This window comes from Massilia sp. 05N420, assembly GCF_056397205.1.
The window spans coordinates 1-53,747 of the sequence record NZ_JBFTMX010000038.1; the positions used below are offsets into that span (position 1 = coordinate 1).

Sequence of the window (53,747 nt, forward strand, 5' to 3'; positions counted from 1 at the left end):
CGGCAATGTGGCGATATCTGAAAGTCTTTCTGGTCGCTGTCGTCGTGATCGCGGTAGCGAAAACCTTCATCCACGACAGGCAGGGCAAGCGGGCCGACGAGGAAATTCCTCAGCTCGTGGCCAAGCAGCAGGCCATGCTGCCGGTGAAGATCAGTGACCAGATCGAGCTGACCGACGTTTCCTACGAAAACAGGACGCTGCACTACGACGCCAAGTCCAGCACCTGGTTCGAACGCTCGCCGGAAGAAGCGCAGTTGGTCGAGAAAGGCCTCAAGACGAAGTATTGCAAGGACATGACGGCCTTCGTGAACGCCGGCGTCTCGGTCGAATTCGAGATCCGGATCCCGCCGAAGACGCTCAACGACCACACCAGCACCACCCGGGTCGCGCTGCATCCGGACGACTGCCGCTGAATAAAGCAGCGACCATGAAAAAAGCCGGGCAAGCCCGGCTCTGTTTTTTCAGCAAAGACTTCGATTACTTCGCCTGTGCGTCGTAGGTCTTCACGCCGTTGAGGATCTCGGCCTTGGCGCCTTCCGGGCCTTCCCAGCCTTCGACCTTGACCCACTTGCCCTTCTCCAGGTCCTTGTAGTGCTCGAAGAAGTGCTGGATCTGGCGCAGGGTCAGTTCCGGCACGTCTTCATGGGTCTTGATGTTGGCGTACAGCGGCGCCAGCTTCTCGACCGGCACGGCCAGGACCTTCGAGTCGCCGCCGGCTTCGTCGGTCATCTTCAGCACGCCCAGCGCGCGGCAACGCACCACCACGCCCGGGATCAGCGGGAACGGGGTGATCACCAGCACGTCGCAGGGGTCGCCGTCGTCGGCGATGGTGTTCGGAACGTAGCCGTAGTTGCACGGATAGTGCATCGCGGTGCCCATGAAGCGGTCGACGAAGATCGCGCCGGATTCCTTGTCCACTTCGTATTTGACCGGGTCGCCGTTCATCGGGATTTCGATGACGACATTGAAATCGTTCGGCACGTCGCGGCCGGCGTTGACGTTGTTCAGGCTCATGGTGGTCCTTGCTTGGTTGCTGTAGGAATAATAAAGGGGGCCATTATAGCGAATCGGCCTGGGCTTGTGCGCCGCACAAGCCCGAGCGGACGCCGCTTACAGCACCGTCGCCAGCGCGCACTGGCGGAAATGGCGGCTCGCCTCGTCCTGCTGGCCGAGGGCTTCGTGCAATTGAGCAAGCTTCAGATGGGCTTCGCGCACGTGCTCCGGATTGGTCGCATCGACCAGCGCGTCCTCCAGGTAGCGCTGGGCCTTGCCCCACAGCTTCTGGCGCAGGCACAGCGCGCCCAGGGTCAGGGCCAGCTCGGGGTCGCCCGGGTGCTCGCGCAGCCAGCCCTCGCACTTCTCGATCTGGGCCAGCAGCGTGGCCGAGCCTTCCGGGCCGGCGGCTTCGCGGTAGGCGCGCACCACGCGCTCGTCCCACTCGGACGCCAAGGCGTTCTCGACGATCAGGCGGGATTCGTCGTGCAGGCCGCGCGCATTGAAGGCGCTAGCGGCGCGCGCCGCGATATACGGCTTGCAGCGGTCCACGTTCGGCACCGTCGACCACATGCGGCGCAGCGATTCGGCATCGTGGCCGCCTTCCGACAGCAGGGCCTCGTAGGCCATCTCGCGCAGGCGGCTCGACAGCGCCGGATGCAGGGCGTTGCGCTTGTCCAAGGTGCGCACCAGGCGCAGCACCTCGGGCCAGTTGCGCGCCTGCTGATTGGCCTTCATCGCCCACTGCAGGGCGTGGATGTGGCGCTGGCCGCTGGCGTTCAGCTCGGCCACGGCTTCCAGCGCGCCTTCCGGCTTGTGCTCGTCGACCAGCAGTTCGGTCACCGTCATCAGGCGCGCGGTCTTGAGCGACTGGTCGTGCACGATCCCGGCCAGCCAGGCGTCGCGGCGCGCCGGTTCGCGCATGCGGTGGGCGGCGCGGGCGCCGATCAGGGCAGCCAGGCCGGCGTTCTCGGGCAGTTCGGCGGCGCGCTTGGCGGCCTTTTCGGCGTGGCCGAAGCGGCCCTCGAACAGGGCTTTCAGGGCTTCGCGCAGGCCGCGATTGGCTTCGCGCTCGCGCTTGCGCTGGCGGTACTCGGCCACGCGCTCGGGCATGCCGAGGGTGGCGCGCACCGCGCGCAACAGCACGTAGAGCACCAGGAACAGCAGCGCCGCCAGCACCACGAACAGGTTCAGCGACAGATCGATCCGGTGCGGCGGGTAGAAGAACACCACGTTGCCGGGGTTGAAGCGGGCGGTCACGGCGATGCCGATCGCCGTCGCCATCAGGGCGACCAACCAGAGGAGCAAGCGCATCGTCAGCTCCTCATGGTTTCGATTTGTAGTTGCGCACCGCGTTCAGGCTCTCCGACAGGTCCGGCACCTCGATGGTGACGTTGTTGGCCTGGACCTGGCGCAGCAGTGCCTGCACCGACTGGGTCGAGCGCGCCTTGGTGTCGAAATACCGCGCCAGCGTCTCCTGGGCGCTGCCGATGTCGTCGCGGAAGGTGCCTTCGTTGCGCGACAGCAGGGCCAGGCGCGCGTTCAGCAGGCGCAGCTTGAGGTTCTCGCGCACGAAATAGGCCTCGCCCGGCGACAGCATCAGCGCCTCCGGATGGTCGACGGTGCGCACGCGGATCAGCTGGCGCATGTCGTCCCACATCTCCTGGCTCCAGTTGCGCCAGGTGCCGATCATGCGCCGGCCCAGCGACATCTCTTCCGCCGGGACCGCGTTCGCACCGGCCACCGCGCCGGTCGCCGGCTTTGCCGCCTTTGCCGGCGGATTCACGCGGGTCTGCGCGATCGGCTCGGCCGGCTTCTCGTCGGCCAGCAGCGGCAGGTTGTCGATCTGCGAGATCGCGTTGTCGAGGCGCAGGGCGATGCCGGCCTGGTCGACCTGGGGCAGCGCCTTCAGCTTGTCGATGTCGCGCGCGATCGCGCGGCGGATCGTGATGAACTGCGGCTTGTCGGAGCGCGACAGCGAGCGGTCGGCGTTGGCAAGCGCGATCAGGGCGCCCTGCACGTTGCCGGCCAGCTGCAGCTGCTGGCTGGCGGTCGACAGCACCTGCTCGATCTCGGACAGCGCCCATTCGTCGCGGTTCTTCGAGATGTCCTGGTACATCTGCTCGAGCGCGGCCTGCTGGCTGGCCGACTCGGTCTGGCGGCTTTCCAGCACGCCGACCTTGACCTGCAGCTCCTTGGCCGTCTCCTGGGTGTCTGCCACCCGCTGGGACGTCTCGGCGTTGGCGGCGTTATCCTTCTGCAGGGTCTTGGCGACGTCTTCGCGCAGCTTGTTGAAGCGGCTGTGGGTCGACCAGGTCTGCAGTCCCAGCAGCAGGGCCAGCACGATGATGGCGACGTTCTGCGGCTTGTTCAGCAGCCCGCCCACGCGGGGGCCTTCCGGCACGCGCGGTTCGGCGGGCGAAGGCGAGATATAGGTCTCCGGGACCACCTGGCCGCCCGTGCTCGGTTGTTCGGAATGTTTGGGCAATTCGTTCATGCTTGTGATTGTAACGCGGCAAGGAGGCGTTCGTCGCCGGAACCGGTGAGGACCAACTGTTCGAACCCGAGCGCGAGCGCCGTCTCGTGGATGCGCGCATGCGGCACGATCAGGCGCTGGCGACGCAGCCGCTGTGGGGATTCGCCCATGCGCTCGACCAGGGATACCAGTCCGCGCAGGGCTTCCGAACTCGTGATTATCCAGTCGTTCGGCGCGGCCAGCAAGCCGGACAGCTGTTCGGCCAGCGCCTGGGTCAGCTCGGGCACCGCGCGACGGTAAGCCGTTACCGTCTCGACCGTGGCGCCGGCGCCGCGCAGCGCGTCCGGCATCAGCTCGCGCCCGCCGTCGCCGCGTACCACCAGCACGCGGCGGCCGGCCAGCGCCCGCAGGTCGAGCGCCTGCAGCAAGTGTTCGGAATCGCTGTGGGCCGGGTCTGCCGGGCAATGGACGCGCACGCCGGCATCCGGCACGCCGTACCTGGCCAGCGCCGCGCGGCTGCCTTCGCCGACCACGCCGATGTCGACGCCCTCGGGCCAGCGCGCGAGGTGGGCAAAGGCGGCGTCGATCGCGTTCGGCGAGACGAACACCACCAGCGCATAGGCGTCCAGGCCGGCCAGCACCCCGCGCAGCCCGCCCTGCTCCGTTTCAGAAAGCGGCGAGATCTCCAGCAGCGGCAGCAGCACCGGCCTGCGGCCGAGGGCGGCCACGGCGCGCGCCAGCGGCTCGGCCTGCTGGCGGGGACGGGTGATGACGACCGCGCCGGTCATCAGGGTGCGGCCGACTCGGCCTTGCACTCGGCCAGGATGGCGTCGGCGTCCTGTTCGCGCAGGCGGTCCGATACCTGCTGGCCCAGCTGTTCAGGTCCATCCACCGGACCGTGGCTTTCGGCGAAGGCGCTGCGGCGTCCGTCCGGGGTCGCGACCATGGCGCGCAGGTGCAGCGTGCCGCCGTCGACGGTAGCGTGGGCGGCCAGCGGGATCTGGCAGCTGGCGCCGAACACGCGCGAGACCTTGCGTTCGGCGGCCACGGCGCGCGACGTATCGTCGTGGTTCAGCGGTGCCAGCAGTGCGCGCAGGTCGACGCCGTCGCTGCGTTCGGCGGAAGCGATCTCGATCGCCATCGCACCCTGGCCGGCAGCCGGCAGGCTTTCTTCCAGCGGCAGACAGGCGCGGATGCGGCTTTCCAGGCCCAGGCGCTTGAGCCCGGCGGCGGCCAGGATGATGGCGGCGTAGTCGCCGCGGTCGAGCTTGCCGAGGCGGGTGTCGAGGTTGCCGCGCAGCGGCTTGATCACCAGCTGCGGATAGCGCGCCGCGATCAGGGCCTGGCGGCGCAGGCTGCTGGTGCCGACCACGCTGCCGGCCGGCAGTCCGGCCAGGCTGGCGTAGTCGTTCGAGACGAAGGCGTCGCGCGGATCCTCGCGTTCGAGCACGGCGGCCAGTTCGAAGCCTTCCGGCAATTCCATCGGCACGTCCTTGAGCGAGTGCACCGCCAGGTCGGCCCGGCCCTCCTGCATCGCCACCTCGAGTTCCTTCACGAACAGGCCCTTGCCGCCGACCTTGGACAGGGTGCGGTCGAGGATCTGGTCGCCGCGGGTGGTCATGCCGAGAATATCGATTTGGCAATGCGGATATAATGCCGCGAGGCGGTCGCGCACGTGCGTGGCCTGCCACATGGCCAGCCGGCTCTCGCGGGATGCGATAATGAGGCGGGTTGGAACGCGCTGCGTCGTGTCGTTATTAGCGTTCAAAACAATTTCTTTCACTGTCGTTGTGCCAGGATCGGCCGACGCCGGTTGGCGGCATGCCTGCAACCACAAATTCTAGCATGCGGCCCCTTGCAGAACCGTGGCAACCGCCATGGCATCGTTGTACATCCGTGCCCCCAATGGGACCCCGATCATTCAACCTGTGCTCGATAATGAACAAAGCTGCAAACCTTGATCCCCAAGCCGATCCGCAAACCGCCGCCCCTGTCCAGGCCGGCGACAAGGACGCGCCGCTGAAAGAAGACATCCGCCTGCTCGGCCGCCTGCTGGGCGACGTGCTGCGCAACCAGGAGGGCGAAGCGGTGTTCGACGTCGTCGAGACGATTCGCCAGACCGCCGTGCGCTTCCGCCGCGAAGACGATCCGCAGGCCGGCGAAGAACTCACCACCCTGCTGAAGAAGCTCACGCGCGAAGAGACCAATTCGGTGGTGCGCGCGTTCTCGTATTTCTCGCACCTGGCCAACATCGCCGAAGACCAGCACCACGTGCGCCGCCGCCGCGCCCACCAGCTGGCCGGATCGAAGGCCCAGCCGGCCAGCGTGGCCTATGCGCTGGCGCGCCTGCAGGATGCCGGCGTCGGACGCGAGCAGGTGAAGGCTTTTCTCCGCGAAGCCCTGATTTCGCCGGTGCTGACCGCCCACCCGACCGAGGTGCAGCGCAAGTCCATCCTCGACGCCGAGCACGACATCGCCCGCCTGCTGGCCGAACGCGACCTGCCGCTGACGCCGAAGGAGCGCGGCCACAACCTGATGCTGCTGCAGGCGCGCGTGGCGACGCTGTGGCAGACCCGCATGCTGCGCTACGAAAAGCTGACCGTGGCCGACGAGATCGAGAACGCGCTGTCCTACTACCGCACGACCTTCCTGCGCGAACTGCCGGCCATGTACGACGACATCGAGGACGAGCTGCAGGCGGAGCTGGGCGATGCCACCTATCTGCAGATGGGCAGCTGGATCGGCGGCGACCGGGACGGCAACCCGAACGTCAACGCCGGCACCATGCAGCGCGCCCTGGTGCGCCACGCCACCACCATCTTCGACTTCTACCTCGACGAAGTGCACGCGCTGGGCGCGGAGCTGTCGACCTCGACCCTGCTGGTGCCGGCCGACGCCGCTCTCGAAGCCCTGGCGGCGGCCTCGCCGGACACCTCGCCGCACCGCGCCGACGAACCCTACCGGCGCGCCCTGATCGGCATCTATGCGCGCCTGGCCTCGACCGCCCGGCTGCTGGGCGCCACCAATCCGCTGCGCAAGGAAGTCGGCCACGCCGACGCCTACGGCGGCCCGGCCGAGCTGCAGGCCGAGCTGCAGGTGCTGGCCGATTCCCTGGCCAACAACCACGGCGCCATCCTGGTCAAGYCGCGCCTGGCCGGCCTGCTGCGCGCGGTCGCGATCTTCGGCTTCCACCTGGCCTCGCTGGACATGCGCCAGAGTTCGGACATCCACGAGCGCGTGCTGGCCGAGCTGTTCAAGGGCGCCGGCGTCGAAGCGAATTACGCCGGCCTCGACGAAGCCGCCAAGGTGAAGCTGCTGCTGGCCGAGATCGCCCACCCGCGCCTGCTGACCACGCCCTACGCCGCCTACTCCGACGAGACCCAGTCCGAGCTGGGCGTGCTGCGCGCGGCGCGCGAGATCCGCCAGCGCTACGGGGCGCGCGCGATCCGCAACTACATCATCTCGCATACCGAGACCGTGTCCGACCTGCTGGAAGTGCTGCTGCTGCAGAAGGAGACCGGCCTGCTGCGCCCCGGCGACAAGGAATGCGACGTGATGGTGATCCCGCTGTTCGAAACCATCCCCGACCTGCAGCGCGCCAGCGAGATCATGGGCGAGTGGATGGCGATCCCTGGCGTGAAGGAGCTGATCGAGCACCAGGGCCGGCTGCAGGAAGTCATGCTGGGCTATTCGGATTCGAACAAGGACGGCGGCTTCCTGACCTCGAACTGGGAGCTCTACCAGGCCGAGCTGAAGCTGGTGAAGGTGTTCGAGCAGGCCGGCGTCAAGCTGCGCCTGTTCCACGGCCGCGGCGGCACCGTCGGCCGCGGCGGCGGCCCGAGCTACGATGCGATCCTGGCCCAGCCGCCGGGCACCGTGAACGGCCAGATCCGTCTGACCGAACAGGGCGAGATCATCTCCTCGAAATTCTCGAACCCGGAAATCGGCCGCCGAAACCTCGAGCTGCTGGTGGCCGCCACGCTGGAAGCCGGCCTGATGCCGCACGGCGTCGACCCGGTGCAGGTGGCGCGCCTGGCCGAATACGAAAAGGTGATGGCCGAGCTGTCGGAACGGGCGTATCGCGCCTACCGCAACCTGGTGTACGAGACCCCGGGCTTTACGGACTACTTCTTCGCCGCCACGCCGATCGCCGAGATCGCGGAACTGAATCTCGGTTCGCGCCCGGCCTCGCGCAAGTCGACCCGCCGCATCGAAGACCTGCGCGCGATCCCCTGGGGCTTCTCCTGGGGCCAGTGCCGCCTGCTGCTGCCGGGCTGGTACGGCTTCGGCGCCGCCGTCTCGGGCTGGCTTGGCGAAGATGAAGGCAAGCGCGAGGAGCGCCTGGCGCTGCTGCAGGAGATGTTCAGGCAGTGGCCCTTCTTCGCGACGCTCCTGTCGAACATGGACATGGTGCTGGCCAAGACCGACCTGCCGATCGCCGGACGCTACGCCGAGCTGGTGCCGGACGTGGAGCTGCGCGAGCGCATCTTCAAGCGCATCGCGGCGGAGTACGGCGCGACCCTGCGCTGCCTGGAACAGGTGACCGGCGCTGCCTACCGCCTGGCCTCGAACCCGCTGCTGGCAAGGTCGATCCAGAACCGCTTCGCCTACCTGGATCCGCTGAACCACTTGCAGGTCGAGCTGATCCAGCGGCACCGGGCGCTGTCGCAGGATCCCGAGCAGATCGATGTGCGGGTGCATCGGGGGATTCATTTGTCGATTAACGGTGTTGCGGCTGGCTTGCGCAACACCGGCTGATCCGACATTGCCGTCGTCCCCGCGAAAGCGGGAGCGACGGTTCCCTCCCGCTCAGTTTGCCTTGCGGCCGGCCTGGTCCGGATAGAGGGCGTCGACCGTCTTGATGATCTGCCTGCTCTGGTCGATATAGGCCTGGTAGCGCTCGTAGAGCTGGGGACTGGTCTGCATCTGCCCCACCAGGCGCTTGGCCTTCGGCGCGGTCAGGAAGCGGTAATGCGCCAGGTCGTCATCGGCCTCCAGCTTGTCGTCGCGATAGTCGCGCAGCTTGCGCTGGCGGGTCAGCCATCCTCCCTCCGAGGTCTGGATCTGCGGGAGCAAGGACTGGTAGAGGTTGAGGATGGCGGCCAGCAGCTTCTGGTCCTCGATGTTCGTCAGCTTGCCGCTCATCAGGAAGCCGTCGTAGCGGCTCCTGGTCGGGATGAAGAACCAGTTGCTGTCGAAGCCGGCGTAGGCGGTCCGGAATTTCGCCCAGTCCGGCTGCTTGTCCGGATCGAGGCTGGCCAGGTAGGCATAGTTCGCATCGAAGCCGCGGTAGCCTTCCTTGATGCCGGCAAGCGAGGCGGCATCCTCGGCCAGGTCGCTCTTCAGCCCGATCAGGAAGGTCCTCACCTCCTGCTGCTGGTGATGGTGCTCGCTCAGGCCATGCAGCCAGATGCTCATGGTGACGGCAAACACGATGATCGCGATCTCGATGACGATTTCGCGGATCCGGTGCGAGACCTTGTGTTCCTTTTTCGTCATCAGGTGAATGACGTTCTTGCCGTGCTTGGCGACTTCCAGCTCTGCCATGGCTTGCCTGTGCAAATGTTAAGTTAAAAATATCCTAACATGCCAGATTGCAAGACTGCAATTTGCTCACAACACAGCTGAGGGAAAGCCGGCGGACAGTGTCCGCAAGCGGACACCTGGCCCTGGAATCGCGTCCATCCACGCCTGCCGAAGGAATTCGGACTGTCCTGTTACGCCCTGCTGCATGGCGCCATGTACCTGGCGATCGAGCCGCCGCACTAGCGGCGCAGCGACAGCCCGAAAGCCAGGCTCAGGTCCGGACTRCGGCGGTCGAGCCCATGGACCAGCGAGACGTCGAGCTGGCAATCCTTGTTCACCAGGTAGACCAGGCCGGCGTCGACGCTGGCCTGGGTGCCTCCATGCTTGGCGCTGGCGATCTGGGTCGCCGCCGCTTCGACGAAGCCACGCAGGCGCTCGCTGAATTCCCGGCCCAGGTTGGCGGCCAGGAGGCCGTAGCCGTAGCGCCGGCCCTGATCGTCGCTGTCGGTGGCCAGGCCCGGCATCAGGCTGAAGGTGGTGCCCTGCGCGAGGTCCCAGTCGGCCGCCAGGCGCAGCGAGGGCCGCAGGCCATGGCCGCGCAGCTCGCGGCTGCCGCTCGGCAGGTCGGCGTGCAGCAGCAGGCCCAGCGAGGGCCGGCCGGCCTGGCCTTCACCTTGTGCATCGGCCAGGTGCCACTTGATGCCGAGCGCGGTGTCGGCATAGCCGGCCACGCTCGTGTGCACGCCGCTGGACGGCTCGCTGGCGTGGACCACGGTGCGGCCATCGGTCTCGATGCGCAGCTCGCTGCTCTCGCCCAGGCCGATGCGCAGCAGGGTCGGCGTGCTCAAGGTGCGGGTATGGAGTGCGTCGTCGCGCTGGCGGTCCCACTGCAGGCTGGTCTCGAGCTGGACGCGGCCCTTGCCGACGGTCTGGCTGGATTCGGTAAAGCCGGGACGGTCGGTGGAGATCGCATCGCCGTCATCGGCGCGCGCGCCGGCGGCGGCCAGGCCGCAAAGGATGGCCGCCGCCAGTGAAAGAAGTCGTCGTTTCGTCATGTGACCTATTCTAGCGCGCCTGTGCTGGCGCCCCTGTTCCTGGCAAAAAAACGCCCCGGCGGACCGGGGCGTTTTAGAAGAAAGCGCGAGGCTTACTGATTCTGCAGGAAAGTCTTCAGCTTGTCCGAACGCGAAGGCTGGCGCAGCTTGCTCATCGCCTTGGCTTCGATCTGGCGGATACGCTCGCGGGTCACGTCGAACTGCTTGCCCACTTCTTCCAGCGTGTGGTCGTTCGACATCTCGACGCCGTAGCGCATGCGCAGGACCTTGGCTTCGCGCGGGGTCAGCGAGTCCAGCACTTCCTTGATCACGCCGCGCATCGAAGCGTGCATCGCGGCTTCCAGCGGCGCCAGGGTCGCGTTGTCCTCGATGAAGTCGCCCAACTGGGAATCGCCGTCCTCGCCCATCGGGGTTTCCATCGAAATCGGCTCCTTCGCGATCTTCATGATCTCGCGGACCTTCGATTCCGGCATCTCCATCTTGGCCGCCAGGGTCGCCATGTCCGGCTCGCTGCCGGTTTCCTGCATGATCTGGCGCGAGATGCGATTCATCTTGTTGATCGTTTCGATCATGTGCACCGGCACGCGGATGGTGCGGGCCATGTCGGCGATCGAACGGGTGATCGCCTGGCGGATCCACCAGGTCGCGTAGGTCGAGAATTTATAGCCGCGGCGGTATTCGAACTTGTCGACCGCCTTCAGCAGACCGATATTGCCTTCCTGGATCAGGTCGAGGAATTGCAGGCCGCGGTTGATGTACTTCTTCGCGATCGAGATCACCAGGCGCAGGTTGGCCACCGTCATTTCGCGCTTCGCGGTGCGGGCGCGCTTTTCGCCGGCCGCCATCTGCTTGTTGATCTTGCGGAGATCGGCCAGCGGCAGCGCCACGCGCGCCTGCAGGTCGATCATGCGGCGCTGCAGTTCCATGATGGCCGGCGCGTTACGCGACAGCACGGCGCTGTACGGGTAGGCGCAATCGACTTCGCGCTGCACCCATTCCAGGTCCGTCTCGTTGCCCGGGAAGACCTTGATGAAGTGGGCGCGCGGCATGCCGCAGCGGTTCACGCAGATGTCCAGCACGGCGCGCTCGATCGAACGCACTTCGTCCATCTGGCCGCGCAGGGTGTCGCACAGCTTTTCGACGATCTTGGCGGTGAAGCGGATGCCCAGCAGCTCGGTCGAGATCACGTCCTGGGCCGCGACGTACTGCAGCGAGCCGTAGCCGTGGGTCTTGAAGGCGTGGCCCATCTTGTCGAACTGCTTCTCGATGATGGAGAACTTGTCCAGCGCGGTCTTCTTCAGCGCGGCCAGCTGCTCGGCCGAGTAGCCGGCGGCGGCGCTGCCGGAGGTGGCGCCTTCTTCCTCTTCCTCGTCTTCCAGCTCTTCCTCGTCGTCCTCGTCCGACGATGCGCTGGCCGGCGCGGCCGGGGCGCCTTCGTCCGGCGCCATCAGGCCGTCGACCACGTCATCGATCTTCAGCTCGTCGCTGGCGATCTTGTGCGACAGGGCGATGATTTCCGAGATCGTCACCGGGCAGGCGGAGATCGCCTGCACCATGTCCTTCAGGCCTTCCTCGATGCGCTTGGCGATCGCGATCTCGCCTTCGCGGGTCAGCAGCGACACCGCGCCCATTTCGCGCATGTACATGCGGACCGGGTCGGTGGTGCGGCCGAAGTCGGAGTCGACGGTCGACAGCGCGGTCGCGGCGGCGGCCTCGACTTCGTCTTCGCTGGTCGGGGTCACGACGGCGTCCGACAGCAGCATCATTTCGGCTTCCGGAGCGCGCTCGTAGACGGCGATGCCCATGTCGTTGAAGGTGGCGATGATGCCTTCGATCGCTTCCGGATCGATGATGTTTTCCGGCAGGTGGTCGTTGATCTCCGCATGGGTCAGGTAGCCGCGCTCCTTGCCCATGTTGATCAGGTTCTTCAGCTGGGTGCGGCGCTTTTCCAGCTCCTCGCCCGAGAAGCCCTGCTCTGCGCCCAGCATGGCCGGGATGCCCTTGGCCTTGCGTTCGCGCAGCTTGGACGCCGCCTTCATTTCGGCGCGCTCGACCGCGTTCAGCGCGGCGATCTCGTCGTTCTCCGGCACGAACTCGCTCGGCTTGCGGCCGCGGCGGCCCGGCACCTTCACCTGCGGCAGCAGATAGCCGGAGGTGTCGATCGCGGCCAGCGCGGCGGCGTCGGTGGTGGTGCTGACGCTGCCGGTCGGCGCGGCGGCGGGCGACGCCGACGGGTCGATGCGGCGGGTGCGGGTGCGGACCACGCGCGCGGCCGGCGCTTCTTCGGCGACCGGTGCCGCGGCGGCGGCGGGTGCCGCGGCCGGTGCTACGACGGCGGTGTCGGYGGCGGCTTTCAGGGCGGCCAGCTTCGAGGTGCGCTTGCGCACGATCACCGGCGGCGCGGCCGGAGCCGTCGGCATCGGGACAGGATCGGCGTCGTCGGCGGCGACCGCGGCAACTGCGGCAACCACGGGTGCCGCCTCCGGTGCGGCGTCGTCCATGGTCTCGGCGACGATCTCGGCGGCTTGCTCACCTTCGGCGACGGCTTCCGCGGCGGCGGACCGTTCGAACTGCTCCGGCTGGAGTTGCGCGGCCTGGACTTCGGCGGGGCTGCTGGCGGCGGCCGATTGCTCGGCTTGGGCCGCTTTCAGCGAGGCCAGGCGGGAACGCGTCTTGACCACCGTGACCTTGGCCGCCGGACCGCCTGCCGCCGCTTCCGTTTCGAGGAAGTAGGAGGTCGCGGTTTTCGGCACGGACAGCTGGGCCGTGCTCTTCGCCGGCGCCTTCTTCGCTGTCAGTGTCAATGTCTTGGCGGTGTTTTTCATGATTAACATTCTCCAGTCGAGGCGGGATGCGCGCCTGCGAAGTCAATAAGCCACCTGGTCCGCTTGCGGACCTCGGGCGAGGAATAACGGGATGGCCCTAACTAAGGGCAGACGGCCGGATATCAAGCACTTCGTACAGCGCTTGCCGGCGGACGCGGGACGCGGCCTGGACTGGCGGCATCGGGACGCACGGACGGAGGGCAAGAGCAGCTCGGAAAATGGTTGAAATCGCGGTTTAGCATGTCGGAACGAAAAAAAGCCCGTCAAGGAACGGGCTTGAGCTATTTTCCAAAGGGAGAAATAGAGGAGACAGGCATATTATGCACCAAGGAAATATTTAGCGATAATTGAAATATCCGATAATGGATATAACGAATCCGCATATTGGYGCTGCATTCTCCGACCCCTGGCCGGTCTGCGTCGGCGCAAGCCGTGCGCAAGCAAAGGGGCGGATCATACACGATTTCTTGCTGCCGCGCCCGCCGCACGCGAAGGAAATCACGGTCTGCCGGCGGAGTCGACGAACCCTTACACGGCTCAGCGGTACATCTGCCGCCTTGCCATGCTATCCTTCCGCTTCCTGTTCTTACCATGAAGTCAATGAATACGATTAGTAACGTCGCCGAATCCCCCGAGGCCAACGAAAACAACGCTGCCGACACCACGCCGGAGCCGGTCGCTGCCGCCACCACGCCGGCCGATGCGCCGGCCGCCGGAGCGCCGGCCGCCGGGACGCCGGCCGCGGATTCTCCGCGCGCCCTGCTCAAGCAGCTGCAGCAGCAGTTCGAAGCGTTCCGCAACTGCCTGCCGCTCGAGATCGGCATCGACAAGCAGTTGCTGGCCCGCCTGCCCAGCCTGAACCGCAAGCTGATGCGCGCCGCACTCGGCATCCACACCGGTTCGATGCGCTACCTGCGCGCCATGGAAAAGGCGACGGTGCGCTACGACCTGGACGGCAAGCCGGGCGCCGAGGTGACGGACACCCATCGCCAGCACGCCAAGGAACTGTTGCAGCAGCGCTTCAAGAAGGAAGCCGAGCGCAAGAAGGCCGAGCGCGAAGCCGCGGCCCAGCAAGAGGCGGAGCGCAAGCGCCAGGAAAAGCTGCAGCAGCTGGCGTCGAAGTTCTCGCGCAAATGAGCAGATTAAACTGATCATATGAGCGAAACCATCCCGGCCGCCGAAGACGAGCTGCCGCCCTACCAGGGCATCGCACTGGCGGACGTGCGGCTGGTGCGTTCCAGTGAGGATGCGCAGGCCGCGCTTGCCGCCCTGCTGGCCGCGGATGCGATCGGCTTCGATACCGAATCGAAGCCGACTTTCCAGAAAGGCGAAGTATCGACCGGGCCGCATCTGGTGCAGCTCGCGGACGACCGCCGCGCCTGGCTGTTCCAGACCGGCTCCGCCACCGCGCCGCACCTGGCCGAGGTACTGCGCCAAGTGCTGGAGTCGCCGGCGATCCTGAAGGTCGGCTTCGGCCTCGGCGACGACCTGCGCCGCCTGCGCGCCAAGCTCGGCATCGACACCCGCAACGTGATCGACCTCGCCACCGCCCTGCGCTCGGTCCAGCCGCGCGATCGCAACGCCTGGGGCGCGAAGACCGCGGTCGCGCGCTTCTTCGGCAAGCGGCTGCAGAAGTCGCGCCGTATCACCACCACCAACTGGGCGCTGCCGCGCCTGTCCGAACAGCAGATCCAGTACGCGGCCGACGATGCCCACGTGGCCCTGCGCATCTACCGCCACTGGCGCGAACACTTCCCGGCCGCGGCCGAGAGCGCCGCCGGCAACGCCGCCAGGCTGGCAGTGCGTGCCGCGGCGCAAGCCGAGGCACAAGCGCAAGCCCAGGCCAGCGCCTGACGCCGCCCGCCGGGCTGCCGGTCCGGTCTGGGCCGGCAGCCTATAATCGCGGCATGAAGCATTTTGTCACTCTCCTGCTCGCAACATCGCTGCTGCAAGGCTGCGCCCCCTCCGGCACCGACGCCGCCACCGGCCAGCGCATCTTCCAGCAATGCGCCTCCTGCCACCAGGTCGGCCCCAACGCTCACGGCGGCTTCGGCCCCCAGCTGAACGGCCTGTTCGGCCGCCGCGCCGGCTCCACGCCCGACTACGCCTATTCCACGGCGATGAAGAACGCCGGCATCGTCTGGAACGAACAGACCCTGGCCGCCTTCCTGCGCGACCCCGGCAAGGCGGTGCCTGGCACGAAGATGCGCTTCTGGGGCATCAGCGACGCCAACCAGATCCTCGCGCTGCAGGCCTATCTGCGCAGCTACCAGGATGCGCGCTAGCGGTCATTCGGCGGCTATTCCGCGCGCCGCAGCGCGGCCAGCAGCTTTCCGATGTCAACCTGGTAGAAGGCCGTGCGCATCCGGTAGGGTTCGGGGCAAGGCGCGCTGAGCGTGCCGCCGTCCTTCAGGCCCAGCACCAGCGCATGGCGCGCAGTGCAGGCGGCCGTCATGGCGGCACCGGTGGCGGGGTCGCCGAATACCGGCAAGCCCTCGATCGTGGTGACGTAGGCGTCGCGGGAGAAGGTCTTGCAGGACTTCATGCCGTCGAGGATGACGCCGTCCGGCGTTTCCGTGGTGCCGCTGGCGCCGCCGCAGTCGTCCTTCATCAGCTTGATGATGGCGCGCAACACCATCGCGTTCTGCTGCGCCCGGGTCGACGCCACCGGGGCGGCCAGGCCGGTCTCGCCGAACAGGCCCGCCCATTGCGCCTCCATCGCGCCATCCGCGCCCAGCAGCGCCGGAAGCCGGCGGGCCCGGCATGCCGGCGTCTCGCCGCATTCCAGTGCCTGGGCAAAGTCGGGCTGGCGGCCGGCGCCCAGTTCGCGGTAGAAGCCGTCGATGCGCGCGAATGCCGTGCCGCTGCCCTGGCGCGCCGCCAGCACATACGCCCAGGCCGGCAGGCCGCAGCGGTATTCGAGGCGGTTGCCGGCGATCTCGCGCGCCGACAGCGAACGCCAGCTGCGCCCCTCGGTATACAGCATGCAGTCGGCCAGCGCCTGGTCGAGGTCGGCCGCCGCCTTCTCCGGCGTCAGCCAGCCCTTCTGCAGCGACACCATCCAGCGCAGGAATTCGCCCCCGCCCTCGTGGATCAGGCGCGCGTCCGGGTAGACGTCGACCGCGTCGCGCAACTGGAAACGGTGGCTGAATTCATGCGAGACCAGCCGGGTCAGCTGGGCCTGCTCGTTCGGTCCCGCTTCGCGCGGCCAGTTGAACAGGGCCAGGCGCAGCACGCCGGCGGCGTCGCCGCCGATGTTCGGGCCGCCCGGCTCCTCGGCATAGGCCGCGGCCACGATCGGGCGCGTGAAGCGGGCATGCGGCAGCGCGCCGTGCAGGACTTCGACGGTGCCGTCCGCCACCGCCCTGATCTGCGCCACCGCGGCGGCCGGCAGCCGGGGATCGAAATAGGCCGGCACCGCGCCTTCCCGATCCGGGAGCGGCGCCATCAAGAGCAGGACCGCGGCGTCGGCGCCCTCGGCGGCCACCGCGGCATCCCGGTAAGCGTGTCCAGCGACGGCGATGCCGGGCGCCGCCAGCCGGTATGTCACCTTGCCGCAACTGCCATCCACCGCATAGTTCGACAGGTGGACGTACAGTCCCTGCCCGACCGGAAAGGCGGCCGGAAAGCCGATGTGGCGGGTCCCGGCCGGCACCCGGAAACGCAGCGTCGCCGGCGCCGAAGCGGACGCTTCGCCGCGCCGTTCGAGCCGGTCGGCACCGGCCACGCCTTCCTGCCCCTGCGGCAGCCAGCCTGCGCGCGTCTCGCGGCCGGCCTCGCCGCCCTTCAGGAATGCCAGGCCATGGCAAGCGGGAGGCAAGGTGTAGCTGACTTCCAGCGCATCCGCAGCCAGCAGGCGCAGCCGGACATCGACTTCGGCGGCGTGGCCGGCGCCGGCCCAGGCGGCCGCGGACAGGATCAGGGAAGACAATTTATGCATGTAGCATATTTACAGAATTGCAAGTAAGAAAATTTAGCATAAAAACATTGCCGCGGCAGAAGGAAGCGACACCGACCGCACTGCCGCCTCCAATGCTTATTCGTTTACAATATTGCTCGGAAGACAAAAACGCCGCGGCCGCGTGCCGTGCCCTAGCAGCATTCCCAACCGGAATTCATCATGCGAGGTTTCATCCGCCCCTTCCTGCTTGCCTGCGCGCTGGCGGGTCCCGCCGCGGTGCAGGCGCAAGTACAGCCACAGCAACAGCGCGTGCCAGGCACCCTGGCCCAGCGCCTGGCCGCCTGCGCCTCCTGCCACGGCAGCGCGACCACGCCGCCGGCGGCGGCCGGTTCCGGCAGCGAGCGCCAGTACTATCCGCGCATTGCCGGCAAGCCGGCCGGCTATCTGTATAACCAACTGAGCAATTTCCGGGAAGGCCGGCGCCAGTACCCGCTGATGACCTGGATGGTCCAGCACCTGTCCGACAACTACCTGCGCGAGATCGCCGACTATTTCTCGGCCCAGCACCTGCCGGCGCCGGTGCTCGACCGCGCCAGCCTGCCGGCCGCCGAACTGGAACGCGGCCGCCAGCTGGTCACGCGTGGCGATACCGCCTTGAAGGTGCCGGCCTGCATCGCCTGCCATGGCGAGCGCCTGACCGGCGCCCTGCCCGCCATCCCCGGCCTGGTCGGTCTGCCGCGCGACTACATCAACGCCCAGTTCGGCGCCTGGCGCAACGGCAGCCGCCACGCCCTCGCCCCGGACTGCATGGGCAGCATCGCCTCGCGCCTGAGCCTCGCCGACGTCTCGGCGATCTCGGCCTGGCTGGCCAGCGAAGCCTTGCCGGCCGACCCGAGCCCGGCGCCATCCCTTTCCCGTCCCCTGCCGCTGGCCTGCGGCAGCGCCCCGGAGCCGAAGCCATGAAGCGCCGCATCCTGATCGCCCTCGGCGTCCTTCTCGTCCTCGCCGTCGCCGCGGCATTGCTGGCCTGGCCGCGCGCCGAATTCATCCCCTCGCGCTCGCCGCAAGCCTGGGCGTCGGAGGCCGGCAACATCGCGCGCGGCGCCTACCTGGCGCGCGCCGGCGACTGCGCCGCCTGCCACACGGTGCGCGGCGGCGCCGCCTATGCCGGCGGACGCGCGGTCGACACGCCCTTCGGCCGGGTGATGGCGCCGAATATCACGCCCGACCGCGAGACCGGCATCGGCGCCTGGAGCGCCGACGATTTCTGGAACGCCCTGCACAACGGCATCGCGCCCGGCGGCCGCCTGCTCTATCCGGCCTTCCCCTACCCGAACTATACGAAGGTCACGCGCGACGATGCCGACGCCCTGTTCGCCTACCTGCGCAGCCTGCCGCCGCAGCGCAATGCACGCCAGCCGCACGCGCTGAGCGCACCCTACGGCAGCCAGGCGGCGCTGGCGGCCTGGCGCCTGCTCTACTTCAAGCCCGGCGTCTTCACACCCGAGCCCGCGCGCGGCGCCGACTGGAACCGCGGCGCCTACCTGGTCGACGGACTGGGTCACTGCAGCGCCTGCCACAGCCCGCGCAACGGCCTGGGCGCCAGCGGCGAAGGCCTGCACGGCGGCCTGATCCCGGTGCTGGGCTGGTATGCGCCTCCGCTGGCATCGAACGATCCGCAGCTGGCCCAGTTGCTGCGCAGCGGGGTCTCGCCGCGCGGCGCCGTGTTCGGGCCGATGGCGGAGGTGGTCGGGCAGAGCCTGCAGCACCTGTCGGACGGCGACATCGGCGCGATCTCGGTGTATTTGACATCCCTGCCGGCGGACGCCGCCGAGCGCGCGCCGGCGGAGCCGCCGCCGGAGGCGCTGATGAAGCTCGGCGGCCGGCTCTACGGCCAGCATTGCGCCGACTGCCACGGCAAGGATGGACGCGGCGCCGCCGGCGAGGATGGCGGCCCAGCCTATCCGGCCCTGGCCGGCAACCGGACGCTCCAGCTGGCGAATCCCGTCAACGCCATCCGCATCGTGCTGAACGGCGGTTTCGCGCCCTCGACCGCGGGCAATCCGCGCCCTTACGGCATGCCGCCCTACAGCCCGGTGCTGAACGATGCCGAAGTCGCGGCGGTGGTGAGCTATGCGCGCGCGAGCTGGGGCAATGCGGCACGCATGGTGACGCCGGCCGAGGTCAACGGCTATCGCGCGGTGCCGCTCGATTGACGTGGCCAGGTTTGTCGAGATTTTTTACACTCGATAATTTAAATGCTTTTAGGGCAATGTGAGTTTACTAACGTAACTAAAAAACCCCCCATGAATACAAGGACTTACGATAGCTCAACTAATTGCTGGCACGAAAGCTGCTTAATGTGGAATGGGGTAATCGTCGTCAACTTCTTATCCATACTATGAAAAAAATTCTCCTTTCCTTAGCAGCCGCCTTCGTTACCGCCGGCGCTACCGCCGCGCCRGCAACTCCTCTGCCAGCCGGCCCGATTTACCTGAAATTCACCGGTCAGGAGCAGATCGCCATCAACGGTGCCCATACCTGGTCCGATGGCAAAGAAATCAACTGGGGCGTGTTCGTCGTCTCGACCATGGAAACCGGCGACGTCAACACGCCGCACGACTCGATCGATCCGAGCGGCGACGGCGCCTTCTTCGTGAACAAACTGAGCGGCGGCCAGATCACCGGCATGTTCTACGGCATCCAGGCCGGTTCGCCATCGGCAACCAACCCGTTCCCGGCCACCGGCGGCTACCTCGACCTGTACTGGCGCGACCTGAGTGTGCCTGGCACGACCGCCACCTCGCTGGCCTCTTCCGCTGCAGGCATCCGCTGCGGCTACTCCTGCGCCAACGGCTACACCGACGGCACCCTGCTGGCCCGCCTGTATTTCGACACCGGCATGGACACCGGCAATGCCTCGAACACCATCGTCGGCAGCGTGGTCCCGAGCAGCAACGGCCAGACCGGCATCGCCGATTCGTATGCATCGGTCGACATGTCGACCAAAGGCCTGTGGAGCGAGCAGCTGAACTCGGACTATTTCGCCAACACCCTGGGCCTGCGCGACCTGCGCTTCAAGAACAGCTATAACTACAATTCCAAGTGGAATGGCGGCACCAACATCCTGGGCTTCCGCGTGGACGATCCGGGCCAGGCATACGCCCTGCCGGAACCGGGCGCGCTGTCGCTGATGGGCCTGGCCATGATCGGCATGGGCGCCGCACTGCGTCGTCGCCGCGGCTGATTTCCTGCCGGCAGGCTGGCCCCGCCAGCCGCCGGCAAGCGATAAAAAAACCGGGCAATGCCCGGTTTTTTCATGGCCGATCGCAAAACAGGCCTTACACCATCTCCGCAAAGCCGATCCGGTCGGTGGTCGCCGCGCGCGCCTCGTCGACGCCGACCTTGTGCGAGGCCAGCAGACCTTCCAGCACGCTGTTCATCGTGTGGCAGCCCGGCTCGCGGCCGGCGTTCATGTGGGCGCGGATGGCGCCCAGGTCGCCCTGCTCGATCATGGCGGCCACTTGCGGGCTGATGCTCAGGCATTCGGTGGCGAGATGGTAGCGGTTGCCCTGCCTGGACGGCAGCAGCGCCTGGCACAATACGCCGCGCAGGGCGTGCGCCAGGGCCTGGCCCTGAACGTCGGAATTGCCCAGCAGGCGCAGCATCTTCTGCAGGCCCAGCTCGGTCGAGCGCGCGTGCAGGGTGGCCAGCACCAGCGGGCCCGATTCGGCCAGCGCCAGCGCTTCCTGGGCGGTCTGGGCGTCGCGGATCTCGCCGATCACGATCACGTCCGGGCGCTCGCGCAGTGCGTCCAGCGCGCCCAGGTAATAGCTGCCGACGTCGGCATCCTCGCCCACTTCGCGCTGGGTGATGATGCACTTGCGCTGGGGAATCAGGGTCTCGACCGGGTCTTCGATGGTGATGATGTGGCCCGATCGCTGCTTGTTGATCTCGTCCAGCATCGACGCGATGGTGGTCGACTTGCCCTGGCAGGTGTCGCCGATGATCAGCACCAGGCCGCTGGTCAGGCGCGCGAATTCCTGCTCGTCCGGATGCAGGCCGAGGGTATCGAGGGCCAGCGGCTCCTTCGGGAAGCGGCGGATCACGCAGCCCAGGCGTTTCTTGCCCTGGAAGCTGAAGCAGTTGGCGCGGATGCGCGCCGTGTGCAAATCGATCGAGCGGTCGAAGGCGCGTTCCTGGATCCGGTCGGCCCAGTTCGGCTCGATGACGTCGAAGAACTCTTCCAGCTCTTCCTTGGTGATCGGCGAATCCGTCACCGCCACCAGGCCTTTCGGCTGGCGCAGCATCAGCGGACTGTTCTGGTGAATGATGATGTCCGAAAACACCAGCTTCGAATTCAGCAGGTGCAGGATCTGCTCGACCAGGGTACCGAAGACGGGATGGTCTTCGTTTTCGATATACGTCAGGGTGGGAATCTGCGAGGACTGGTGGTGTTCCATCGGGCGATCGATGATTGAAGTGGAAACTTACGATGCATTAATTATAAAACCAGCAGCGACCGGAAAGTTCCACTTGGAAAGAGAATTTTTCGTGTGAAAAACTTACAACAACTCAGCGGTCGAGCGCCTGGACGATGCGGTCGCCGAACAAAGCCAGCGCCACGCCCACGATCATGACGGCGGCCCCGGCCAGGCGCACCGCCGACACCTTGCGCATGGCGACATTGACCAGGCCGAAGTGGTCGATCGCCATCGAGGTCAGCAGCTGGCCGGCGATCACCAGCACGACCAGGTTCAGCAGGCCGATGCGCGGCACCAGCAACACGGTGCAGAAGATGAAGGCGGCGCCGAGGAAGCCGCCGGAGAACTTCCACAGCGGCTGCTGCGGCAGGACCGCCAGCGCATCCGGCAGCCCGCCGCGGACGAACGCCGCCACGGCCAGCGCCGCCGTGCCGCACATGAAGGACACCAGGGCGGCGACCACCGAATTGGCGCCGACCGCGGCCGCCATCTGGCTGTTGATGGCGGCCTGGAAGGATACGGCGATGCCGGCGCCGAAAGCGATGAAGAACAACAGGAGATTCATGAGGAATTTCGGACGAAAAAACGCAGGATTGTAGCGAAACCGGACAGGCATGCGAAGCCGTATGGCTAGTCAGACAACATGTCTGCGCATATACTGCGCGTCGTTACGTTCAAAATGTGCCCGAYGACGACAACCAGCAATGCGCGCCTGGCCGATCAGCCGATCCGCTGGCCGGTCCTGTTCCTGTTGTTCGCCCTGCTCGCGCTGTCGCTGATGATGTGGCGCTGGGGCGGGACGATCGAGGATTCCCAGGCCTACTTCGACACGGCCCGCTATTTCCGCGGCGAGATCGGCATCGCCCAGCTGCGCCCGCCCTTCCCCTACCGCACCCTGGTGCCCGCCATCGCCGCCGCCCTGCCCGGCGACCTGCGCCAGGCGTTCGCCGGCCTGAACTGGCTGTTCATGAGCGCCAGCGCCTGCCTGATGACCGCGGCGGCCCTGCGCGCCGGCCTCGACAGCAAGCGCGCGACCGGCGCCGGCGTCCTGATGCTGGTGGCGCTGCCGACCTTCTGGTATGCCCCCTATCTGCTGGTCGATCCGGGGTCGATCYGCGCCCGCAGCGCCTTCGTGCTGGCGGTGCTGGCGGGCCAGCCCTGGCTGGCCGCCCTGGCCGGCCTGCTCGGCACCGCGGTGCGCGAAGAGAACATCCTGCTGCTGGTCTGGCTGCTCGCCATGCGCCGCATCTCGCTGGCCGGCGGCCTGGCGGCGCTGGCCGCGGCCGGCGCCTGGCTGCTGGCGGTGCGCTTCTGGCTGATCCCGGGCCTGCCCGCCTATACCTGGGCGCCGAGCTGGTGGACAGTCAATCACGCGCTGCGCGACGTCCGCTCGCTGGCCTCGATCGGCGGCGCCTGCCTGCCCATCGTGCCGCTCGCGGTCCTCGGGTGGCGCCAGGCACCGGCGCCGCTCAAGCCGCTGCGCAGCCTGCTGTTCCTGATGGCCCTGCCGCCGCTGTATGCGGCCCTGTGCGTGCGGGTCGAGGGCCGCATCGTGTGGGGACTCTACCCCTTCCTGATCCCGTTCGCGGCCTCCTACCTGCGTCCCCCGCAGGCGGAACCGCGATGAAGCTGCATTCGCGCCGCCTGTTCCGCCTATCCGCAATCCGGCCCGCCGGCCGTGCAGTTCGTCGCAAAGCGCCCGCGCTCCCTGGCGGGCTTGTCTAAGATGCACCCATCGATCACCGACAACAATAAGCAAGGAGGAAACATGACCCAGACCCCGACTTCGCCGAACCGCCGCCGCCTGCTGGCCGCCTGCGCCCTCGCCCTCGCGGCCGGCACGGCGAGCGTGCCGGCACTGGCCGAATGGAGCTTCGGCCGCAGCGAACAGGTGCAGGGCAACGGCAAGATCGTGCGCCAGGCGCGCAACATCGGCCACTTCAACGGCCTCGCGATGGCCTTGCCGGGCGATGTGGAAATCCGTACCGGCAACAGCGAAGGCCTCAGCATCGAAACCGACGAGAACCTGCTGCCGCTGATCGAAACCGTGGTCGAGGACGGCACCCTGAAGATCCGCAGCAAGCGCAAGGTCAACCTCAAGACCCGCAACCTGAAGATCGTGGTGCAGGCGCGYGAGCTGGACCGCCTGGCGCTGGCCGGCTCCGGCAATATCGATGCCGACCGCGTCGCCGGCAAGCGGGTGCGTTTCGACGTCGGCGGCTCGGGCAGCATCAAGGTCGGCAAGGCCGAGGGAGAATCGATCGACGTCAACCTGGGCGGCAGCGGCGACCTGAAGGTGATCGAGGGCGGCGCGCGCAGCCTGTCGGCCTCGATCGGCGGCTCCGGCACCATCGACATGACGCGGGTGCGCGTCGACAGGGCCAGCGTGACGGTGGCCGGCTCGGGCGACGCGACCCTGTGGGTGCGCGACAGCCTGAGCATGACGGTGGCCGGTTCCGGCGACGTCAATTACTACGGCGACCCGCAGGTCAGCAAGTCCGTGGTCGGCTCCGGCGGCGCGCGCCGTCTCGGCCCGGCGCCTCGCTGATCGCGTAGGTGGGCACGCCGTGCCCACCTACGAATTAATGAGCTGGCGGCGCCGTATAGGCCAGCGGCTTGACCGGTACCGACAGCGCGATGTTCTCGCGCTTGCCGGCGGCGTCGACCACGGTCAGGGTCAGCGGCACCTGCTCGCCTTCCTTGAGCTGCTGCTTCAGGTCGAACAGCATCAGGTGGTAGCCGCCGGATGCCAGGTTCACCGTCTGGCCGGCCGGCAGGTCGATGGACTCGACCTGGCGCATGCGCATGGTCTGGCCTTCCATCGCCATCTGGTGCAGCTCGACCCGGCCGGCGACCGGGCTCTTCACTTCCACCAGCTTCACCGGTTTCGCGGACTTCAGCTGCATGAAGGCGCCGGCCACCTTGGCCTGGGGCACGGTGGCGCGGATCCACGGTTCGCTGAYGCTGACCTGGGCCAGYGCCGGCAGGGAGACGAGGCTGGCCAGGGCCAGCGCGAGAAGACGTCGGTTCATATTCCGCCTGTTCGATCAATAATTGCGTTCTGAAAGCAGTGTATCGCGTTCGACCTGCACGGTCTCAAGGCCGTCGGTCAGCCATACCTGGCCGTCCTGGATCGTGCACTGCAGCTGCATATTGCGCTTGCACATGCGCTCCAGCGCTGCGGCGGTCTCGGCCGCGATGTTGACGATGGTAATGTTGCGGGCGCGGTCGATCTGTTTCGCCACCTGCTTGAACCAGATGTGGCTGACGGCGCTGAAGCTGTACACGACCACGTGCTCGGCGCGGCCGCTGGCCTTCATCATGCGGCGTTCGTCCGGCTGGCCGACCTCGATCCAGGTCTGGATCGCGCCGGTCAGGTCCTTCAGCCACAGGGCCGGCTCCTCGACGTCGAACAGGTCCTTGCCGAAGGTAAGCGCCTCGTCGGCGTGCAGGGCGAAGGCGAGCAGGCGGATCATCACCCGCTCGTCGGTCTCGGACGGATGGCGCGCAATGGTGAGCGCGTGCTCCTGGTAGTAATTGCGGTCCATGTCCGCGATGCTCAGGTCTGCCTTGTAGATCGTTGCTTTCAGGGCCATCTGGTTCTTCTGTCTTTCAGTGTAATCAGCTGAACACGACGGTCTTGTCGCCGTTCAGCAGGATGCGGTGTTCCACGAACCACTTGACCGCGCGCGCCAGCACCACGCTTTCGACGTCGCGCCCGATCGCCGTCAGGGCCTCGACGCTCATCGCGTGGTCGACCCGCTCGACGTCCTGCTCGATGATCGGCCCTTCGTCCAGGTCGCCCGTGACGAAGTGGGCCGTCGCGCCGATCAGCTTGACGCCGCGCCGGTGCGCCTGGGCATACGGGCGCGCGCCCTTGAAGCTGGGCAGGAAGGAGTGGTGAATATTGATCGCCCTCCCCTTCAAGGCTTCGCACAGTCCCGGCGACAGGATCTGCATGTAGCGCGCCAGCACGACCAGGTCGATCTGGTGCCGGTCCAGCAGCTCGATGATGCGGCTTTCCTGCGCCAGCTTGTCGGCTTCGCTGGCGCCGGCCTCGAGCGGCAAGTGGTGAAAGGGGATATTGTAACTGGCCGCGAGCTGGTAGAAGTCCATGTGGTTCGAGACGATGGCCGGAATCTCCACCGGCAGCAGCCCGCTGCGGTAGCGGAACAGCAGGTCGTTCAGGCAGTGGCCGATCTTCGAGACCATGATCAGCACGCGCGGCTTGCGCGCGGCGTCGTGCAGCTGGCCGGCAGCATTCAGGTGGGCGCACAGGGCGTCGAAGCCGGCGCGCAGGGTGGCGTCCGCGACGTTCGGATCTTCCAGCGCGAAGTGGATGCGCATGAAGAACAGCTTCGATTCCGGGTCGCCGAACTGGTCGGAATCGATGATGTTGCAGCCGTGCTCGGCCAGGAAGCCGGACACGCGCAGGACGATGCCGCGCTGGTCCAGGCAGGACAGGGTCAGGATGAATTCGGGGTGCTTCATGGTCTTGGAAGGTCGTGGAGGATGAGGACGGTCGGAGCATTGTCGCATGAGTTGCAGGATGAGCATGTACGCGACATTCGCACCTCGTTCCGCTATAGTTGACAAGCCAACATGTCAAACAAGGAGACCCCCATGTCCACCCAAACCAACCAGCAATTCCGCCTGGCCTCCCGCCCTGTCGGCATGCCGACCGCGGAGAACTGGCAGCTCACCGAAGAAGCCCTGGCGCCGCTGGAAGACGGCCAGGTGCGCGTGAAGGTGCTGTACCTGTCGCTCGATCCGGCCATGCGCGGCTGGATGAACGAAGGGAAATCGTATATCCGCCCGGTGGCGATCGGCGAGGTGATGCGCGCCGGCGCGGTGGGCGTGGTCACGGAATCGCGTTCGCCGCGCTTCGAAGCGGGCGACCACGTCAGCGGCCCCTTCGGCGTGCAGCGCTTCTGGACCGGCCAAGCCGACGACCAGGGCAGCCTGGCGAAGATCGACCCCGGCCTGGCGCCGCTGCCGGCCTGGCTGAACGTGCTCGGCATGCCGGGCATGACCGCCTACTTCGGCCTGCTCGACATCGGCCAGCCGAAAGCCGGCGAGACGGTGCTGGTATCGGCCGCCGCCGGCGCGGTCGGGGCCACGGTCGGGCAGATCGCGAAACACCTGGGCTGCCGCGTGGTGGGCATCGCCGGCGGCGCCGACAAATGCCGCTTCGTGGTCGAGGAACTCGGCTTCGACGCCTGCATCGACTACAAGGAGGGGCCGATCGGCCCGGGCCTGAAGCAGCATTGCCCGGACGGCGTGGACGTCTATTTCGACAACGTCGGCGGCGAGATCCTGGACGCCGTCCTTACCCGCATCAACCTGAAGGCGCGGATCGTGATCTGTGGCGCGATCTCGCAGTACAACAACACCGCGCCCGTGCGCGGCCCGGCGAATTACCTGTCGCTGCTGGTGAACCGCGCGCGCATGGAGGGCATGGTGGTGTTCGATTTCTCCCCGCGCTATCCTGAAGGTGTGGCCCGCCTGGCCCAATGGCTGCGGGAGGGCAGCGTCAAGCACCGCGAGCACGTGGTCGACGGCCTCGAGAACTTCCCGGCCGCGCTCTTGATGCTGTTCGAAGGGAAGAACTTCGGAAAACTGGTGCTGAAGATCGCCGACGCCTGAAACGCGCCATTGCCGTCGCCATCGGCCGGAACTATTGCCTCCCCCGCCTCTCTAAACGCACGAGCGCATCCGTGACGCTCGGGTTTGATTGTTCACCGACAGGCACAAGGAGATCGATATGGCGACAAGCAAGGACGGCGGCAAGAGCGCGAGCTCGGGCGGCAACGAGCAGAAAAGCCAGCCTGCCAAGCGCGGTTTCGCTGCGATGGACCAGAACCAGCAGCGCCAAATCGCCAGCAAGGGCGGCCAGGCCGCCCACCAGAAGGGAACGGCGCACGAGTTCGACTCGGAGGAAGCGCGCCGCGCAGGCCAGAAAGGCGGGGAAGTGGTCAGCCGCAACCGCGCCCACATGGCCGACATCGGCCGCAAGGGCGGAGAAAGCCGGCAATCGGCCAACCGCGCCGCGGCCGCCGCCAAGGGAGGCAACCGCCAGGGCGGCAAGGCGGAATAAGATAAGGAAAGCGGCATCGCCAGGCTCCTTACCTGACCAGGGAATGACTGCATCCGTCGCGCCGCCGGCATCGGGCGCGGCGATTCCCTTTACCGGTTGATCTTCACCGGCCCCATTCTTCAACGATCACGCCAAGCGGCTGCGCACTCCGGCTGTCTCATCCTGTGCTAGAGTGCGTAGCCCATGTCCGACCCGAATACCCTTAAATACCTCAAGGCCTATCCCGCCCACCTGCTCGACCAGGTCCACCGCCTGCTGGCCGAGGGCCGCCTGGGCGAGCACCTGTTGCGCCGCTACCCGCAAGCCCACGCGGTACGCACCGACAAGGCCCTCTACGGCTATGTGCAGGACCTGAAGGATGAATACCTGCGCAACGCCGAACCGGTCGCCAAGGTCGGCTTCGACAGCAAGATCGGCATCGTCCAGCAAGCCCTCGGCCTGCACACCGCCATCTCCCGCGTCCAGGGCAGCAAGCTGAAGGCCAAGCACGAGATCCGCATCGGCAGCGTGTTCCGCGATGCGCCGCCCGAGTTCCTGCGCATGATCGTCGTGCACGAGCTGGCCCACCTGAAGGAAAAGCAGCACGACAAGGCCTTCTACAAGCTGTGCTGCTGGATGGAACCGGATTACCACCAGTTCGAATTCGACCTGCGCCTCTACCTGACCCAGCTGGAGCTGGGCGGCGAGCGGCTGTGGGGGTAATGCCGAAAGGTCAAGGCTGGCGCGCAACACTCCGCCATGAGTATCTACGCGGAAATAGTTTCCATGCGGAACGCATGATAGGATGTGCTCATCGGTTGCCCCCGCCCCCGGCGCCGATGACGTCCCGGCCCCTACCCCGCCGTTGTCCATCCGGATTCCTGGAGCGGCCATGCCCCACCCGATCACTTCTTCCGAACAAGACCGACTCAACGCACTCGATTCGCTGCATGTCCTCGACACGCCGGCGGAGCAGCGTTTTGACCGTTTCACGCGACTGGCCGCAATGACCTTCGGGGTCCCGGCAGCGGCGATCTCGCTGGTCGACGGCACCCGCCAGTGGTTCAAGGCGCGCTGCGGCATCGAGGCCTCCGAGACGCCGCGCGCGGTCGCCTTCTGCAGCCATACGGTGACCCTGGACGAGATGCTGGTGATCGAAGATGCAGCCGCCGATCCGCGCTTCGCCGCCAATCCCATGGTGACCGGGGCGCCGCACATCCGCTTCTACGCCAGCCAGCCCCTGCATAGCAACGGCCAGCCGGTCGGCACCCTGTGCATTGCCGACTCGGCGCCGCGCGTGTTTACGGAAGAGCAGCGCCAGGCCTTGCGCGACCTCGCCGAGCTGGCCGAGGTCGAGCTGAACCATGTGAAGACCGTCACCGCCCGCCTGATGGCCGAGCAGGCCCAGAAGGCGCTGAACACCCAGCTCGAGCAGCGGGTGGCCGAGCGCACCGCCGAACTCGAAGGCAAGCTGGCCGAACTGTCGCAGGAGATCGCCCACCGCAAGGCGGTCGAGGTTTCGCTGCAGCACAGCGAGGACTGGAACCGCACCATCGTCGCCGCCTCCTGGAGCGGCTTCGTCGGCGCCGATGCCGAAGGCCGCGTCATCGAATGGAATGCCTCGGCCGAACGGATCTTCGGCTGGCCCCGCGCCGAGGCCCTCGGCCGCAGCCTGTCCGAGCTGCTGGTGCCGCCCCCGCTGCGCGCGCTGCACGACGCCGGCATGCGGCGCTGGCACGCCACCGGCGAAGCCGCCATGCTGGACCGTAAGCTCGAACTGCCGGCGCTGACCGCGAGCGGCCGCCAGATCATGATCGAGATGACCATCAGCAGCTACGAGTGGAAGGGCAAGCGCTGCGTCGGCGCCTTCATCAACGACATCTCGGAACGCATCCGCACCCGCCAGCAGCTTGAGGAAAAGCAGGAACTGGTGGACGCCGTGCTGGAATCGATCGACGTCGGCGTGGTGCTGTGCGACGCGGTCGGCAACCTGGCGTTGTTCAACCGCGCGGCGCGCGCCATCCTCGGACGCGACATGAAGGCCATCGCGCCGGCCGAGTGGGCGCAACACTACGCGCTGTGCCATGCCGACGGCCGCACCCCGCTGGCGATGGACGAGGTACCGCTGGCGCGCGCCCTGACCGGCGAGACGGTGCGCGACGAGGCCGTCGTCATCGCCCGCACGGACGGTCCGCCGCACACCGTGCTGGTCAGCGGCCGGCCGCTGCGCAGCGCCTCCGGCCGTCCGCTGGGCGCGGTGGTGGCGATGAAGGACGTCACCGAAGCGAATGCCTCGCGCGCGCAGCTCGAGACCAACGAGCGCCGCCTGCGCGCCATCACCGAGAACCTGCCGGCCATGATCGGCAAGCTGAACGCGGCCGGCGAGTTCGTCTTCCTGAACGATTACGCGCTCAAGATGTACGGCAAGCGCGCCGACGAGCTGCTCGGGCGCAACGTGTCCAGCGCCTACCGTCCCGAGGACTACGCGCGACTGGTCCCCTGGATCGAACGGGTGGCGGCCGGCGAGCGGGTTTTCTTCGAATTCGTGTCCGGCAGCGACGCCCGGGCCCAGCATTTCCAGTGCTGCCTGGTCCCCCAGCGTACCGCGGGCGGGCAGCCGGACGGCTTCTACGCGATGGCCTTCGACATCACCGAGCGCAAGACCAGCGAGCTGCGCCTGGCCGAGAGCGAGGAGAGGCTGCGCACCATCACCGACAACGTGCCGGTGCTGATCGCCCACCTCGACAGCGAGCGCCGCTACGTGTTCGCCAACGCCGTGCACCAGTCCTGGCTGGGCAAGCCCGCCGGCGAGATCCTCGGCAAGACCATGGAAGAGGCCTTCGGCGCCGACTACCTCGCGCCCCAGGCGGCGGCGCTGGAACAGGCCTGGCGCGGCCAGGCCTCGCAGTGCGAGCACGAGATCGTGCGCAAGAAGCACATGCGGATCGCCCACACGACCTTCCTGCCGCAGCTGCGCGACGGTGCCGTGGCCGGCGTCTACGTGCTGACCACGGACGCCACCGCCTCGCGCATGCACGAGCGCAGCCTGCACGCGCTGGCCCATACCGACACCCTGACCGGCCTGCCGAACCGGCGCCGCTTCCAGGCCGCGCTGCAGGATGCGGAGCGCACGCCCCGGCCGGGCCGCGGCACCGCCCTGCTCTACCTGGACGTCGACCACTTCAAGCAGATCAACGACCGCTACGGCCATGCCGTCGGCGACGCCGTGCTGGTGGAGTTCGCGCGCCGCCTGGGCGGCGCGGTGCGCAGCTCCGACCTGGTCTCGCGCCTGGCCGGCGACGAATTCACGGTGCTGCTGAACGAGGTGGCCGGCGAGGCCGACGTCGAACTGGTGGCCCGCAAGATCCTCACGGCGATGCGCGCCCCCTTCGAAGTGGGCACGCTGATCCTGCAGGTCGGCACCTCGATCGGGGCGGCGCTGGCGGAACAGCCGGAGCTGTCGCCGAGCCGCCTGCTCGACGCCGCCGACCGCGCCCTGTATACCGCCAAGGAAGCCGGGCGCGGCACCTATGCGATGCTGCGCCTCGGCCACAGCCAGGTCCCGGCCCACGCCTGAAGCGGCTCGGACGGCTCAGGCGGCCGCCAGTCCTTCCCGCCGGCGGCGCCAGGCCAGCGCCGCTTCCAGTGCCGCCAGCCCGGCCGCGCTCAGGGCCAGCAGCGGCATCAGCGCGCACAGGCCGATCGCGAGCGCGACGGCGGCAGGCGACGCCGAGCGCCAGGCGCCCGGCAGCAGTGCCGGCAGGCCGGCCAGGCCGGCGCGGCGCCGCTTGAAGAACATCGCCCAGCCCGACACCAGCGAGAACAGCACCCCGGCCGCGAACACGCACAGCAGCACCTGGTTCCAGATGCCCAGCTCGCCGCGGTGGAAGGGGATGCCGACCGTGGTGGCCTTGCCGAAGGCCGTCTGCCGGTCCCAGCCCGCGTAGTACAGCGCCTGGCCGTCATAGCCGTTCAGCACCAGGTCGAAACGGCTGGCCGGATGGCGCCTGTCGGCCGAGGCCACGCGCCAGACCCCATGCGGGCCGCGCGGCGGCATCAAGGACGGCGTCACGCCCGGCACCAGGGCGCGGCTACGGTCCCAGGCCTGCTGGAAATTCATCTGCGGCCGGTCCTGGGGCATCGAATGCAGGCGCTCCGGCACCCGCGGCCCGGCCTGTCCGGCCCAGTCGCGCAGGGTCCGCACGTTGTCGCCGGCGTATTTGCTCCAGGTGAGGCCGGTCAGGACCATCGCCAGGCTCAGCACGCTCAGCAGGGTGCCGAGGAAGGCATGCCACTGGCGCCAGCCGGCGCGCCCGCGCGCCGAGGCACGCGGCAGGCCCGGCTGGCCGGGTCGCGGCCACCACAGGACCACGCCGGTCAGCAGCATCACCAGCATCCAGCTGGCCGCCAGTTCGATCATCCAGCGCAGCGACTCGCCCTGCAGCAGGCGCGAATGCAGGCCCCGCGCCCATTCGCTGAAGCGGTCCTGGTCGCGCTGGCTGCCGAGCACCGTGGCACGGTAGGGGTCGACGAACACGGTGACGCGGTCGCTGCTTTGTCCCCCCCTCCGCCCCGGCCGCGCGCCCGCCGGCGCCGGAGCGGCTGCCGCTGCCGCCGCTGCCTCTCCGGCCGGCTGGCCGTGGCCCGCATGCTCGCCGGCGCCCGGCGCGGGCTGGCCGAAGCTCACCCGTACCGCGTCTTCCGCGGCCGCGGGCGGGATCACCGCCTGCACCACGAGCCCGTCCGGCGCCGCCCTGCGCGCCGCCTCTACCGCAGCATCGAGCGGCAGCCGCGCGCCCTCCGGCGCCACCCGCTCCAGCCCGCCGTACAACCGCGCTTCGATCTGCGGCGTGAAGACGTAGAGCAGCCCGGTCAGGGTCGCCACCAAAGCGAAGGGAGAGGCGATCAGCGCCGCCCAGAAGTGGATGCGCCAGAACAGGCTGCGGCGCCGCGCCGCCAGGCTGGGCAAGCTGTCGACGCTGTCCTCCATGGTCACAGATCCCATTTCAGCTCCGCCACCCAGGTGCGCTGGGGATAAGGGTGGAAGTTCCAGTACCTGTAGTTGTTCAGGTTGTCGATGCCGAGGGCGGCGGACCACTGCCGGTCGATCCGCCAAGTGAGGCGCAGGTCGGTCGTGAAGTACTTGCTGGCGCCCTGATAGGCGAAGCCGTTCGGGTCCGAATTGTCCAGGGTCGAGTACTGGCGCCCGCTGTAGCGCGCCGCCAGCGTGGCCGCCAGCCTGTCGTCGAAGCGCCAGGTCGCCTGGCCGGCCGCGCGCCATTCCGGAATCCGCGGCTGCCACTTGCCGACGCTGGCCGGGAATTTGTCGTTGCGCCCGATCTTCGAATCGGTCCAGGTCAGGCTGGCATTCAGGTCGAGGCCGCGCAGGACGACGTCGCTGGCGGCGTAGGCGACTTCCAGTCCTTTGGTGGCGATGCGGTCCACGTTCTGGACGTTGGTGACGTTGGGCACCACCAGCACATTGGTCTGCGAGTACAGGGCATCGCGGGTGCGCTCGCCGAAGGCCGTCAGGCGCAGCTGGCCGGTCTCGAACTTGCGCTCGGCCGTCAGCTCGCCGGTCCAGGATTTTTCCGGCTTCAGCTTGGGGTCGTTGTTGATCAGGGTGCCGGCCGCGTTGATGCCGCCCTGGTACAGCTCCGACACGGTCGGCATGCGCAGCGCGCGTCCCAGCGAGGCCTTCAGCAGCCAGTCGTCGCTCGCCTGGAAGGCCAGCGCGGCCTTGGGCGAAAAATAATCCTCGCGACGGCTGCCGTGGCTGACGGTGGTGGTGGCGTTCGAGGTCCTGCCCTCGCGCGCCTCCCAGCGCTCGTAGCGCAGGCCCAGCACAGTCTTCCAGCGCGGTGCGAACTTCCAGGTGTCCTGGGCATACAGGGCGTCGATGCCGGTGCGGCCGCTGAAGGCCTGGTTGCGCGCGCCGGGCGCGCCGTTCAGCCAGTCGGCGGTGGCGTTCTCGATGCTGCGCAGCTTGTAGCTTTCCTCCTGCCAGCCGAACTCGGCCACATGCGCGCCGGCGACACCGTCCGGCCGCCACACAGCCTTGGCCGCGAAGGTGTGCCAGCCGGTGCCGTGCTGGTCGACGATGCGCCCCGCCCCGCCGTTCGCGGCGGCCGGCAGGGCGACCGTCGGCGCGCGCAGGCTGTCCTTGTCGTAGTCGTAGAGGCTGGCGGCGACTTCCCAGTCGAAGCTGCCGCGGGTGCTGCTCTTCACGGTCAGGCCGTGCATCAGGTGGTGCAGGCTTTCGTTCGACTGGTTGAAGTCGGCCGGTGCCAGGGTGTAGGCGCGGCCGCCGATATTGACCATGCCGCTGTAGACGGGCTGGCCGGCGGAATCACGCAGGTAGGACTCGGGACGGCCCTGGGAATCGTTGTCCCACAGCCCGAACACATAGGTGGCGCGCAAAGTCGGCGAAAAATCGTAGGCCAGCTTGGCCTTCAGGTGATCCTGCACCGTGTGGTAGCGCGTCGCGGCGCCGAGGATCAGCCAGTCGCGCCCGGTGCGGTCCTGGCCGGGCACGGCGCCGCTCACCGGCGTTCCTGCCGCGGACCCGATAGCGGCCGGGTAGCGGGTCGGGAAGGTCAGCGGCTGTCCGTCGCTGTCGAGGCGGCTGACATTCAAATACCATGACCAGCGGCCGGCGCGGTTGCCGAGCGAGACGCTGCCCTGCCGGCCATGGTAAGTATCGTCGGTGCCGTACAGCTTGAAGGGCTGGAGGGAGGCCGACAGCCTGGCGTGGGCCTCGAAGCGGGACGGCATCCGCGTCACGTAGTCGACCACGGCGCCCACCGAGTTGCCGCCATAGGCCGCCGAGAACGGACCGTACAGCACATCGACCCTTTCGATCTCTTCCGGGCTGACCATGCCCCAGCGCGGCGCGAAGGCCGCGCCGTTGCCGAGGTAGTTGGAGAGCAGGATGCCGTCCGCGTACACGGCCGAGCGGGCGCTGTTGCCGGTACCCGAGGCGCGCGTGGACAGCACCGCGTGGTTGTAGTCGCCGATGTAGCGCTTGCGTACCAGCAGGCTGGGCAGGTATTTCAGGGCGTCCTCGGCGTCGCTGGCGTTGATGCCGCGCGCGATCTCGTCGCCGGTGATGGTCTCGATCGTGGTCGGGATCTGGGTCGGCAGCGAGGTCGGGTGCTTGCCGGTGATGATGACGGTCCCGAGCTGGCTTTCCTGGCCGGGCCCGTCCTGGGCAAAGGCCGTGGACATCGCGGCGGCCAGCGCCGTCAGGGCCAGCGCTGTGCTTGTATTTTTCATTGTTGTTCCTGTGCTTGACCTGGGATTGGTTCAGTCGCCCGATGGGGCGCTCGGCACACGTCAAACCACCAGCCCTTGCGCGAAGCGGGACCGGGGCCTGACGGTGCGGGTCTGGGCTGGCGGCGCGGGGCCGCCGGGGTTAGGCAAGGAAAGGCGGCGCGCGCGGCTGCGCCAGCGACCACGGGAACAGCGGGCGCGAGGCGTGATAGTAGAGCGGCGGATAGACATCCCGGCCGGCAAGCGGGGCGAAGGCGGCATCCATCGGCGGTGGCAGGCCGTGGGCGCTGGCGTGGGCTGCGCAATAGCTGCAATGGTTCATGTTCTTGTGCAGCTTGCCCGAGGTGGACTCGTCGGTACCGGCGGGCGCCAGCACGACCGGCATGCTGGTCATGCCCATCGCGGTGCAGACTTCCATCTCCATCACCAGGGGCGCGCGGGTAGCGGGTTCCATCGCATGCGATACCAGCGGGGCGAACACGTTGAACAGGATGGCCAGGCAGGCGATCCAGGCGATCCGCGCGCGTGTGCGCCAATGCCGTGTCGGGGTATGCATGCCCGAATTATAGAGCACAGTCGGGCGAGGGTTCGAAACGATTCTGCGAGGTAGCTAAATCTTGCCCGACGACGGCGTGGACGAGATCAGCGTTGCCCCACACGATGTTTTATGTCCTTCGAAGGCCACCGGCATTCCTCTATCCAGCACCATTGGATCGCCTTCCGCAATTACACAAGAAGCATGGCCATTGACCGGACAAACACATGCGTCTCCTTGACGGGCCACCGCTATGCCGTTGACGAACGAGGTGCCAGAGGCGGCAATCACCTTGCCGCCGTGGCTGGTTGCGTCACCTAATCGGATAACACCTTTCATCTTCTGCCTCCCAAGCTTGACCGATTGCCCTCGCAGGATTGTTGGATCATCGGTCGCTTACCCACTGCCAGACCGTGTAGCCGTAAGCGGATTTTAGATCGGCCATCGGTTCGCCAGCTTTGTAGAAGCGTCGCGCTGCGCCGGGATCGGTCGATTGCCAAATGCCGGCTTTAGGGCAGAGTTGCCCGGCTTTTGCCCGTAGTTCTTCATTCGTGTCGACAGTGACGGTACGGCCGGATGGGAACAGGGGGTGCCAGGTAGTGGCGACGGCGACCGTTTCCGGGGAAGGAAACATACAGTCTGCAGTTCTAAGTTCTTCCGTAGTTTTAATTATTCGAAAAGCTGGTTGCATCCGTAATCCCTTGATGGCAAAGGTGAGACTGTGTCTTTCCAACCCTGTTATGGGATACCAAACCCCGGTTTGAGGTACCTCCTCTCCCGTTTCGCATGCGATGGTTCTATCAACGACGTATTCCGACAGAGGGTCAGGAAGTACAGGGAAAAACGGGCCTTTTTGTGAATTTTTGTAGTCGTCATACCAGCGTAGTATATCGTCGCCGGGAAATCCATCATCATCGTTACTTCGCTCAGGACAATCTGGATCCGGGTCGAAAAAGCTGTTGGCCCCGACCATCGCATTGTTAAGTACTGCTTCAATTCTTCCAGCATACTTTAATATTCGGCTAATCCTGATATTGCTAAACTCTTTATACTCAGCCTCGGTCATCCAACCATGCAACGGCTGTTCCAGCATACCGTGGACATCTCCGCTGACATAGCCTGCGGTATTCCATATCGACTTAAAATCACCTAACCTCGCCAGTTCGGCGCCACGTCTGAAATCACGTGCCCATTTTTTGCATACGTCATAGATCTGGCCATTTCTTCCATAATTGGCGGCACTACGCGAAACAGCGAGGGTTCCAAACCACGACATCGTATCGTCGCACTCACGCGCAGCAGCTTCGAAAAATTCGGCCGACGCAAAAAGATTCCATATGCCGGCTTCCAAGTTCAGATTTCGCATGTACTCCTTCTCCATAAGTAAAAGTTTACGCTGATGCAGGGACCGTTAACAAAATGCGTTGTGCCTCCTGCGGCGTGTAATCTGTCGCTCCCCATCCGGTTTCGCTCGGACCTTTGATGCGTGGATCTGTAATGCGTGCTCGTAGCTTCACGGAGGTGGATTCCCCGGCCACGTCAACATATTCAATTCTGCGATCTTCATTACCTGCATGATCCCTCAAGGATTGCCCAGTATTTCGATCCACCCTCGGCATCGCGTTAACCATCTCGTCACGACTGCCGGGAAAGAATACTATCTGCTCGCCCCCTCCCTCAAGGTAATATTCAGTCCCTTCAAGCTTTTGACTAGCGGCAGGGCCTCGCCAAACAGGGAGTGTTTCACCAGCCTTCACTTCGTATTCGACGACCCATCCATTCTGATTCCACTCCGGCTTGACGGCGAATCTACTGCGCCATTCATCACGATTTTTGAGCGCCTTGTACTCTGCTTCCGTCATCCAAAAAATTCCCGCGCCCTCATTTGAGGGATCAACAATACGATAGAGCTTTGCTGGCCCCGCAATAGCACCGGCTCGGATACCGCCGTCTTTCTTTGCGAAGGTTTTAACAAGCCAGTCCTGAAGAGGCGGATGGTTCGGGTGTGCTTTCATCAACGCTTGAATTTCCTTGTCGTCCAATTCCAACCGTGGATATTTCGTTTGTCGTTTAATTTTTTTTACCCACTTCGGCGGCTTCCCATTGATCAGCTTCGCCGAGCCCGATTCCGACATCGGTGCGATCCAACCCCGATTAGTCTGGTATGTCTGCACATGCCATGCCTGGTCATCCAGCCGTTTGGCAACGATTTTCAATACGGTCCGCACTGGCTGGATGAGTTCCTGGATTGCGCTGTTCATGGCGCGTCTTTTCGTATCGATCAGCTTGATGAAGTCATCGATACGTTCGCGGATGGTGCTCGGCACGATAGGCCGGATCTTTTGCAACAGGCTCTTCAAGTCGTCGCATTTCGCATTCAGCAGACGCCCCAGCATGGCAGGACTGAGCTTGTCCGATGCTTCGCGAATGGTTGTCGACACGAAACGGTATACGTCAGGCAATTTTCCATCGGTTGCCCATTTCACTACCCGATTGTGCTGCAGATACTCGGTAATTTTAGGGAGGGCGGCATCGCACGCCCGATGGGCAGCAGCCAATAACTTCTCGACGTTAACGATATCGTCGGCATGCTGGATGATCGGCCTGAGATATACCCAGACAAGGCGCAGCGTACTTTTGACGACCGTGCCAATTTCCGGGACAAACCCGACAATCGTCGTCACGATAAAGAACAAGGTGACCTTGTTGGAAGGCTCCTTGCTGAATTGCCGGATGTTCGCACATAGATCGCGGAGGTCGCATACGGTATCGACCACCGGGATCAACGAGACCACCATATCGAATCCGATCTGTCCGGCAGAGCGATCTGCATTGAAGTCGCCTTGCAGCGCACCCCAGACCCATTCGCCCAAGCCGATTTCTTCGGGTTTTTCCTGTCCTTGGACTTCATTCAACGCGCCCAGCGTGTCGTTGGTGGTCGCCATTAGTTGCCTCCTCGTTCTTCGCCCATGAGCGGATCGAGCCCGGACAGGAAGTCACTTGTTTCTGGCCGTGCTGCATCCTTGGCGGCAGGTGCGTTGTGATAGACAACTTTGGTAATGGTTTCCGGCAGGTTGCGCTCTTCGGCCATGCCGTTGCCGTCGAGAGTGCCACTTTTCTGCTGGCCGTTTGCGAAATACAAGGTATAGGGCACGCCAGCCATTGGCGCCCCTTGGTAGCCGTCGAGGTCGAGCTTCAGCCAATTGGTGTGATCGGCAGCAGGGAAAAACGGCAGGTCAGCGTCTTGCCGCGCAGGGCCGTCCCATTTGTGCATCCCGGCTTTCACAATGAAATCACCGCCGCAGCCATGCTCGATCTTGCCGTCCACGATCTTGATATACGCGCCGCCGCATAACAGCGTGAGGCTTTTTTTGGCGGCAATCACGACGTCGCCTTGGCTGGCGGTGATTTTGACATCGCGATCGGCAGCAATTCCGATACTGTCCTGCTGGGCCTGGATGTCGACCCTGCCGGTTCTAGCAATGTGTTTTATCCCATCCTGGTGCGCAAACAGCGCAATACCCCTTCCCGCATTGATATTCACACGCTGCCCGGCAAACGCCTGGATACTCTGTTGCGCCAGAATGTTCTGCTGCCGACCGCTGTAACTGACGGAGGATTTTGGCGTGGCGCTGACAAATCCACCATGTGAATACTGGGCGATCAGCGGGGCACCGCCTTTCTCGGCATCGATCAGGCCTTCCGCCAGCTCGCGGTGTGGCGCGAGATCGACCGGCATGGACTGATGCTGTTCCGCGAACTCGCCTAATTCCTTGAGTAGCGCCTGCGAAGCTCCGAGGAGGGCTTGCAAAGGCTCGCGTTCAAGTTGCTTCCCTGCCGCACCAAGCATGGCTTGGGTAGTCAACAGCATCAACCGGGCGGCGCRTACCACAACGGACTGATCACTCCGTAATTCGGCCCCTTCGCCGCGCGCCTGGCCATCGCCATCGCTTCGCGGATGTGTCAACCAGCCGAGATTCAACTGGCTGTGTCCATGCTCCGAGGCCAGTTGCGCGCTGATCTGTCCAGGGGTGTCATCCAGCCGGAGCTGGTTGTAACGTATGCCATGCACTTCCTTGCTTTTGATGCCCGCAAGGAAGCGGTTGCCGGGTAACCCACCCGTATGGCTGAAGGCGGGCGGAAGAGCGATGGCGCCATGCACGCGAGCCACGACAATCGGCTTGTCTGGATCACCTCCCAGGAAGTCCACGAGTACTTCATCTCCAACCCGTGGCAAGGTAGTGTTGCCCCAACGGTCGCTCGCCCAATGACTGGCAACACGAACCCAGGCCGAATCCCGATCCGTATCACTGGCACCGGCACCATCCATATGGTCTTTTTCGCGCGTTCCAGGAAAGCGCAGCTTGACACGTCCAAATGCATCGCAATGCACTTCTTCCCCCGGCGGTCCGACCACAATCGCTGACTGTAAATGCACAGGCGGAAGGTCGGTGCGCGGATCGAAACCCGGCACCATCGGTATGCCGCGGCGAACGCAAGTGAAGCGGTTGGTGTATTTGACGTCCCGTTCGTTGCCAGCTTGCTCAAGCCCGAAATTATCAGCGCTCTGGTACCAGCCATTAGCGGAAAAAAGGCGTTGTGCGCGTTCGTCGATATCCTCGGGCAGGTTATTTTCTGCTGCCACGAATAGCTCCGTCAGGACGAATTTACGTTCGTCGTTCGGATGTGTATCGATTTCGGGATGCCCATCGAGCCGGAACCATTCACCGACGCACAAATCTCGGACACCGCTCTCGCCACAAAAGCACTTGGCCTCGTACTCGTAGCGCTGCATCCGCAATTCGCCCAGTCTTCGGAAGTCGCTGTTGTCATTCCCAAAGTGCGGTGGGTCGATCCTGTAATCGTCAAGACTGAATGCAAACTGGTCGCCGGCTTCGCCTTGCTGCATGGTGGTCGGGGCGTGCGTGGACATCATTCGGCCTTGAAGATAGTCCCAGCTTTGGCGAGTGGCGTTACCGGCTTTCAAGGAGCGAACGGCACTCCAGTTGAAAATCCCATCACGGGTTTCGGTTCCTGCATCGCGATGAAAGCGCACGGCTCCTGCACTGTTTTGCGCCAGCGCCTCCGGCGTATCGAACAGCACCAATGTATGGACAGGCACAGACGAACTGTGGGGTTGGCCCGACTGGCCAGCCCGAAAGAACCAGGCAATGCCGCGCCGCTTCCATAGCCGACGTACAAAGGCTGCATCCGATTCGTTGTGCTGCATCGCGAACTCACGCGCTGGGTATGTGCCAGAAATGCCAGAAACATCGACTTCAAGAGCATTAGCCAGAATTGGGTTAACGTGGCGCCATTCGCTTACCAACGCCAGGGAAATATCGACTTCGTTTCGACAGCGGAAAACGCGGGTATTGGTTGACTGCTCCATCAAGCTCAGCGCATCACGAATGACCAATTGATAGGTTCCCAGTCCGCCGTCGCTCTGACCCGCCGATGCTTGCACCACAACGCCACAAACCGAACGCAGCTCGCCACGATCCGTGACGAATTGCAGTTCGGCCGGCAGTGCGATGAATTCTTTCAGAGGGAGTGCTGCTTGCATGGAAACGCACAGGAGTCGATACTCGATCCCGCCGCAGAGCGTTTCCTGACCGCTGACATGCTTGACGAGTAAAACGTCCTCAAGAACTGAACTTTGGTGTGCCAAACGTACGCGAATCGGACGATGCGCTTGCGTTGGACCGGGATGCAGCCCAGGCAGGTTCAGTGAATTCATGTGCGCTCTCCAGGTTAAAAAGATTCGCACAAGAACTTGCCACGGTAATCAGCTGCGCCACTTGAGGCTGGTCACTACAAACATCTAGTGCTCTCCGGCGAAAAAATTCTCGAGCTAGTCAGCTTTACCCGTGCTTCGATCTGGACCATTGCCCCATGCCATCCATCACAGAACTCAAAAACTCATGTTGCCGATACGCAACAGATTGATTGATTCCCTTGAGCATTAGAAGTTAGCTATCGACTTTCGGTATCCCTACGTATAAAGTCAATTTCGCTGCCTGCTCCGTCCAATATGTAAGTGATGCCGCAACACTCTCCCGGTCGACTCCAGTTGCTCCCGCCTGCACCGCGCCTCTCCCGCCTGCTCGGTCACGCGCTCGAGACCTATATCGCGCTGCCGCTGTTCGCACTGCTGCCGCTGGTGGCGATCTGGATCGCGGCCTTCCACTTCATCGCCGCCGAGCGCGAAGCCGCCGTCACGGAAGCGCGCGAAGCGACCCGCGAACTGGTCGATACCTACGAAGCCCAGATGGCGCACCGCCTGACCGCGATCGACCAGACCCTGAAGGTGCTGAAGTACGCGGCCGAGCAGCACGGTCCGGCGGCGGCCATCGACGAGCTGCGCCGCGAGGGCCTGTTGCCGCCCGCGCTGGTGTTCGTGGTCGGAATCGCCGACCGCGATGGCCGCATCGTCGCCAGCAACCCGGCCATGCGGCCGCGGGACGTCTCGCACGAGACCTTCTTCACGGCCCACCGCGCCAGCGCATCGGCGGCGCCCTTCGTCAGCCAGGCCGTCGGCGACGCCGCCCGGGTCGAGCCGCACCTGCATTTCTCGCGCCGCATCGACGATGCCGCCGGCCGCTTCGCCGGGGTTGCCATCGTGGCGGCCGCCCCGGCCTATTTCACCAGCACCTACGAGCGTTCGCGCGAGGGCGAGCTGGGGCTGGTCGGCCTGATCGGCAGCGACGGCGTGGCGCGCGCGCTGCGCGTCGGCGACAAGGTCTCGTGGGGCCAGCAGGTGGCGCTCGACAACATGGCCAGCGACGCCCTCGCCCCCCACCCCACCGCGCCCGACGGCGTGGCGCGCTACGTCAGCGTGCGCCGCCTGCACGGCTTTCCGCTGGCCGCCGTGATCGGCCTGGCCGAGAGCGAGGAGATGACGGACTACGAAGAGCGCCGCGGCAGTTTTCTGGTGGCCGCGGCCGCCGCCAGCGCCCTCCTGATCGCGCTGGTTGGCCTGATCAGCGCCTGGTCCTGGCAGCTGGCCAAGGCGCGCCGGCGCGAACGGCGCGCCCAGGAAACCTATGCGGCGGCCTCGGAGGCCAGCCTGGACGCCTTCTTCGTGCTGCGCAGTGTGCTCGATGCCGACGGCAAGGTGGTCGACTTCCTGGTCGAGGAGACCAACACCCGCGCCGAGCAGGTCACCGGCATCCCCAAGGAACAGCTGCGCGGCCGCCTGATGGGCGAGCTGCTGCCCTTCTACCGCATGAACGGCATGTTCGAGGAACTGGTCTCGGTGGTAGTCGACGGCAAGGCGGTCGAGACCGAGTGGCAGGCCGCCACCTCGCCGGCCGTCGGCCGCTGGCTGCAGCGCCAGATCGTGCCGGTCGAAGGCGGCGCGGTCGCCATGGTGCGCGACATCACCGAGCGCAAGCAGGCCGAGGAGCGAATCCGCCACCTGGCCCACCACGACGAACTGACTGGCCTGCCGAACCGCAGCCTGATCCGCGACCGCCTCGACCAGGCGGTGCTGAACGCCCAGCGCAACGGCAAGCACCTGGCGCTGGCCTTCGTCGACCTGGACGGCTTCAAGCTGGTCAACGACGGTCTCGGCCACAGCGCCGGCGACGAACTGCTGAAGGAGGTGGGCCGCCGCATGCAGGCCTGCCTGCGCCGCAACGACACCCTGGGCCGCCTGGGCGGCGACGAATTCGTGATCCTGCTGCCGGACGTCTCCGACAACGCCCTGGCGCTCACGCCGGTGCTGGAAAAGATCCGCCAGGCCGTCACCGAGCCGGTGCCGATCGGCGACCAGGCGGTCCAGATCAGCTGCAGCATGGGCGTGGTGATCTACCCGCGCGACGGCGACGATCCGAAGACCCTGATGATGAACGCCGACGCCGCGATGTACCGCGCCAAGGACCTGGGCAGCAACAACTTCCAGTTCTATACCCGCGAGATGAACGCGAGCGTTGAAGAAAAACTGATGCTGCTGGAAGGCCTGCGCAAGGCCTTCGATGCGACCCAGGGCGGCGACTCGCCGGCGGTGCCGGCGCCCGCCGGCCGCTTCTTCCTGATGTACCAGCCCAAGGTCGACCTGCGCACCGGCCGCATCTTCGGGGTCGAAGCCCTGATCCGCTGGCGCCACCCCGAGCACGGCATGGTGCCGCCGCCGCGCTTCATCGGCCTGGCCGAGGAATCCGGCCTGATCGTCGCGATCGGCGAATGGGTACTGCGCACCGCCTGCCGCCAGGCCCAGCTCTGGCGCGCCGCCGGCCTCGAGCCGCTGACGGTGTCGGTCAACGTCTCGGCCCGCCAGTTCGAGGAAAAGCACCTGGTCGAGCGCATCGCCACGGCCCTGCGCGATACCGGCCTGCCGCCCTCCGCGCTGGAAGTGGAAGTCACCGAGAGCCTGCTGATGCGCGACATGACCCAGGCCGTCGAGCGCATGCGCGGGCTGAAGGACATGGGTGTCTCGCTGTCGATCGACGACTTCGGCACCGGCTATTCCAGCCTGTCGGCGCTGAAGTCCTTCCCGATCAGCACCCTGAAGATCGATAAAAGCTTCGTGCGCGACCTGGCCCACAGCCTTGATGACCAGGCGATCGCGCTGGCCGTGATCTCGCTCGGCCACCGCCTGCAGCTGCGGGTGATCGCCGAAGGCGTGGAAACCGAGGAGCAGCGCGAATTCCTGGTCGCCAACGAGTGCGACGAGATGCAGGGCTATCTGTTCTCGCCGCCGGTGCCGGCCGAACGCATCACGGAGATGCTGCTGGCCCAGGTGCAGACGGAGCGCGCCGCATGAACCCATCGGGATGGTCCCGCGCCCTGTTCGGCGCCGACCCCAAGCTGCGCCGCATGATGACCTACTGGGGCGCGACGGCGGCGCTGTACACGGTCTTCATGGCCATCCTGATCGCGGCCGGCAGCCGCGGCCTGATCGACCACCGCGCCGCGCTCGGCCTGTCCGGCTATACCGCCGGCTGCATCGTCCTGTCCTACCTGCTGGTGCGCTTCAGCGCCGGCATCGGGCTGGCGCCGACCGGCGCCGCCGCTTTGCAGGCCGTGTTCGCCATCACCTGCACCATATGGGCGTATTCGATCTTCGGGCCGCTGCGCGGCGCCATCCTGATGGGGCTGATGGTGGTGGTGGTGTTCTGCACCTTCGCGCTGCGCCCGCGCCAGACCCTGGTCCTGACCGCCGCCGCCGTGGGCGCCATGGGCGTCACCATGTGGTGGCACCAGGCCCATGATCCCGACAACTATCCGCCGCTGGTGGAGGCCGTGACCTTCATGATCATGGCGGGCTGCTCGATGTCGGTGACCCTGCTGACGGGCGAGGCCAGCAAGCTGCGCGCCCGCCTGAAGGGCAAGAAGGAAGCGCTGGAGCAGGCACTGGAGACGATCCGGACCCTGGCCACGGTCGACGAGCTGACCGCGCTGTCGAACCGCCGCCACATGAACGAGGTGCTGGCGCAGGAAGAGCGGCGCCACGGCGCAGGCACCGGAACGGCGGACCGCGGGACCTGCATCGCCCTGCTCGACATCGACTTCTTCAAGCAGATCAACGACCGCTACGGCCACGCCACCGGCGACACGGTGCTGCGCAGTTTTGCCGCCGCCGCCCGCGGCGAGCTGCGCGCGGGCGATGTGCTGTCGCGCTGGGGCGGCGAGGAATTCCTGCTGATGCTGCCCGATAGCGGCGAGCCGGAAGCCCGGACCGTGGTCGAGCGCATCCGCGCGCGCGTCGGCGCCCTGGCCGTCGAGGGCGTGGCGGACGGACACCGGATCAGTTTTTCGGCGGGCCTGACCGCGCGCCGCGGCGGCGAAGCGCTGGCCGATACCGTCAACCGCGCCGACAAGGCCCTGTACCAGGCCAAGTCCGCGGGGCGCGACCGCGTCGTCTCGGCTTAGACGAGAGGCTCTGCGCGCGGCGGCGCCGCCGCTTGTAGACGCGCCACCAGGGCGTCCGGATCGGCCTCCAGCAGCATCAGGCCCGCATGCGCCGGGCGCACGAAGCCCTGTTCCACCATGTGGCCGACGAAGGCCGACAAGCCGTTCCAGAAACCGTTCGCGTTCAGCAGGCCGATCGGCTTGGCGTGGATGCCCAGCTGGGCCCAGGTGACCATCTCGAACAGTTCTTCCAGCGTGCCCATCCCGCCCGGCATCGCGATGAAGCCGTCCGCCAGGTCCGACATCATCGCCTTCCGCTCGTGCATGTCCTTGACCACGAACTGGCGCGTCAGGCCGGTGTGGCCGACTTCGCGCTCGAGCAGGGCGCGCGGGATCACGCCGGTGGCTTCGCCTTTCAATCGCAGCACTTCGTCGGCGATCACACCCATCAGGCCGACCTTGCCGCCGCCGTAGACCAGGCCGATGTTGCGGCTCACCAGCACACGGGCCAGGCCGCGCGCGGCGTCGGCATACAGGGGATCGGCGCCGGGCGAGGCGCCACAGTAGACGGCAATGGCTTTCATGCTTTTCCTTCGGGGGGCAGCTGCTTCAGGTAGTCGTCGGCGAGGCGCTCGAACAGGTCACGGGTCTCGCCGCGCAGGTAGGGGCCGAGCATCGACAGCACCTGGTAGCAGCCGCGCGCGAGGGCGTCGGCGATCGCCTGCTGTTCGCTGTACTTGCGCGGGTTGCGCACGTATTCGTAGGACAGCCAGTAGGTTGCCACCACCACCATATTGGTGGCCATCGCGCCGATCTGGCTGTCGCCGGCTTCCAGCGACCCTTCGCTGCGCAGGTCTTCGCACAGCTGGCGCGCGACCTTGATCTTGTGGGCCAGGATGGCCTTGAAGTGCAGTTCCAGCTTGCGGTTGCGCGACAGCAGGTCGTTGAGGTCGCGGTAGAAGAAACGGTAGCGCCAGATCAGCTCGAACATCATGCGCAGGTACAGCCAGACGTCTTCCAGGTTCGAGCGGCGTCCGGCCGGCACGGTCAGCATGCGCCCGATCTCGGCCTCGAACTGGGCGAAGATCGAATTGACGATGTCGTCCTTGTTCCGGAAGTGGTAATACAGGTTCCCCGGAGAGATGTTCATCTCTTCGGCGATCACGGTGGTCGTGATGTTCGGCTCGCCGAATTCGTTGAACAGCCTGAGCGACAATTCGAGAATCCGTTCGCGGGTCCGGCGGGGCGCTTTTTGTTGCATGGAAGACGGCATGGTTGAACTCACCCGCAAGGATAACACCGACCGTCGGCCTCGGCCATATCGGCGGGCGGGCCGGTCTTCGGCTCAGCTGCCTGCGCTGCGCTCCCGGAAGGCGGCGCGCAGGTCCTCGCGCAGGGCGCCGGCGGCCCAGGGTTTGGCCAGGTGGCGGTCGACCAGGCCGGCGGCGCAGGCGCGCTCGATCGGCTCGCGCTCGGACAGGCCGGACAGGATCAGGCGCACCGTGTGCGGATACAGGCGGCCGACATGGGCCATCAGTTCGGTGCCCTGCATGCCCGGCATGCACTGGTCGGACAGGATCACGTCGACCGGATGGCGGGCCAGCAGGTCGAGCGCCTCCTCGGCCGAGCCGGCGCTGAGGATGCGCCAGGGCTCGCCCGCGAGGCTGTCGACCAGCACCTCGCGCATGAAGCTGTCGTCGTCGACCACCAGCAGGGTCGGCAGCGCCGGCGCTTCAGGTGCTGTCAGCAGGAAGGCCTCGACCTCGGCGACGAAGCTGGCCGGTTCGATCGGCTTGCACACATAGCCGTCGAAGCCGGCCGCCAGCACCCGCTCGCGGTCCTGTTCCGGGCGCAGCGTGCTCACGGCCAGCAGCGGGATCGCCGCGCAGCCGGGCTCACGCTTCAGGGCGCGCGCCACCGCATAGCCATCCATCGAAGGCAGGCGCAGGTCGCACACCACCAGGTCGGGCCGGCCGTCCAGCGCCAGCCGCAGGCCTTCCGCGCCGTCGCCGGCCTCGCTCACCGTGTGCCCGGCCGCGTGCAACAGCCATGCCATCAGCTCGCGGGTGGGCGGGTCGTCTTCGACGATGAGGATGCGCGCTGGCATGGTGGACTCCACGGTTCGGCCTTGTCTTTACACGTCTTACTCTAGCACCGGGGCGCGCCGGAAGCCAGTGCCGCCAGCTCGTCCATGACCGCGGCCAGCACGCGCGGATTGCTGCCGAGGGCGACGTGGCCGACGCCGCCGAATTCGATGTTGCGCGCGCCTTCCAGGCGGCTCGATTCCTGCGGCGACACGATGTTGTCGTGGTGGGTGTAGAGCGAGGTAACGAGGGCGCGGTCGGCGCCGTCCTCGCTTGCCGCCAGCGCGCGCAGCCAGTCGCTGCCGGGCCGCATCTGGAAGGCATTCTTGCCCAGGCCGAAGCGCGCCAGCGCGGTGCCGTGGTGCGGCGTGCCGAGGGTGATCACGCGCGCCAGCGCCGCGCTGCCGTGGGCGCGCATCCAGGCCCGCGCCACCAGTCCGCCCATGCTGTGGGCGACGATCGCCACCCGGTCGGTGCCGGCGGCCGCGCACAGCTCGCGCACCGCGAGTTCGACCTGCGGCACGTAGTCGTCGATGTCGCCGGCCACCGGTTCCAGGTCCACCGTCGCGTGGCTGATGCGGGCCGCATCCAGCAGCGGTAGCAGGTGGGCCCAGTAGCCGCTGTTGCAGCCGTAACCGTGCAGCAGCAGCACCGGCGGCTGGCGGCTGTCCGGGTAGATGCGGGTGGCCGCGCGCGCGCAGGGCACGAACCAGGACGTCACCAGCATGCTGGCGCGGAATTCCTCGGCCAGCAGGCGCAGGCGGGCCCTGGCGCCGAGGCGGAAGGCCGGCGGCGTGGCGCTGGCGAAGTGGGCCGCCATCACGAAGTTGTTCATGTTGATCAAGAGGCGCACCAGCACCACGCTGCCCGCGCCCAGCAGGGCCGCCCGCCAGGGCGTCATCTCCAGGAAAGCCACGGCGCTCCAGCCGATCAGGAGCGCCGCCGCCAGCTGCACCAGCAGCAGCGCCCGCAGCAGGCGGCGCGCGCTCTTCATGCTGCCCTCACGCGGCCGCGGGCTGGATCGCGGCCACCGGCTTGCCCGCTGCCGGCGCCGGTGCGGCGACAGGGCGTGCCGCCGGGCGGCCGGTGAGCGACTGCGCGAGCTGGCTGGCCAGGCGCGCGGTGATGCCGTAGATCGACAGCTGCGGATTGGCGCCGATCGAGGTCGGGAACAGCGAACCGTCGTGCACCGAGAGGTTGGCCAGTCCGTGGTAGCGCCCGTCCTGGCCGGTGACGCCGGCGCGCGGGTCGCCCGCCATCATGCAGCCGCCCATCACGTGGGCCGAGGCCACCTTGGGCAGGTGCGAGCGGTAAGGCAGCGCAGCGATGCCCTCCTTCGCTTCCTTCCACGACGCGTAGCGCGGTGCGGTCTCGTGCGCCACCTGCACGGCGTCGGCGCCGGCCGCGAACTGGATCTCGGCCATCGTCAACAGCGCGCGGCGGGCGCCGTCCCAGACCGGATCGTTCAGCGGATAGTCGAGCACCGGCGCCCCGCCCGCGCCCAGCTGGACGCTGCCGCCGCGCGAGTCCGGGTGGAAGCCGTCGCGCAGCAGGGCCAGCATGCCCTGCAGGTGGGGGAACTGGCGCATCATCTCCGCATGCCGGACGCCGAAGCCGGTCATGGTGGTCGACAGCAGCACCGGGTGCAGCGGCGGCGCCTCCAGCTTGTAGCCGAGCGGGCCGTCGATCGCCTGGGTGTGCAGGAAGTGGTCCGAATACACGGTCTGCGGCGCGCCCGCATAGCCTTCGACGCGCTCGGGGAAAATCGCGGCCGAGATCAAGGTCGGGTGCAGGAAGGTGCGCTTGCCCAGCAGTCCGTTCGGATCCGGCGCTTTCGAGCGCAGCATCAGCGCCGGCGAGTTGATCGCGCCGCCCGCCAGCACATAGTGTTTCGCGCGCAGGCGCAGCTTGCGGCCGGTGGGCTGGATGCCGCCGGCGTCCAGCAAGCTGCAGTCGAGCGCCGCGATCCTTTCGCCTTCGATCTGGAAGCGCTCGGCGCGGGCGCGCGTGACCAGCGTGGCGCCATGGTCGAGGCTTGACGGAATGGTCGATACCAGCATCGACTGCTTGGCATTGGTCGGGCAGCCCATGCCGCAATAGCCGAGGTTCCAGCAGCCGTTGACGTTGCGGCGGATGAAGCCGGTCGGGATGCCGAGCCTGTCGGCGCCGCGCCGCAGCAGGTCGTTGTTCTCGTTCGGCGCGGCCTGCCAGTCGCCGATGTGCAGGCGCGCCTCCATCAGCTCGAACCAGGGCTTGAGGTCCTGTTCGCTGTAGGTGTCGAGGCGATGGCGCTGCTGCCAGAACTTGAGGGTGTCGGGCGGGGTGCGGAAGCTCGAGGTCCAGTTGACCGTGGTCGAGCCGCCGACGGTGCGGCCCTGCAGGATGGTGATCGCCTTGTCCTTGGTCTTGCGGGCGGCCGATTCCTGGTACAGCGTGGGGTAGGCGTCGGCTTCGCGCATCTTGAAGTCGCGCGAGGATTTCAGCGCGCCCTCTTCCACGATGATCACGGACAGTCCGCTGAGCGCCAGGATCTCGGCCGTCACGCCGCCGCCGGCGCCGCTGCCGACGATGACGACGTCGGCGTCGAGCGTGCGATCGGTGTCGAGGCGGGCGCCGTCGACGATCTTCCAGCCGCGCGCCAGGCCGGCTTCGTATGGGTCGGGGATGATGGCGGTATTACTCATGCGCGCTCCTCATGCGAGTTCCTTCATCGGTCCCGGATAGCCGATCGCCGCCCAGTTGGCGTCGTCGCTGTACCAGCTGCCGAGCACCAGGTCGTGCAGGGCCTGGTAGGCGGTGCGGAACAGGGCCAGCCGGTGGGTGCGCCAGTCCTGCAGCCAGGCGCTCACTTCATCGTCCTTCGCCTCCAGCCAGCCGTGCGGGATACCGGTCAGCAGGCGCCGCGCCGGTCCCAGCGCGAGCAGGCCGAACAGATCCTGCACCTCCTGCTGGGTGGCCAGCGGCAGGCCGTGGATGGTCTGGTTCAGCCTTTCCGTCGTTGACGCGATGGCCCTGGCGCGCTGCGCCGGTTCACTGGGCAGCACGCCGGCCAGGACCGCCGGCACGATCGCATGCAGGGCATTGCGCGCCTCGCCGTCGAGCACGAAACGCCGGGGCGCCGGCGGATGCGCATAACGGTAGAGGCCGCCGCCAGCGGCCAGCACGAGCGCCGCCAGGGCGCCCGCCTTGAGGAAGGATCTGCGGCCAGTCTCCATATCGAACCCCTATCTTGCTTTTTTGCCTAGTGTAAGCGAAAGATCCGACAGCAAAACGCCGAAAACTAGAGCGCCGCGTCTAGCCGCCAAAATTCGGGGTCAAAATTCGGGGTCAGAGCACATTTCCGACTTAATTCGGGGTCAGAGCGATTTTCACCTTGCAGGCCCAGGCGAAGCTCGTTTGCACGGACGGCCCGAATGCCAGATTTCGTTTGCGCTGGAGGCCTGGACGGCAAACTTCCTTTGCCTGCCATTCCGGTGAGCCCTTGTTCAAAAAGTGCTCTGACCCCGAATTTAAACAATAAAGTGCTCTGACCCCGAATTTTAGTCGCGGTGCTTTTGCATCTGGCGGGCGATGCCGCGCAGGATGTTGACTTCTTCGGTTTCGAGCTGGGTGCGGGCGAACAGGCGTTTCAGGCGCGGCATCAGTTTTTTGGGGTTGTCGGCGTTCAGGAAGCCGATGGCGACCAGCGCTTCTTCGAGGTGGGCGTACATGCCTTCGATCTGCGCCATGGTGGCGGCCTCGCCCTGGAAGCCGATGCCGGCCTGGGTGCGGTTCTCCCCTTCCGCGGCCAGGCGGCATTCGTAGGCCAGCACTTGGGCGGCCTGGGACAGGTTCAGCGAGGAATACGCCGGGTTGGCCGGAATGTTGATCAGCACGTTGCAGCCGGCGACGATGTCGTTCGGCAGGCCGACGCGCTCGTTGCCGAGGATCAGGGCCGGGCGCAGGTCGGCCATCGCGGCCACATGGGCAGAGAAATCGCGTGGTGACCACACCGGCGGCGAGAATTCGCGCAGCCGGGCCGACACCGCGGCGGCGAAATTGCAGCCCTCCAGCGCTTCCTGCACGCTGCCGACGATGCGCGCCCCCTCCAGCACGTCGATGGCGCCGCTGGCGAAGGCGACCGCCTCGGCATCAATCAGCGGACTGTCGCAGCGCGGCGACACCAGCACCAGGTCGCTGAAGCCCATGGTCTTCATGGCGCGCGCGACCGAGCCGACATTGCCCGCGCGGCTGGTTTCCACTAGCACAAAGCGTAGGCGTTTAAAGAGAGATATGTCAGTTTCGGTCGGGTTCATTGTAAAATAGCGCCATCGCGCGGTGACGAGCGGTTGAAATGCAGCCTGGGTCGAAGGATCCGGCGGCGATTTTAACGGTTTCGGCACCGCTTTGCTCTTTGTCATTCTCGTTCATGGATCGTTCACGGCGCCTGCTGCGCGGTGGGCGTCAGCATTTTTCAGGAAGCCCTCATGCACCCAATGCTCAACACGGCCATCAAGGCCGCCCGCCGCGCCGCCACGGTCATCAACCGCGCATCGTTCGATCTCGACCGTATCACCATCAGCGAAAAAAGCCATAACAATTTCGTCACCGACATCGACCAGGCGTCGGAACAGGCGATCGTCGAGACCCTGCTGAAGGCCTACCCCGACCACGCGATCCTGGGCGAAGAGACCGGCGCATCAAGCAACCTGAACGACGAGAGCGAATACGTCTGGATCATCGATCCGMTCGACGGCACCACCAACTTCCTGCACGGCTACCCGAACTACTGCATCTCGATCGCGCTGCAGCAGCGCGGCATGATCACCCAGGCCGTGGTCTACGACCCGGTCCGCAACGACCTGTTCACCGCCACCAAGGGCGCCGGCGCCTACCTGAACGAGAAGCGCATCCGCGTGCGCAACCCGGAACGCATCAACAAGGCCCTGATCGGCTCCGGCCACGGCACCGACCCGCGCGCGCTGGCCGAATACCTGCGCATGTACGAAGTGGTGGCCCAGCGCTGCCACGGCGTACGCTCGAGCGGCTCGGCCGCGCTGGAACTCGCCAACGTGGCCGCCGGCCGCGTCGACGGCTTCTTCGAGAAGGGCCTGAAGATCTGGGACATCGCCGCCGGCTCGCTGCTGGTGACCGAAGCGGGCGGTATCGTCGGCGAATTCAGCGGCGAATCCGAATACCTGAACAAGGGCGACATCATTGCCGCCGGCCCGAAGGTCTTCGCCGGCATGGTCGCGGTCCTGAAACCGTTCGCATAAAAACGTTCTTGCGGCCTTTCGCGTAGAATAGAGGCCGTGTCAGTCCGGGCGCTCGCAAGAGCAGGCCCGGCGCGGCCAGTGCTTCAGCGCCAGTCACGGCGCCGCGCTGCCCGCTTCCACCGGCARTGTCGCCGCGCTAAAATTTCCATAGCGAAACATTTTTAACTATAATGCCGTGTGGCGCCGACCCTCTTTTGCCGGCGCCGCGCCTCTCGGTGTGTGCCGGCTCCAGTACCGGCCTCCTCGTGTCGTGTAATCCGATCGGCTGGACTGGCGTCTTCGATGCGAGGACGACGGGCCGATCCCTACAGAAAAACTATGTCATTCAATACTCTCGGTCTGACCGACGCCCTCGTCCGTGCCGTTACTGAAGCGGGTTACACCGCGCCGACCCCGATCCAGGCACAGGCCATTCCGGCCGTGCTCGGCGGCGGCGACCTGCTCGCCGGCGCCCAGACCGGCACCGGCAAGACCGCCGGATTCACCCTGCCCGTGCTGCACCGCCTGTCGACCGACAAGGCCGGCCTGGCGCTGGCGAATAAAAGCTCGAAGCGCCCGATCCGCGCCCTGGTGCTGGCCCCGACCCGCGAACTCGCGGCCCAGGTCGAAGAAAACATCCGCACCTACGCCAAGTACACCAACCTGAACTCCGCCGTGATCTTCGGCGGCGTCGGCATCCACCCGCAGATCAAGCTGCTGGCCAACGGCGTCGACATCCTGGTCGCCACCCCGGGCCGCCTGCTCGACCACGTCGGCCAGGGCACCATCAAGCTCGACAAGATCGAGATCCTGGTGCTGGACGAAGCCGACCGCATGCTGGACATGGGCTTCATCCACGACATCAAGAAGGTGCTGGCCGTRCTGCCGCCGAAGCGCCAGAACCTGCTGTTCTCGGCCACCTTCTCGGACGAGATCAAGGCCCTGGCCGACAAGCTGCTGAACAACCCGGCACTGATCGAAGTGGCGCGCCGCAACTCGACCGTGGAAGTCATCGAGCAGATGATCCACCCGGTGGACCGCGACAAGAAGCACCCGATGCTGGCCCACCTGATCAAGACCAACAACTGGAAACAGGTGCTGGTGTTCACCCGCACCAAGCACGGTGCCAATAAACTGGTCGAGCAGCTCGGCAAGGACGGCATCGGCGCGATGGCGATCCACGGCAACAAGAGCCAGTCGGCGCGCACCAAGGCCCTGGCCGAGTTCAAGGACGGCAGCCTGACCGCCCTGATCGCCACCGACATCGCGGCGCGCGGCATCGACATCGACCAGCTGCCCCACGTGGTCAACTACGACCTGCCGAACGTGCCGGAAGATTACGTGCACCGGATCGGCCGCACCGGCCGCGCCGGCGCCACCGGCGAGGCCGTGTCCCTGGTCTGCGTCGACGAACACCAGATGCTCAAGGAC

General features: G+C 66.3%; 47 protein-coding genes. 18 read left to right on the plus strand and 29 right to left on the minus strand.

Annotated elements, in window-relative coordinates; translation table 11 throughout:
• A partial coding sequence (locus AC1DIX_RS20950; RefSeq protein ID WP_477327085.1) for a hypothetical protein occupies nt 1-413 on the plus strand: 413 nt, incomplete at its 5' end.
• 64 nt (nt 414-477) lie between these two features.
• On the opposite strand, the gene ppa is transcribed toward AC1DIX_RS20950, so the two are convergent.
• The 5 genes from ppa to hemC all read right to left on the minus strand — a co-directional run bounded on the left by ppa (nt 478) and on the right by hemC (nt 5,237).
• Nucleotides 478-1,014, minus strand: a complete 537-nt coding sequence (gene ppa, locus AC1DIX_RS20955; protein WP_442123090.1) for an inorganic diphosphatase — start codon at nt 1,012-1,014, stop codon at nt 478-480.
• A gap of 96 nt (nt 1,015-1,110) precedes the next feature.
• Nucleotides 1,111-2,307: a heme biosynthesis HemY N-terminal domain-containing protein gene (locus AC1DIX_RS20960; protein ID WP_477327087.1), complete on the minus strand. Its 1,197-nt coding sequence runs from the start codon at nt 2,305-2,307 to the stop codon at nt 1,111-1,113.
• 10 nt (nt 2,308-2,317) lie between these two features.
• Complete coding sequence (locus AC1DIX_RS20965) at nt 2,318-3,490, minus strand: uroporphyrinogen-III C-methyltransferase (RefSeq protein ID WP_477327089.1); 1,173 nt, start codon at nt 3,488-3,490, stop codon at nt 2,318-2,320.
• Nucleotides 3,487-4,257, minus strand: coding sequence for a uroporphyrinogen-III synthase (locus tag AC1DIX_RS20970; RefSeq protein WP_477327150.1), 771 nt, complete (start codon nt 4,255-4,257; stop codon nt 3,487-3,489). Before AC1DIX_RS20970 ends, AC1DIX_RS20965 begins: the two co-directional genes overlap by 4 nt.
• Complete coding sequence (gene hemC / locus AC1DIX_RS20975) at nt 4,257-5,237, minus strand: hydroxymethylbilane synthase (RefSeq protein ID WP_477327091.1); 981 nt, start codon at nt 5,235-5,237, stop codon at nt 4,257-4,259. The genes AC1DIX_RS20970 and hemC overlap by 1 nt, the downstream gene beginning before the upstream one ends.
• Before the next feature lie 170 nt (nt 5,238-5,407).
• Here hemC and ppc point away from each other — a divergent pair, with 170 nt between their 5' ends.
• Nucleotides 5,408-8,227: a phosphoenolpyruvate carboxylase gene (ppc, locus tag AC1DIX_RS20980; RefSeq protein ID WP_477327093.1), complete on the plus strand. Its 2,820-nt coding sequence runs from the start codon at nt 5,408-5,410 to the stop codon at nt 8,225-8,227.
• Between the two features lie 51 nt (nt 8,228-8,278).
• On the opposite strand, the gene AC1DIX_RS20985 is transcribed toward ppc, so the two are convergent.
• From AC1DIX_RS20985 to rpoD, 3 genes are all read right to left on the minus strand, one after another.
• Entirely contained in the window at nt 8,279-9,016 is a 738-nt protein-coding gene (locus AC1DIX_RS20985) for a hypothetical protein (protein WP_442123095.1), read from the minus strand.
• 218 nt (nt 9,017-9,234) lie between these two features.
• A complete protein-coding gene (locus tag AC1DIX_RS20990; RefSeq protein ID WP_477327095.1) occupies nt 9,235-10,050 on the minus strand; it encodes a transporter in 816 nt (271 codons plus the stop codon).
• Nucleotides 10,051-10,142: 92 nt separating this feature from the next.
• Nucleotides 10,143-12,875: an RNA polymerase sigma factor RpoD gene (gene rpoD / locus AC1DIX_RS20995; RefSeq protein ID WP_477327097.1), complete on the minus strand. Its 2,733-nt coding sequence runs from the start codon at nt 12,873-12,875 to the stop codon at nt 10,143-10,145.
• A 600-nt stretch (nt 12,876-13,475) separates the two neighbouring features.
• On the opposite strand from rpoD, the gene AC1DIX_RS21000 reads away from it, so the two are divergent.
• Genes AC1DIX_RS21000 through AC1DIX_RS21010 form a run of 3 tightly spaced genes read left to right on the plus strand, consistent with a single transcriptional unit; the run spans nt 13,476 to nt 15,160 of the window.
• Entirely contained in the window at nt 13,476-14,012 is a 537-nt protein-coding gene (locus AC1DIX_RS21000; protein ID WP_442123098.1) for a ProQ/FINO family protein, read from the plus strand.
• An 18-nt stretch (nt 14,013-14,030) separates the two neighbouring features.
• Complete coding sequence (locus tag AC1DIX_RS21005; RefSeq protein ID WP_477327099.1) at nt 14,031-14,729, plus strand: 3'-5' exonuclease; 699 nt, start codon at nt 14,031-14,033, stop codon at nt 14,727-14,729.
• 53 nt (nt 14,730-14,782) lie between these two features.
• On the plus strand, nt 14,783-15,160 hold the full coding sequence (locus AC1DIX_RS21010) for a c-type cytochrome (protein ID WP_442123100.1): 378 nt from the start codon (nt 14,783-14,785) through the stop codon (nt 15,158-15,160).
• A gap of 14 nt (nt 15,161-15,174) precedes the next feature.
• Here AC1DIX_RS21010 and AC1DIX_RS21015 read toward each other — a convergent pair whose 3' ends face one another.
• Complete coding sequence (locus AC1DIX_RS21015) at nt 15,175-16,815, minus strand: hypothetical protein (RefSeq protein WP_477327101.1); 1,641 nt, start codon at nt 16,813-16,815, stop codon at nt 15,175-15,177.
• Between the two features lie 180 nt (nt 16,816-16,995).
• Between AC1DIX_RS21015 and AC1DIX_RS21020 the strand changes: the two genes are divergently transcribed.
• The 3 genes from AC1DIX_RS21020 (at nt 16,996) to AC1DIX_RS21030 (ending at nt 20,023) form a co-directional block, all read left to right on the plus strand.
• The gene (locus tag AC1DIX_RS21020) at nt 16,996-17,739 is read left to right on the plus strand and encodes a c-type cytochrome (protein ID WP_477327103.1); all 744 of its coding nucleotides are present in this window, start codon (nt 16,996-16,998) and stop codon (nt 17,737-17,739) included.
• The gene (locus AC1DIX_RS21025) at nt 17,736-18,992 is read left to right on the plus strand and encodes a c-type cytochrome (protein WP_442123103.1); all 1,257 of its coding nucleotides are present in this window, start codon (nt 17,736-17,738) and stop codon (nt 18,990-18,992) included. The genes AC1DIX_RS21020 and AC1DIX_RS21025 overlap by 4 nt, the downstream gene beginning before the upstream one ends.
• 185 nt (nt 18,993-19,177) lie before the next feature.
• Complete coding sequence (locus AC1DIX_RS21030) at nt 19,178-20,023, plus strand: PEP-CTERM sorting domain-containing protein (RefSeq protein WP_477327106.1); 846 nt, start codon at nt 19,178-19,180, stop codon at nt 20,021-20,023.
• A gap of 94 nt (nt 20,024-20,117) precedes the next feature.
• Here the strand turns inward: AC1DIX_RS21030 and AC1DIX_RS21035 are convergent, their stop codons facing one another.
• Nucleotides 20,118-21,239: a type IV pilus twitching motility protein PilT gene (locus AC1DIX_RS21035; protein WP_477327108.1), complete on the minus strand. Its 1,122-nt coding sequence runs from the start codon at nt 21,237-21,239 to the stop codon at nt 20,118-20,120.
• Between the two features lie 112 nt (nt 21,240-21,351).
• Complete coding sequence (locus tag AC1DIX_RS21040) at nt 21,352-21,825, minus strand: DMT family transporter (protein WP_477327110.1); 474 nt, start codon at nt 21,823-21,825, stop codon at nt 21,352-21,354.
• 78 nt (nt 21,826-21,903) lie between these two features.
• On the opposite strand from AC1DIX_RS21040, the gene AC1DIX_RS21045 reads away from it, so the two are divergent.
• Both AC1DIX_RS21045 and AC1DIX_RS21050 read left to right on the plus strand, forming a co-directional pair.
• Complete coding sequence (locus tag AC1DIX_RS21045) at nt 21,904-22,887, plus strand: hypothetical protein (protein WP_477327112.1); 984 nt, start codon at nt 21,904-21,906, stop codon at nt 22,885-22,887.
• A gap of 141 nt (nt 22,888-23,028) precedes the next feature.
• Nucleotides 23,029-23,808: a head GIN domain-containing protein gene (locus tag AC1DIX_RS21050; protein WP_442123109.1), complete on the plus strand. Its 780-nt coding sequence runs from the start codon at nt 23,029-23,031 to the stop codon at nt 23,806-23,808.
• A 34-nt stretch (nt 23,809-23,842) separates the two neighbouring features.
• Here AC1DIX_RS21050 and AC1DIX_RS21055 read toward each other — a convergent pair whose 3' ends face one another.
• Genes AC1DIX_RS21055 through purU form a run of 3 tightly spaced genes read right to left on the minus strand, consistent with a single transcriptional unit; the run spans nt 23,843 to nt 25,751 of the window.
• Nucleotides 23,843-24,292 (minus strand): copper chaperone PCu(A)C, encoded by a 450-nt coding sequence (locus AC1DIX_RS21055; RefSeq protein WP_477327114.1) that lies wholly within the window; start codon nt 24,290-24,292, stop codon nt 23,843-23,845.
• Nucleotides 24,293-24,307: 15 nt separating this feature from the next.
• Nucleotides 24,308-24,856, minus strand: a complete 549-nt coding sequence (locus AC1DIX_RS21060) for a YaeQ family protein (protein ID WP_442123111.1) — start codon at nt 24,854-24,856, stop codon at nt 24,308-24,310.
• 25 nt (nt 24,857-24,881) lie between these two features.
• Complete coding sequence (purU, locus tag AC1DIX_RS21065) at nt 24,882-25,751, minus strand: formyltetrahydrofolate deformylase (protein ID WP_477327116.1); 870 nt, start codon at nt 25,749-25,751, stop codon at nt 24,882-24,884.
• Nucleotides 25,752-25,883: 132 nt separating this feature from the next.
• Between purU and AC1DIX_RS21070 the strand changes: the two genes are divergently transcribed.
• The 4 genes from AC1DIX_RS21070 (at nt 25,884) to AC1DIX_RS21085 (ending at nt 30,913) form a co-directional block, all read left to right on the plus strand.
• Complete coding sequence (locus AC1DIX_RS21070; RefSeq protein ID WP_477327118.1) at nt 25,884-26,906, plus strand: NADP-dependent oxidoreductase; 1,023 nt, start codon at nt 25,884-25,886, stop codon at nt 26,904-26,906.
• Between the two features lie 118 nt (nt 26,907-27,024).
• The gene (locus AC1DIX_RS21075; RefSeq protein WP_442123114.1) at nt 27,025-27,357 is read left to right on the plus strand and encodes a KGG domain-containing protein; all 333 of its coding nucleotides are present in this window, start codon (nt 27,025-27,027) and stop codon (nt 27,355-27,357) included.
• Between the two features lie 183 nt (nt 27,358-27,540).
• Nucleotides 27,541-28,059, plus strand: a complete 519-nt coding sequence (locus tag AC1DIX_RS21080) for a M48 metallopeptidase family protein (RefSeq protein WP_442123115.1) — start codon at nt 27,541-27,543, stop codon at nt 28,057-28,059.
• Nucleotides 28,060-28,228: 169 nt separating this feature from the next.
• Complete coding sequence (locus AC1DIX_RS21085; protein ID WP_477327120.1) at nt 28,229-30,913, plus strand: sensor domain-containing diguanylate cyclase; 2,685 nt, start codon at nt 28,229-28,231, stop codon at nt 30,911-30,913.
• A gap of 15 nt (nt 30,914-30,928) precedes the next feature.
• On the opposite strand, the gene AC1DIX_RS21090 is transcribed toward AC1DIX_RS21085, so the two are convergent.
• From AC1DIX_RS21090 to AC1DIX_RS21120, 7 genes are all read right to left on the minus strand, one after another.
• Nucleotides 30,929-32,341: a PepSY-associated TM helix domain-containing protein gene (locus AC1DIX_RS21090; protein ID WP_477327122.1), complete on the minus strand. Its 1,413-nt coding sequence runs from the start codon at nt 32,339-32,341 to the stop codon at nt 30,929-30,931.
• The gene (locus AC1DIX_RS21095) at nt 32,329-34,611 is read right to left on the minus strand and encodes a TonB-dependent receptor (protein ID WP_477327124.1); all 2,283 of its coding nucleotides are present in this window, start codon (nt 34,609-34,611) and stop codon (nt 32,329-32,331) included. The genes AC1DIX_RS21090 and AC1DIX_RS21095 overlap by 13 nt, the downstream gene beginning before the upstream one ends.
• Before the next feature lie 139 nt (nt 34,612-34,750).
• Entirely contained in the window at nt 34,751-35,164 is a 414-nt protein-coding gene (locus tag AC1DIX_RS21100) for a DUF2946 domain-containing protein (RefSeq protein WP_477327126.1), read from the minus strand.
• Between the two features lie 54 nt (nt 35,165-35,218).
• Nucleotides 35,219-35,482, minus strand: coding sequence for a PAAR domain-containing protein (locus AC1DIX_RS21105; protein WP_477250606.1), 264 nt, complete (start codon nt 35,480-35,482; stop codon nt 35,219-35,221).
• A 46-nt stretch (nt 35,483-35,528) separates the two neighbouring features.
• Nucleotides 35,529-36,509 carry a hypothetical protein gene (locus tag AC1DIX_RS21110; RefSeq protein WP_477327128.1) on the minus strand — a complete coding sequence of 327 codons (981 nt, stop codon included), beginning with the start codon at nt 36,507-36,509 and terminating at the stop codon, nt 35,529-35,531.
• A 25-nt stretch (nt 36,510-36,534) separates the two neighbouring features.
• On the minus strand, nt 36,535-38,088 hold the full coding sequence (locus AC1DIX_RS21115) for a hypothetical protein (RefSeq protein ID WP_477327130.1): 1,554 nt from the start codon (nt 38,086-38,088) through the stop codon (nt 36,535-36,537).
• A complete protein-coding gene (locus AC1DIX_RS21120; RefSeq protein ID WP_477327132.1) occupies nt 38,088-40,883 on the minus strand; it encodes a type VI secretion system Vgr family protein in 2,796 nt (931 codons plus the stop codon). Before AC1DIX_RS21120 ends, AC1DIX_RS21115 begins: the two co-directional genes overlap by 1 nt.
• A 333-nt stretch (nt 40,884-41,216) precedes the next feature.
• On the opposite strand from AC1DIX_RS21120, the gene AC1DIX_RS21125 reads away from it, so the two are divergent.
• Together AC1DIX_RS21125 and AC1DIX_RS21130 are read left to right on the plus strand one after the other, a co-directional pair.
• On the plus strand, nt 41,217-43,910 hold the full coding sequence (locus AC1DIX_RS21125; RefSeq protein ID WP_477327134.1) for a bifunctional diguanylate cyclase/phosphodiesterase: 2,694 nt from the start codon (nt 41,217-41,219) through the stop codon (nt 43,908-43,910).
• Nucleotides 43,907-45,019: a diguanylate cyclase gene (locus AC1DIX_RS21130; RefSeq protein ID WP_477327136.1), complete on the plus strand. Its 1,113-nt coding sequence runs from the start codon at nt 43,907-43,909 to the stop codon at nt 45,017-45,019. Before AC1DIX_RS21125 ends, AC1DIX_RS21130 begins: the two co-directional genes overlap by 4 nt.
• On the opposite strand, the gene AC1DIX_RS21135 is transcribed toward AC1DIX_RS21130, so the two are convergent.
• From AC1DIX_RS21135 to AC1DIX_RS21170, 8 genes are all read right to left on the minus strand, one after another.
• Nucleotides 45,016-45,582: an LOG family protein gene (locus tag AC1DIX_RS21135; protein WP_477327138.1), complete on the minus strand. Its 567-nt coding sequence runs from the start codon at nt 45,580-45,582 to the stop codon at nt 45,016-45,018. The genes AC1DIX_RS21130 and AC1DIX_RS21135 overlap by 4 nt on opposite strands.
• Nucleotides 45,579-46,259, minus strand: coding sequence for a TetR/AcrR family transcriptional regulator (locus AC1DIX_RS21140; protein ID WP_442124122.1), 681 nt, complete (start codon nt 46,257-46,259; stop codon nt 45,579-45,581). The genes AC1DIX_RS21135 and AC1DIX_RS21140 overlap by 4 nt, the downstream gene beginning before the upstream one ends.
• Before the next feature lie 84 nt (nt 46,260-46,343).
• Nucleotides 46,344-47,105 (minus strand): response regulator, encoded by a 762-nt coding sequence (locus tag AC1DIX_RS21145; RefSeq protein ID WP_477327140.1) that lies wholly within the window; start codon nt 47,103-47,105, stop codon nt 46,344-46,346.
• 41 nt (nt 47,106-47,146) lie between these two features.
• Nucleotides 47,147-48,076: an esterase/lipase family protein gene (locus AC1DIX_RS21150; RefSeq protein WP_477327142.1), complete on the minus strand. Its 930-nt coding sequence runs from the start codon at nt 48,074-48,076 to the stop codon at nt 47,147-47,149.
• Between the two features lie 7 nt (nt 48,077-48,083).
• Entirely contained in the window at nt 48,084-49,766 is a 1,683-nt protein-coding gene (locus tag AC1DIX_RS21155) for a GMC family oxidoreductase (RefSeq protein ID WP_477327144.1), read from the minus strand.
• A gap of 9 nt (nt 49,767-49,775) precedes the next feature.
• Entirely contained in the window at nt 49,776-50,297 is a 522-nt protein-coding gene (locus AC1DIX_RS21160) for a twin-arginine translocation signal domain-containing protein (RefSeq protein ID WP_477327146.1), read from the minus strand.
• Between the two features lie 324 nt (nt 50,298-50,621).
• Nucleotides 50,622-51,377, minus strand: a complete 756-nt coding sequence (locus AC1DIX_RS21165) for an RNA methyltransferase (RefSeq protein WP_442124117.1) — start codon at nt 51,375-51,377, stop codon at nt 50,622-50,624.
• Nucleotides 51,358-51,492 (minus strand): hypothetical protein, encoded by a 135-nt coding sequence (locus AC1DIX_RS21170; protein WP_442124116.1) that lies wholly within the window; start codon nt 51,490-51,492, stop codon nt 51,358-51,360. Before AC1DIX_RS21170 ends, AC1DIX_RS21165 begins: the two co-directional genes overlap by 20 nt.
• A gap of 65 nt (nt 51,493-51,557) precedes the next feature.
• Here AC1DIX_RS21170 and AC1DIX_RS21175 point away from each other — a divergent pair, with 65 nt between their 5' ends.
• Both AC1DIX_RS21175 and AC1DIX_RS21180 read left to right on the plus strand, forming a co-directional pair.
• The gene (locus AC1DIX_RS21175; RefSeq protein WP_477327152.1) at nt 51,558-52,337 is read left to right on the plus strand and encodes an inositol monophosphatase family protein; all 780 of its coding nucleotides are present in this window, start codon (nt 51,558-51,560) and stop codon (nt 52,335-52,337) included.
• Between the two features lie 318 nt (nt 52,338-52,655).
• Nucleotides 52,656-53,747: DEAD/DEAH box helicase (locus tag AC1DIX_RS21180; protein ID WP_477327148.1), on the plus strand; the 1,092-nt coding region annotated here is incomplete at its 3' end.

Bases quoted from the DNA above. Each gene is read 5' to 3' on its own strand.
- ppa (WP_442123090.1), bottom strand. From the start codon at position 1,014: ATGAGCCTGAACAACGTCAACGCCGGCCGCGACGTGCCGAACGATTTC.
- AC1DIX_RS20960 (WP_477327087.1), bottom strand. From the start codon at position 2,307: ATGCGCTTGCTCCTCTGGTTGGTCGCCCTGATGGCGACGGCGATCGGC.
- AC1DIX_RS20965 (WP_477327089.1), bottom strand. From the start codon at position 3,490: ATGAACGAATTGCCCAAACATTCCGAACAACCGAGCACGGGCGGCCAG.
- AC1DIX_RS20970 (WP_477327150.1), bottom strand. From the start codon at position 4,257: ATGACCGGCGCGGTCGTCATCACCCGTCCCCGCCAGCAGGCCGAGCCG.
- AC1DIX_RS20985 (WP_442123095.1), bottom strand. From the start codon at position 9,016: ATGGCAGAGCTGGAAGTCGCCAAGCACGGCAAGAACGTCATTCACCTG.
- AC1DIX_RS21000 (WP_442123098.1), top strand. From the start codon at position 13,476: ATGAATACGATTAGTAACGTCGCCGAATCCCCCGAGGCCAACGAAAAC.
- AC1DIX_RS21005 (WP_477327099.1), top strand. From the start codon at position 14,031: ATGAGCGAAACCATCCCGGCCGCCGAAGACGAGCTGCCGCCCTACCAG.
- AC1DIX_RS21010 (WP_442123100.1), top strand. From the start codon at position 14,783: ATGAAGCATTTTGTCACTCTCCTGCTCGCAACATCGCTGCTGCAAGGC.
- AC1DIX_RS21015 (WP_477327101.1), bottom strand. From the start codon at position 16,815: ATGCATAAATTGTCTTCCCTGATCCTGTCCGCGGCCGCCTGGGCCGGC.
- AC1DIX_RS21020 (WP_477327103.1), top strand. From the start codon at position 16,996: ATGCGAGGTTTCATCCGCCCCTTCCTGCTTGCCTGCGCGCTGGCGGGT.
- AC1DIX_RS21025 (WP_442123103.1), top strand. From the start codon at position 17,736: ATGAAGCGCCGCATCCTGATCGCCCTCGGCGTCCTTCTCGTCCTCGCC.
- AC1DIX_RS21035 (WP_477327108.1), bottom strand. From the start codon at position 21,239: ATGGAACACCACCAGTCCTCGCAGATTCCCACCCTGACGTATATCGAA.
- AC1DIX_RS21040 (WP_477327110.1), bottom strand. From the start codon at position 21,825: ATGAATCTCCTGTTGTTCTTCATCGCTTTCGGCGCCGGCATCGCCGTA.
- AC1DIX_RS21060 (WP_442123111.1), bottom strand. From the start codon at position 24,856: ATGGCCCTGAAAGCAACGATCTACAAGGCAGACCTGAGCATCGCGGAC.
- purU (WP_477327116.1), bottom strand. From the start codon at position 25,751: ATGAAGCACCCCGAATTCATCCTGACCCTGTCCTGCCTGGACCAGCGC.
- AC1DIX_RS21070 (WP_477327118.1), top strand. From the start codon at position 25,884: ATGTCCACCCAAACCAACCAGCAATTCCGCCTGGCCTCCCGCCCTGTC.
- AC1DIX_RS21075 (WP_442123114.1), top strand. From the start codon at position 27,025: ATGGCGACAAGCAAGGACGGCGGCAAGAGCGCGAGCTCGGGCGGCAAC.
- AC1DIX_RS21080 (WP_442123115.1), top strand. From the start codon at position 27,541: ATGTCCGACCCGAATACCCTTAAATACCTCAAGGCCTATCCCGCCCAC.
- AC1DIX_RS21085 (WP_477327120.1), top strand. From the start codon at position 28,229: ATGCCCCACCCGATCACTTCTTCCGAACAAGACCGACTCAACGCACTC.
- AC1DIX_RS21090 (WP_477327122.1), bottom strand. From the start codon at position 32,341: ATGGGATCTGTGACCATGGAGGACAGCGTCGACAGCTTGCCCAGCCTG.
- AC1DIX_RS21095 (WP_477327124.1), bottom strand. From the start codon at position 34,611: ATGAAAAATACAAGCACAGCGCTGGCCCTGACGGCGCTGGCCGCCGCG.
- AC1DIX_RS21100 (WP_477327126.1), bottom strand. From the start codon at position 35,164: ATGCATACCCCGACACGGCATTGGCGCACACGCGCGCGGATCGCCTGG.
- AC1DIX_RS21105 (WP_477250606.1), bottom strand. From the start codon at position 35,482: ATGAAAGGTGTTATCCGATTAGGTGACGCAACCAGCCACGGCGGCAAG.
- AC1DIX_RS21110 (WP_477327128.1), bottom strand. From the start codon at position 36,509: ATGCGAAATCTGAACTTGGAAGCCGGCATATGGAATCTTTTTGCGTCG.
- AC1DIX_RS21115 (WP_477327130.1), bottom strand. From the start codon at position 38,088: ATGGCGACCACCAACGACACGCTGGGCGCGTTGAATGAAGTCCAAGGA.
- AC1DIX_RS21130 (WP_477327136.1), top strand. From the start codon at position 43,907: ATGAACCCATCGGGATGGTCCCGCGCCCTGTTCGGCGCCGACCCCAAG.
- AC1DIX_RS21135 (WP_477327138.1), bottom strand. From the start codon at position 45,582: ATGAAAGCCATTGCCGTCTACTGTGGCGCCTCGCCCGGCGCCGATCCC.
- AC1DIX_RS21140 (WP_442124122.1), bottom strand. From the start codon at position 46,259: ATGCAACAAAAAGCGCCCCGCCGGACCCGCGAACGGATTCTCGAATTG.
- AC1DIX_RS21145 (WP_477327140.1), bottom strand. From the start codon at position 47,105: ATGCCAGCGCGCATCCTCATCGTCGAAGACGACCCGCCCACCCGCGAG.
- AC1DIX_RS21150 (WP_477327142.1), bottom strand. From the start codon at position 48,076: ATGAAGAGCGCGCGCCGCCTGCTGCGGGCGCTGCTGCTGGTGCAGCTG.
- AC1DIX_RS21155 (WP_477327144.1), bottom strand. From the start codon at position 49,766: ATGAGTAATACCGCCATCATCCCCGACCCATACGAAGCCGGCCTGGCG.
- AC1DIX_RS21160 (WP_477327146.1), bottom strand. From the start codon at position 50,297: ATGGAGACTGGCCGCAGATCCTTCCTCAAGGCGGGCGCCCTGGCGGCG.
- AC1DIX_RS21165 (WP_442124117.1), bottom strand. From the start codon at position 51,377: ATGAACCCGACCGAAACTGACATATCTCTCTTTAAACGCCTACGCTTT.
- AC1DIX_RS21170 (WP_442124116.1), bottom strand. From the start codon at position 51,492: ATGAACGAGAATGACAAAGAGCAAAGCGGTGCCGAAACCGTTAAAATC.